The sequence below is a fragment of the Pedobacter immunditicola genome, assembly GCF_037482985.1.
Lineage (GTDB): Bacteria > Bacteroidota > Bacteroidia > Sphingobacteriales > Sphingobacteriaceae > Pedobacter > Pedobacter immunditicola.
Genome location: NZ_JBBHKC010000006.1, coordinates 288358 through 346028 on the forward strand (window position 1 = coordinate 288358; position 57671 = coordinate 346028).

Annotated in this window: 34 protein-coding genes (2 of these 34 only partly in view); 32 read left to right on the top strand and 2 right to left on the bottom strand. The window is 41.1% G+C overall.

Annotated elements, in window-relative coordinates; genetic code table 11:
• Window positions 1-644, bottom strand: partial view of an AraC family transcriptional regulator gene (locus WG905_RS12735; RefSeq protein WP_339592108.1) — the 5' portion only. The gene continues 229 nt to the left of window position 1, outside the view; 644 of the gene's 873 nt are visible here — the first part of the coding sequence; the start codon lies at window positions 642-644; the stop codon falls past the left edge of the window.
• A 372-nt stretch (window positions 645-1016) separates the two neighbouring features.
• Here WG905_RS12735 and WG905_RS12740 point away from each other — a divergent pair, with 372 nt between their 5' ends.
• The 19 genes from WG905_RS12740 (at window position 1017) to WG905_RS12830 (ending at window position 36275) form a co-directional block, all read left to right on the top strand.
• Window positions 1017-1691: a DUF3826 domain-containing protein gene (locus WG905_RS12740; RefSeq protein ID WP_339592109.1), complete on the top strand. Its 675-nt coding sequence runs from the start codon at window positions 1017-1019 to the stop codon at window positions 1689-1691.
• A 36-nt stretch (window positions 1692-1727) separates the two neighbouring features.
• Window positions 1728-4922, top strand: a complete 3195-nt coding sequence (locus tag WG905_RS12745) for a SusC/RagA family TonB-linked outer membrane protein (RefSeq protein WP_339592110.1) — start codon at window positions 1728-1730, stop codon at window positions 4920-4922.
• Window positions 4923-4968: 46 nt separating this feature from the next.
• Window positions 4969-6987 (top strand): RagB/SusD family nutrient uptake outer membrane protein, encoded by a 2019-nt coding sequence (locus tag WG905_RS12750; protein ID WP_339592111.1) that lies wholly within the window; start codon window positions 4969-4971, stop codon window positions 6985-6987.
• Window positions 6988-7669: 682 nt separating this feature from the next.
• Window positions 7670-9316 carry a pectate lyase family protein gene (locus WG905_RS12755; protein ID WP_431844518.1) on the top strand — a complete coding sequence of 549 codons (1647 nt, stop codon included), beginning with the start codon at window positions 7670-7672 and terminating at the stop codon, window positions 9314-9316.
• Window positions 9317-9321: 5 nt separating this feature from the next.
• Window positions 9322-10950 carry a pectate lyase family protein gene (locus WG905_RS12760; protein ID WP_339592113.1) on the top strand — a complete coding sequence of 543 codons (1629 nt, stop codon included), beginning with the start codon at window positions 9322-9324 and terminating at the stop codon, window positions 10948-10950.
• 32 nt (window positions 10951-10982) lie between these two features.
• Window positions 10983-14156: a DUF6298 domain-containing protein gene (locus WG905_RS12765; protein ID WP_339592114.1), complete on the top strand. Its 3174-nt coding sequence runs from the start codon at window positions 10983-10985 to the stop codon at window positions 14154-14156.
• A gap of 3 nt (window positions 14157-14159) precedes the next feature.
• Window positions 14160-15569 (top strand): glycoside hydrolase family 140 protein, encoded by a 1410-nt coding sequence (locus WG905_RS12770; RefSeq protein WP_339592115.1) that lies wholly within the window; start codon window positions 14160-14162, stop codon window positions 15567-15569.
• The gene (locus WG905_RS12775; protein WP_339592116.1) at window positions 15569-16528 is read left to right on the top strand and encodes a glycoside hydrolase family 43 protein; all 960 of its coding nucleotides are present in this window, start codon (window positions 15569-15571) and stop codon (window positions 16526-16528) included. The genes WG905_RS12770 and WG905_RS12775 overlap by 1 nt, the downstream gene beginning before the upstream one ends.
• 38 nt (window positions 16529-16566) lie before the next feature.
• Window positions 16567-18366, top strand: coding sequence for a six-hairpin glycosidase (locus WG905_RS12780; protein ID WP_339592117.1), 1800 nt, complete (start codon window positions 16567-16569; stop codon window positions 18364-18366).
• On the top strand, window positions 18366-19781 hold the full coding sequence (locus WG905_RS12785) for a sialate O-acetylesterase (protein WP_339592118.1): 1416 nt from the start codon (window positions 18366-18368) through the stop codon (window positions 19779-19781). Before WG905_RS12780 ends, WG905_RS12785 begins: the two co-directional genes overlap by 1 nt.
• 4 nt (window positions 19782-19785) lie before the next feature.
• Window positions 19786-22569 carry a glycoside hydrolase family 2 protein gene (locus WG905_RS12790; protein ID WP_339592119.1) on the top strand — a complete coding sequence of 928 codons (2784 nt, stop codon included), beginning with the start codon at window positions 19786-19788 and terminating at the stop codon, window positions 22567-22569.
• Between the two features lie 22 nt (window positions 22570-22591).
• On the top strand, window positions 22592-25342 hold the full coding sequence (locus WG905_RS12795; protein WP_339592120.1) for a glycoside hydrolase family 78 protein: 2751 nt from the start codon (window positions 22592-22594) through the stop codon (window positions 25340-25342).
• Entirely contained in the window at window positions 25342-26478 is a 1137-nt protein-coding gene (locus tag WG905_RS12800) for a sialidase family protein (RefSeq protein WP_339592121.1), read from the top strand. Before WG905_RS12795 ends, WG905_RS12800 begins: the two co-directional genes overlap by 1 nt.
• Complete coding sequence (locus tag WG905_RS12805; protein ID WP_339592122.1) at window positions 26465-27889, top strand: acetylxylan esterase; 1425 nt, start codon at window positions 26465-26467, stop codon at window positions 27887-27889. Before WG905_RS12800 ends, WG905_RS12805 begins: the two co-directional genes overlap by 14 nt.
• Window position 27890: 1 nt before the next feature.
• Window positions 27891-28814, top strand: a complete 924-nt coding sequence (locus WG905_RS12810; protein ID WP_339592123.1) for a sugar phosphate isomerase/epimerase family protein — start codon at window positions 27891-27893, stop codon at window positions 28812-28814.
• A 9-nt stretch (window positions 28815-28823) separates the two neighbouring features.
• Complete coding sequence (locus WG905_RS12815) at window positions 28824-31364, top strand: L-rhamnose mutarotase (protein ID WP_339592124.1); 2541 nt, start codon at window positions 28824-28826, stop codon at window positions 31362-31364.
• Window positions 31365-31386: 22 nt separating this feature from the next.
• Window positions 31387-32469: a Gfo/Idh/MocA family protein gene (locus tag WG905_RS12820; protein WP_339592125.1), complete on the top strand. Its 1083-nt coding sequence runs from the start codon at window positions 31387-31389 to the stop codon at window positions 32467-32469.
• Between the two features lies 1 nt (window position 32470).
• Window positions 32471-34060, top strand: a complete 1590-nt coding sequence (locus WG905_RS12825) for a sodium:solute symporter family transporter (RefSeq protein ID WP_339592126.1) — start codon at window positions 32471-32473, stop codon at window positions 34058-34060.
• A 16-nt stretch (window positions 34061-34076) separates the two neighbouring features.
• The gene (locus WG905_RS12830) at window positions 34077-36275 is read left to right on the top strand and encodes an alpha-L-rhamnosidase-related protein (protein ID WP_339592127.1); all 2199 of its coding nucleotides are present in this window, start codon (window positions 34077-34079) and stop codon (window positions 36273-36275) included.
• A 24-nt stretch (window positions 36276-36299) separates the two neighbouring features.
• On the opposite strand, the gene WG905_RS12835 is transcribed toward WG905_RS12830, so the two are convergent.
• Entirely contained in the window at window positions 36300-37076 is a 777-nt protein-coding gene (locus WG905_RS12835) for an IclR family transcriptional regulator (RefSeq protein ID WP_339592128.1), read from the bottom strand.
• A gap of 146 nt (window positions 37077-37222) precedes the next feature.
• Here WG905_RS12835 and WG905_RS12840 point away from each other — a divergent pair, with 146 nt between their 5' ends.
• The 13 genes in view from WG905_RS12840 to WG905_RS12900 are tightly spaced (at most 56 nt apart) and all read left to right on the top strand, a layout consistent with a single transcriptional unit that may run on beyond the window.
• Window positions 37223-39991, top strand: a complete 2769-nt coding sequence (locus tag WG905_RS12840; protein ID WP_339592129.1) for a family 78 glycoside hydrolase catalytic domain — start codon at window positions 37223-37225, stop codon at window positions 39989-39991.
• A 2-nt stretch (window positions 39992-39993) separates the two neighbouring features.
• A complete protein-coding gene (locus WG905_RS12845) occupies window positions 39994-41112 on the top strand; it encodes a glycoside hydrolase family protein (RefSeq protein ID WP_339592130.1) in 1119 nt (372 codons plus the stop codon).
• Window positions 41112-43529, top strand: coding sequence for a beta-galactosidase GalB (gene galB, locus WG905_RS12850; RefSeq protein WP_339592131.1), 2418 nt, complete (start codon window positions 41112-41114; stop codon window positions 43527-43529). Before WG905_RS12845 ends, galB begins: the two co-directional genes overlap by 1 nt.
• Before the next feature lie 38 nt (window positions 43530-43567).
• On the top strand, window positions 43568-44725 hold the full coding sequence (locus WG905_RS12855; RefSeq protein ID WP_339592132.1) for an ABC transporter substrate-binding protein: 1158 nt from the start codon (window positions 43568-43570) through the stop codon (window positions 44723-44725).
• Entirely contained in the window at window positions 44722-45876 is a 1155-nt protein-coding gene (locus WG905_RS12860) for a CaiB/BaiF CoA transferase family protein (RefSeq protein ID WP_339592133.1), read from the top strand. Before WG905_RS12855 ends, WG905_RS12860 begins: the two co-directional genes overlap by 4 nt.
• 3 nt (window positions 45877-45879) lie before the next feature.
• The gene (locus WG905_RS12865) at window positions 45880-47043 is read left to right on the top strand and encodes a CaiB/BaiF CoA transferase family protein (RefSeq protein WP_339592134.1); all 1164 of its coding nucleotides are present in this window, start codon (window positions 45880-45882) and stop codon (window positions 47041-47043) included.
• Window positions 47036-48274, top strand: coding sequence for an extracellular solute-binding protein (locus tag WG905_RS12870; RefSeq protein WP_339592135.1), 1239 nt, complete (start codon window positions 47036-47038; stop codon window positions 48272-48274). The genes WG905_RS12865 and WG905_RS12870 overlap by 8 nt, the downstream gene beginning before the upstream one ends.
• Entirely contained in the window at window positions 48271-49350 is a 1080-nt protein-coding gene (locus WG905_RS12875) for a Gfo/Idh/MocA family protein (RefSeq protein ID WP_339592136.1), read from the top strand. Before WG905_RS12870 ends, WG905_RS12875 begins: the two co-directional genes overlap by 4 nt.
• 18 nt (window positions 49351-49368) lie before the next feature.
• Window positions 49369-49809, top strand: a complete 441-nt coding sequence (locus WG905_RS12880; protein WP_339592137.1) for a MaoC/PaaZ C-terminal domain-containing protein — start codon at window positions 49369-49371, stop codon at window positions 49807-49809.
• 17 nt (window positions 49810-49826) lie between these two features.
• Window positions 49827-51119: an L-fucose:H+ symporter permease gene (gene fucP, locus WG905_RS12885; protein WP_431844519.1), complete on the top strand. Its 1293-nt coding sequence runs from the start codon at window positions 49827-49829 to the stop codon at window positions 51117-51119.
• A 2-nt stretch (window positions 51120-51121) separates the two neighbouring features.
• Window positions 51122-54517 (top strand): glycosyl hydrolase, encoded by a 3396-nt coding sequence (locus WG905_RS12890; protein ID WP_339592139.1) that lies wholly within the window; start codon window positions 51122-51124, stop codon window positions 54515-54517.
• Entirely contained in the window at window positions 54517-56547 is a 2031-nt protein-coding gene (locus tag WG905_RS12895; protein WP_431844520.1) for an aceric acid hydrolase, read from the top strand. Before WG905_RS12890 ends, WG905_RS12895 begins: the two co-directional genes overlap by 1 nt.
• A 56-nt stretch (window positions 56548-56603) precedes the next feature.
• Window positions 56604-57671, top strand: the 5' end (the start) of a protein-coding gene (locus tag WG905_RS12900) for a DUF5703 domain-containing protein (protein WP_339592141.1). Its footprint extends 1254 nt past the window's final position; 1068 of the gene's 2322 nt are visible here — the first part of the coding sequence; it begins with the start codon at window positions 56604-56606; its stop codon lies beyond the right edge, outside the window.

Sequence of the window (57671 nt, forward strand, 5' to 3'; positions counted from 1 at the left end):
ATGCTCAAGTTACTTAAAGAAGCAATTTCTTCCAGGGTGATGTCTTTTTTATAATTGGAGAGGGTGTAGTTACATATTTTATTAATGCGTAAAGTTTCTGATTCATTAGATTGGTAAAAGGTATTCTTACTGGTTACAATCGTGGAAAATTCATCAGTCTCTGCTAGGGTTTTTAGGATAGAAAGCAGAATAATGATCCTGTCCAGGTTAGTGGCCTCCAAAGCTTGTCTCATGAGATTAGCTAATTTTACTTTTGTTTCCCCGTGAATCACTAAACCACTCTTCGCTTTTTCAAAAAGTTTTGGAATCAAGTAGGCCTCAGGAAGGTTGATTAAATGTTTTCCCAAACAATCCGGCAGGAAGTGAACAACGATAGCCTCAATATTCAAGTCCGGATTATTTTGAAAGTATTCATCTTTACAACGCCAGGTATGTGGTAAATTCTCGCCAAGTAAAATCATTTCATCTGGAGCAAAGTTGCTGATGTTATCTCCGATTAAACGAACACCTTCACCTTTGATGATGAAATGTAATTCCAATTCGGGATGATAATGCCAGATATTGCCGAAATCGGGTTTAATATCGTGCCTGATACTGAATGAACTCTGTAAGGTAATTGGAACTTTGTGGAAGTGAAGTTTCATTAATGTGCTCTGGTAAATACTGGTTAGGTGAATCTTATGTTGCGGAGGTTAATTGTCCGCAATTTAATTACATAATTCTTAAAGTTACTAGTTTTATGATAAGATCCTACACTTTCTTGCTAACAACGATCATTAATAAGAGGATCGTATTTTACAGCTTTGTATATAGCCCAATAGGCACTAACCAAAATATAAATCGGAATATTCTTTTTTCTACAAAAGGATTGCCCTGTATGAATTATGAAACAACAGATTCAACTACAACTTTTGAAAGTCACTGGTGGAGATTTGCAACTTTTTGTAAATCAAAACACCTGTGCTGCACAATTGCAGGATGAAATCTCTTCCAATAAAAACTAAACCAAATAACGTATGAAAAACCTCCTAATAGCCTTGTTTTTGATTTTTACGGCGACTGCTGTGTCTTTTGCGCAGGAGAATAAAATTTCTGCAGATGAAAAGGCTGCCTATCTTAAAGTGATCAGTTTGCGCGCAGATAAGATTGTGGTGCCGCTCGGAATTGAAGATCCTGCAAAAGCAAAAAAAGTAAGCGGTATCATTAGAGACCAGTATAATAACTTAAATGATATTCATACCGTTCGTGACCAGCAAATTAAAGAAATTAAAACCAGGTATGCAGACGATAAGGCTGCTGCTGATCATGCATTAGCTAAAGTTAAAAAGAACGCGGAAACAGCGTTGAGCAAATTGCACAAAAAATACATCAAACAGCTTTCCTCTAATTTAACAACAGCTCAGATAGAGATGGTGAAAAACGGGATGACATACAATGTGGTGCCTATCACCTATAAAGCTTATCAGCAACAAATTTTAACCCTTACTGATGCTCAAAAAAGCCAGATTTTAACGTGGCTGGTTGAAGCACGCGAACATGCAATGGATGCAGAGTCCTCAGATAAAAAGCATGCCTGGTTTGGCAAGTACAAAGGAAAGATCAATAATTACCTTTCTGCAGCAGGGTATGACTTAAAGAAAGAAGGCATAGCGTGGCAGAAACGTATTAAGGCCCAGGCGCAGATCAAATAAACTAACTCTAGAAATTAACCAAATAATTTATAAAATATGAACTTAAAATTTTTACACAAATTTCAATTGATCTTGCTGCTCATGCTGCTGGTAAGTTCAATTATTTATGCCCAAGAGCGTAAACTTACGGGTAAAGTAGTGGATGCTGCCGATGGGCAGCCATTACCCGGGGTAAATGTAAGTATTAAAGGCTTACCTAGTAATGTAAGTACCAATGCTGATGGTATTTTCACGATCAAGGTTAATGCCGCTACAGATGTAATTGTATTTTCATACATAGGTTTTGTAAGACAAAATATCATTTCTGGAACCCAGAGTAACCTTACAGTAAGACTGGTTTCGGAAGATAATGGGCTTGATGAGGTTGTTGTTGTGGGTTATGGTACACAAAAGAAATCAACCTTAACAGGATCGGTTGTATCCATTAAAACTAGTGAAATTGAAGACCTTCCCGTAAGTAACTTGGGAACTGCAATTGCAGGCAGGTTACTTGGTGTGGGAGTAAGCGGCGGAACATCCCGCCCAGGTTCAGGAACCAAAATCTCCGTACGTAGTCCAAACCCTTTTTTGGGTAAAGACGGTGGAAGTACCGAGCCCCTCTATGTGATAGATGAAGTCATCCAGATAACTCCATCGGGACAACCGGACGCTACTTTGTTTAACAGCCTTGATGCATCTGAAGTTGAAAGCATCAGTGTGCTGAAAGACGGTGCTGCCGCTATATATGGCGCCCGTTCTGCCAACGGTGTAATACTTGTTACGACTAAAAGAGGTAAAGAAGGAAAACCAAGAATCAGTTACAGTGGCTCTTATGCGGTTAATGACGAGGCTTATCGTCCAAAGATGATGAGTGCTTACCAATTCGGACAATATTTCAATATCATGAACGGTCCAAATGGTTCAAATGCAGCAGAAGGAGTGGATAACTTTTTCACTGCTGATGAATTGGAGCATTTTAAAGGTATAGATTATAATTGGCTGGATGATGCCTGGTCTTCGGCATCAAATATGCGCCATAACATAAATGTAAGCGGTGGAGCTGCAAAGGCAACCTATTTTGCCAATGTTTCTTATTATACACAAGAAGGTAATTTAGGTGCACTTGATTTTAACAGGTGGAATTTTAGGGCCGGATCTGATGTAAATGTGGCCACCAACCTTAAGGTGGGCATACAAGTGTCAGGAAACTACTCCGATGTGGCCAGAACATTTAACAAAATTGGTAACGAGGGTTTAGAGAATGATTATATCAACTTGCTGACTACACCTCGTTATATTCCTGCGTACGTTAATGGAAATGCAGTTAAATTACCTGGAACAGAAACGCTTTCGGGTTATCACTTTTATGAAATTGAACGTTTGGGAAATGTGGCGGAAAACAATGACAGGACTTTTACAGTCAACCTTAATGCAGAATATTCCATTCCTTTTGTCAAAGGATTAAAAGCAAGGGCAACCTATGCAACTAACCTTAGCAATGGGGCAGGCTCCCAATTGGGTACAGTATACCAGTTGTATGACTTCCAAAGATTGGGAACTAACAAACATATTTATGATGATGCCACAAATCCAGTAGGCAGAAATTATAAAAACGGCGACCGTTTGTACTATTCGAACATTAACCAGAAAATGACGCAAACCAACCTTATCTTAAACTACAACCGTAGTTTCGGCAAACATACCATTAGTGGTTTAGCGACGGTAGAGAAGGCTGAAGCCGAGTCTATGCAAGCTGATGTTTGGAAAGAATCCCCTTTATTATCTACCAATGGGCAGTTTAATACGGCTTTTGGTGTAGTTGATGGTAAAACTGCGGGTTCTGAGACGGGTTCGTTAGGTTATATTGGCCGTGCAAATTATAGCTATGATAACAAATATTTAGCTGAATTTTTATTTAGAAGTGATGCATCCACCAAGTTTGCGCCAGAAAATTACTGGGGTAAGTTTTACTCAGGATCACTTGGTTGGGTAATTTCTGAAGAAAGCTTTTTTAAAGTTAAAGCCGTTGACTTCCTTAAATTAAGGTACTCTTTTGGTTTATTGGGTGCAGACCAGTTGAAACCATGGTTGTGGAGACAAAGATATAGCTTCCAGGATGGAAAAGGGGCTGTATTTGGTGGCAACTCAAACACCACCACAGGGATGAAAATGGAAGCTTCTCCAAACAGGGATGCTACCTGGGGCAGTGAAATTAAAAACAACCTTGGTTTAGATGCACAATTCCTTAACAGTCGTCTTTCTACCACAATTGAAGCCTATTATAACCATGGTTACGATATTTTGATCGAAAGAACCGGAAACGTTCCAATTACGGTTGGGGGCTCGGTAGCTCCGGAAAATTATGGTGAAGCCAATTTCTTTGGGTATGAAATAGCCTTGGGATGGAATGATAAAATAGGCAAAGATGCTCGTTATGGCATTGATTTGCGTTTTGGATGGGGCGACAATAAAGTGGTGAAGATGAACTATAATGACAATGACATGATGTATCCATGGAATCCAAAATATGGAGAATCAAGTGATATCGGCATGTGGGGAATGGATTATATGGGCATGTTTAAGACTCAGGATGAAGTTACTGCTTATGTAAATCAATATGGCATCAAAGAAGTATTTGGTACACCTGCAGCGCAACTGAAGCCCGGAATGTTATATTACCGTGATGTAAGAGGAGAGTTAAATGCTGATGGTGCATTTGGAGCTCCAGATGGTATTATTAATAACAACGACCAAGTTCAATTGTCGAAAAAGAAAGATAATCCTTACGGATTTGGTATCACTTTAAAAGCGGGTTACAAAGGCTTCAACGTGGATGCCGTGCTTGGCGGATCTTTTGGCGGCTGGTCTGATATTGATGCCAGAAGTAAAATGAACAATAACATCAGCAGGGTATACCAAAGTTTACCGGCTATCTGGGGTGATATTTATGATCCCGCAATTAACCCAACAGGTACAATGCCTAATCCAAACTGGTCTGATATCAGTCTTAAGCCTGCTTCTTCGTTTTGGGGAGTCAATTCATTCAGAATGGTGATGCGGAATTTTAATGTGAATTATACCATTCCTAAAAAACTGATTGAAAATCTAGGTATAAGTAATGCGCGTATCTCCTTTACAGGCTTAAACCCAATTACATTTTATAATCCATATAGTTATAGGGATCCTAGTACAGCTTATAATGCATACCCTAATTTAAAGACATACTCATTAGGTGTTAATTTAACTTTATAGTTAACTAATTTATAGAAGAGTCTAAAACTCAATAAATACGAAATTTATGAAACCAACAAAAATTATATATCTTTTCTCAGCGCTGCTCATCCTTATGGCCAGTTGTAAAAAAGACTTTTTGGAAGAAAAGCGGGACCTTGGTGGTGCCAATGAGGAAGTTTTTAAAGATCCCCTGTTAGCACAAGCTTATGTGGATTATGTTTATGGTATGTTTCTTCCAGCCAATAACGGTACACCCAATGTACAGCACCAAACTGTTAACGAAAATGGGGGATATAGCTCTGCATTTACTCAAACCACAGAGGAGATGGCCGGTGAAACAGATTTCAATAAGGAATGGGCACAAATATCCTATATAAACAACCATGCCTTAAAATATTTTGGTCAAAGAATGGGCGCAAGTATTGCCAACAATACCTGGACAAGGCTAAAGCAGATCAATCTCTTTTTGGAAAATATAGATAAACATGGCATTGATGAAGAAACCAAGGGAAAATTGAAAGGCCAGTTATATTATTGGAGAGCATGGCAATATTTTGAATTGGTAAAGCTTTATGGCGGCGTTCCGTTGGTTTTAACTTCTCAAAACCCGATCATTTCTTCAGGTGAAAATACACAGGTGCCACGCAGTTCATCCACTGAAACTATTGATCAGATATGTGCTGATTTAGATTCTGCCATCACTTTACTTCCTGGAAAGTGGGCTTCTACTGCCGACTGGGGAAGAATTACCAGTGGAGCATCTGCAGCTTTAAAGGGTCGTGTATTGTTGACCTGGGCTAGTCCGTTATTCAACAGAAATGACGATAGAGCCCGTTGGACGAGAGCTTATGATGCCAATGTTGCTGCGAAGGCACTTTTGGAGCAAAATGGTTTTGGTTTATATAAAAAAGGCACTTTAGCCAATGCAACTGCTTGGGGTAATATGTTTTTAGAGGAAGTGAACAATCCTGAAGCCGTTATGGTATTTGGATTTAACAACGTAGCATCCGGCAACCCCCAAAGAAACAATGGCTGGGAACAGGCGGTGAGATCAAAAGAGATCAATGGTGCCGGTTCTATTTCGCCAACAAAACAAATGGTGGATGCTTTCCCTATGAAAGATGGAAAAATGGCAGGCGCTTCTACTTATCCTTATAGTGATCAAAAGTTTTACAAAAACAGAGATCCTCGTTTTTATAAAACCTTTATTTATAATGGTGCGCTGTGGCCATATAAAGAAGCAGCGAATTTCAGACAATGGACTTATACCTGGAAATCTAACGCTAGCCGTGTGGTACCAGATAAAACTACAGAAACCAAAGGCGCTAATTCAAGTGGAATCTACCTATGTAAAGCAACGGGTGCTAGCGGGAGTAATGCGATAGGGGACTTCAAACTAAGTTCGACCGACTTTATGGAAATTCGTTTTGCAGAAGTTGTTTTAAACCTGGCAGAATCGGCCATTGGTGCAGATAAAATTGGTGAAGGCATGGAAGGTATTAAATCTATTAGAGAACGTGCTGGTGTAGAAAATTTAGATGGTTCTTATGGTCTGGCAGGTATCACTGGCCGTGACAATGCATTTGCGGCGGCGCTGAATGAAAGGAAAGTTGAATTTGCCTACGAGGGTAAACGTTTTTGGGATTTAAGAAGGTGGATGCTTTTCAGTGATGAATTCGGTACCCTAACCAGGTTAAAAATGTCTCCATTAAATGAAACCCGCAGAACAGGTTTTTACATCTCTGTTAAAACTGCCGCTGGTGCTGATTATGTTGGTGCAAACGATCCGCTGATTAAAATTTCAAATAACCCGGCAATTGTTATTGAACGCGAACCAACTGCACTCCCTGCAGGTTTTGCTAACTATGATGCTTACCTGGATCACTTATATGACAAACATTTTAAAGTAACTGTAAAGGATGATTTAGATAAAACAAGTCCTGCTAACTGGAAATTTAAATGGTATAAAGAATATTATTTCTTTGGTATCAATCAAACTGCTTTAAGTGGTTCACCTTACCTGGAGCAAACCCAGGGATGGAATAGTTTAACCGGTTCCGGTACTTTTGATCCTTTAAAATAAGGGTTGTACTCATCAAATTTGGTCAGATAGAATTTGTTGAAAGTAGGCAACTGAGACTAATGCCTGAATATTTAAGTGTAAGTACTTAAGTATTCAGGCATTTTTATGAAGGTCTGGTTGCTCCAACTTAAGATTGCTCCAAGAACTGAATTCTCCATTTAATTAAAAGCTTCATTACTATAACAGATGGCCGCAAAGTAACAACCAATGAATTAACTGTAAGCCTATGACCGGCTTCTTTGTTTTTAATGACATTACATTTGCTAATACCTTTCTAGGGCCTTGACAGGGCCTTCACAGGGCATTTAGCCCTACCAACCCCCTACCAACCCCCTGCCAACCCCCTCGTAACGCTCCCCCAACCTCTATTTGTCCTGTACTAGTACGAGTTAACAGTCTGTGTTCCTGAAAAAACCTTATGGTAACATACTTGCGACAATAACACGCCTGGTTAGCATTTAAACCGCAAGATGATAAGATTGTATAAAAGGTGGAGAAAATTATACATTAAATAGCCTTTTATAGGTTGCATTTTTGAAAAGAGATAACCTATCTAACCAATTTTATAAACCTGAATAACCAAACTATAAGCGAACGAAATTCTTTATATATAAATATTAGATTTCTATTTAAAGAATTAAATGCCTATTTTTTGGTCTTCAAATTATTCGACCAAATGAAAATGAGATTTTTGAATTACTCAATAGCAACCGCATTACTCCTGGTAGCCTCTACTGCTTCTGCACAATATCCTAGTATTCCCGCTGATGTAAAAAAAGCAACAGATGAATTGATGCAGGCAGCATACAAACAATCTGATTTAGCTTGGCAAAAAGCAATGCCTATCATTGAAAAAGAAGCTAAAGAAGGTAAACCATATATTCCATGGGCAGGCAGGCCGACAGATCTTCCACAATCAGATTTACTCGCTTTTCCTGGTGCAGAAGGTGGTGGTGCGTATAGTTTTGGGGGGCGTGGGGGCAGGGTTATCGTGGTAACCAACCTCAATGACAGCGGCCCGGGGTCTTTACGTGATGCTTGTGAGCAAGGTGGTGCCAGGATCGTTGTTTTTAACGTGTCCGGAATTATCAGGATAAAATCTCCTTTAATTATTCGTGCACCATACATTACGATTGCCGGACAAACAGCACCTGGTGACGGGGTTTGTGTTGCGGGGGAATCGGTATGGTTGAATACACATGATGTGGTGGTTCGTTTTATGCGCTTTAGAAGGGGTGAAACTTTTGTGGGACGGAGAGATGATGCCATTGGTGGAAATCCGATTGGTAACATCATGATTGACCACGTTTCAGCAAGCTGGGGTCTAGATGAAAACATGTCCATGTACCGTCACATGTATAACGACAGTACAGGTAAAACAGAAATTAAATTGGCTACGGTCAATATTACCATCCAGAATTCTATCTTCTCTGAAGCTTTGGATACCTGGAACCATGCCTTTGGAAGTACATTAGGTGGTGAAAACGCCACATTTATGCGTAACCTTTGGGCAGACAATGGAGGCCGGAATCCTTCAATTGGCTGGAACGGGATCTTTAATTTTGCCAACAACACCATTTTCAACTGGAATAACAGGTCTACTGACGGAGGCGATTATACTGCACTATATAATATCATCAATAATTATTATAAACCAGGACCCGTAACCAATTTAAAAGAACCCATAAGCTATAGGATTCTGAAACCAGAGTCGGGCCGTAGTAAACTTCCTTATGTTGTTTTCGGTCGCGCTTATGTAGATGGTAATATCGTTGAGGGCAATGAAAGAGTAACTGCAGATAATTGGGATGGCGGGGTACAATTAGAGGATAAAAAAGGCGAGCTGATGAGTGCTGAGCAGGCAAAGGGTTATTTCGCTGCCATGCGCCTTAAGAAACCTTTACCAATGGCACAAATCACTATTTTACCAACCCTGGAAGCCCATAAATATGTGCTGGCTAACGTTGGCGCCACGCTGCCTAAAAGAGATGCTGTTGATACCCGTGTAATTGAGCAGGTAAGAACTGGAAAGATTAACTACAAGGAAGGCATTAAATTACCTGAAACAGATTTTAAACATCGCCGTTTGGCTAAGGATTCTTATAAATTAGGCATCATTACAGATATCAGTCAGGTTGGTGGTTACCCTGAATACAAAGGTAAACCTTATATAGATAGTGATCATGACGGGATGCCTGATGCCTATGAAAAAAAGCAAGGCTTAGATGCTAAAAATGCTGCTGATGCCGCAATGATCAGTAAAAGTGGTTATTCGAATATAGAAGTATATTTAAATAGTGTGGTTCCTGTTAAAACTGTAAAACCTTAATTGCAATGAATAAACTTGCAGGCCTACTTTTTGTAATTTCTTCGGCAACAGGTCTAACTGCCTGGGCTCAATATCCTGTAATTCCCGTGGAATTGGAGCGGAAAGCTGATTCTATCTTAAACGATATCAAAGAAAAATCAGACCTTGTTTTTCTAAAGCAAAGTGCTAAAATAGAGGAAGATGCTAGAAACGGCAAGCCTTATATACCTTGGGCAGCCAAGCCAGGGGACCTTCCTCAGGCAAAGATTTTAGCCTTTCCCGGCGCTGAGGGTGGTGGCGCTTACACTTTCGGTGGCCGCGGGGGAAAAGTATTTGTGGTGACAAGTTTAAATGATTCAGGACCGGGAACTTTAAGGGAAGCCTGTGAAGTGGCTGGCCCAAGAATTATCGTGTTTAATGTTTCGGGCATTATAAAGCTCAAAACGCCACTGATCATCAGGGCACCTTACGTTACCATCGCCGGTCAAAGTGCACCTGGTGATGGTGTTTGCATAGCCGGAGAATCTGTATGGATCAATACACATGATGTGGTGATCAGGTTCATGCGTTTCCGCCGCGGGTCGACAGATGTTACCCGCAGAGATGATGCTATTGGTGGTAACCCTGTGGGAAACATCATCATTGATCATGTATCCGCCAGCTGGGGATTGGATGAAAATATGTCCATTTACAGGCATGTGTATGATGCAGGTGATGGCTCAAAACCTAAAAAATTACCTACGGTAAATGTGACTATTCAAAACTCCATCTTTTCTGAAGCGCTGGATACTTACAACCATGGTTTTGGAAGTACAATCGGCGGTTTAAACAGCACTTTCGTGCGTAATTTATGGGCCTCAAATATCAGTCGTAATCCTTCTGTTGGCATGTATGGCGATTTTGGATTTGCCAATAATGTGATTTTTAACTGGTGGAACCGTAGTGCAGATGGCGGCGACAATGATTCGTTTTATAATTTTATCAATAACTATTACAAACCAGGACCGATTACGCCTGTAGATCAGCCCATCGCTTACCGTATATTGAAACCGGAATCAGGCCGTGATAAAAGATTTGTTAACCATTTTGGAAAAGCATACATCCACGGGAATATTGTGGAAGGAAATGAAAAAGTAACCAACGACAACTGGGACGGTGGTGTGCAGATTGAAACCAATGGCAATAAACAGAAAGTATTGGATTCTATGAAGGTAAATAAACCTTTGCCAATGGCTAAAGTTTCGATTATCCCTACTAAAGATGCCTATCAATATGTGTTGCTCAATGCCGGTTCTACCCTGCCAAGGAGAGATCCTGTTGATCAACGGATTATTAAGCAGGTAAGAACCGGAAAAATCGAATACCTGGAAGGTGGAAAAACTGAAATCGGTTCTGCGTTTATTAAACGCCGTTTACCACAGGATGCTTACAAAAAAGGCATCATTACCGACGTGAGCCAGGTAGGAGGTTATCCTGAATATAAAGGTGTGCCCTATAAAGATACTGATCTGGATGGTCTGCCTGATGTCTACGAAAAAAAGCACGGCTTAAATGCTAAAGATGCCACTGATGCGGCAAAGATCACGAAGAACGGTTATTCAAACATAGAAGTCTATTTAAACAGCCTTGTACCCATTAACCAGGTTAAGCCTTAATTATTAATCTTCATTACCTAAAAATAGTCATTTTGTTAAACAAACAATGCCATATAAAATTTGCAAACAGGAAAGCCAGTTGGGCTGTAATTCCCCTGTTGATTTTATTAATGGGTTTGGGTACGCAGGTTTTACATGCGCAAAAGATAAAAGTAATAGCACCACCAAAACCCATTTTTGAAGGTAAGGATGGTAAAATGGGTTATACGGCCGATGAAAAAGGAAACCGTATTCCTGATTTTTCATACAGTGGTTACATGGCTGGTGATGTCCCTATTCCGGAAGCAGTGATCAAGGTCGTTGTTCCCCGGCAAGAGGGTGATGCGACAATGAGGATCCAGAAGGCCTTAAATTATGTGTCTTCTCTTCCGAAAAGTAAAAATGGCCTGAGAGGAGCCGTTTTGCTGGAAAAAGGAATTTACCAGGTGGCTGGTACTTTACATATCAATACTGGAGGTGTAGTTCTTCGTGGAAGTGGTATGGGGGAGGGCGGAACTTTACTTCTGGCTTCAGGATTAGACAGAATGGGAGTGGTACGCATAGCAGGAAAAGCAGATCGAAAGGAAGAAACACCGGTTCAAATTACCAATGATTATGTTCCTGTAAATGCCATGAAGGTAAACCTGGCAAATGCAGCTGCTTTTAAAGTTGGTGACAAAGTGTTAATCCACCGGCCCTCGACTAAAAATTGGATCGACGACTTGGGTACTGTCCATTTTGGTGGTGGTGAAACTTATTTAGGTTGGAAACCTGGTCAGCGGGAACTTTATTGGGATAGAACGATTGTAAAAGTGACAGGCGAGGAACTTACCTTCGATGCGCCACTAACGACTGCTTTAGAGGCAAAGTATGGTGGTGCCACCGTGATTAAATACAATTGGGAAGGACGGATCTCACAAGCTGGTGTAGAGCATTTAAAAATTCAATCTACTTATAATAAAATAAATCCTTTGGATGAAAATCATCGCTGGACAGGAATTTCTTTAGAAAATGTACAGGATGCCTGGGTTCGTCAAATTGTATTTGAAAATTTTGCAGGTTCTGTGGTTAATGTTTTGGAGTCCGGGAGAAGAATTACCGTAGAAGATTGTAAATCACTCGCACCTGTTTCAGAAATTGGTGGAGAAAGAAGGTATACCTTTTTAACCACGGGTCAGCAAACATTATTTCAAAGATTATACTCAGAATATGGCTATCATGATTTTGCAGTAGGCTACTGTGCTGCGGGTCCGAATGCTTTTGTACAATGCCAGGCCTACCTGCCTTATAGTTTTAGTGGTACTATAGACAGCTGGGCATCCGGGGTTTTGTTTGATATTGTAAATATTGATGGACAGGCTTTAAGTTTCATGAACCGGGGACAGGATGGTCAGGGTGCGGGATGGTCGGCAGCGAACAGTGTTTTCTGGCAATGTACGGCAGCAAAAATCAATAGTTACCAGCCGCCAACGGCACAAAACTGGGCCTTTGGTAACTGGGCTCAATTTTCCGGAAACGGTTATTGGGATATGTCTAACGAACATATTAGACCCCGGAGCCTGTACTATGCCCAGTTAAGTGATCGCCTTGGTCAAAAGGCAAATGATCGCGCTCAATTATTACCTGTAGATTCGGAAGCATCAAGTAGTCCGTCGGTTGATGTGGCAGAAAAGCTAACAAAATTGGCTGCTAAACCGGCATTGCAGTTAGCCGAATTTATAGATCATAGCGCTGTTCGTCAGCCCCTTTCTATAAATGCCGCTCAAGCAAAAATAATAGATCACATCAAAACGGAAAAACCTGCTGTTACAAAACTGGCTGATCCAATGTTGATGGAGAATGGTTGGCTTACCCGTGGTGCAGTTTTTTCCGGCAACCGTTTGCAGGTAGCCTGGTGGAACGGTAGCGCCAGGCCTCATGGATTACAGAAAGCCAATGCACACATTACCCGTTTTGTGCCTGGACGTTCTGGTAACGGACTTACAGATAACCTGGATGCAGTAACCGATACCATGCAGCAGGGGAGTGTTAAAATATTGGAGCATAACTATGGTTTATGGTATGACCGCAGACGGGATGACCATGAACGGATTAGAAGGATGGATGGGGAAGTGTGGGCACCGTTTTATGAATTGCCTTTTGCCCGTACCGGACAAGGGAAGGCATGGGATGGCTTAAGTAAATATGACCTGACTCAATACAATCTCTGGTACTGGGACCGGTTAAAGCAATTTGCAGATTTAGCTGACCAAAAAGGATTAGTCCTCATTCACCAAAATTACTTTCAGCACAATATCATTGAAGCTGGGGCACATTATTCGGATTTCCCCTGGCGTACTGCAAATAACATTAACAGCAGCGGTTTTCCTGAACCGGTACCTTATGCAGGCGATAAGCGGATTTTTATGGCAGAACAATTCTATGATTTATCTAATGCCACCCGTCGTCAGCTACACAAGGCCTATATCAGGAAATGCCTGGAGAATTTTGCTGCCAACACTGGAGTTATCCAGTTAATTGGTGCGGAATTTACAGGTCCCCTGCACTTTGTCCAATTTTGGATTGACACCATTGATGAATGGAAAAAAGAAACCGGTAAACACCCTATTATAGGACTGAGTGTAACCAAAGATGTTCAGGATGCCATTTTAGCGGATAAAGTACGGTCGAAAGTGGTAGACCTGATTGATATCAGGTATTGGCATTACCAGGCAGATGGAACAGCCTATTCACCTGTGGGCGGGCAAAGTTTAGCCCCACGACAACATGCACGGTTGCTAAAACCAAAGAAAACTTCTTTTGAACAAGTTTACCGGGCAGTCTCCACCTATAGAAATAATTATCCACAGAAAGCAGTGATGTATTCCGGAGATAACTACACCAGCTATGGTTGGGCCATATTTATGGCCGGCGGTTCCTTAGCCTCCCTGCCTGAACTTAATAAGGAATTATTAGCTGCCGCTGTTACAATGAAACCTACTGTTGTTGCAGGAAACCCTTCAAACCAATATAGCTTGCAGGATCCTGGTAAAGGTTATATTTTCTACAATGGTTCTGCCTTACCGATAAGCCTGGATCTGAAAAAGTTCTCTGGTAGTTTCAGCGTGAAATATATCAACCCGCAGACAGGTGCAGTCATAAAACAAGAAAAAATTAAAGCAGGTTCAATTATTCTGTTACAAAAAACAGCAGCAGCAGATGAAGTTACCTTAATCAATAAAATATAAGATATGATAACCAGAACCACACGATTTTTATTCTTTGCCCTTGTATCCTTAACGGTACTTGGATGCGCAAATGAGCAGGAGCAAGCTGGCTTAAAGCAGCTTAAAGTTTCTGAAAATGGAAGATACCTGATGACCGATGATAACAAGCCTTTCTTTTGGCTGGCGGATACCGGTTGGTTATTGTTCAACAAGTTAAACCGGGATGAGGCAGATCAATACCTTGAAGATAGAAAACAAAAAGGGTTTAATGTGATCCAGGTTATGGTTTTACATTCGGTGCCATCGGTAAATGTTTACGGAGATACTTCTCTGGTTAACGCTGATGTGTCGATGCCGGATACCACCAAAGGGAATTCTTTTAAGAACGAGGCTGAATATGATTTTTGGGATCATGTAGACTATATTGTGGATAAAGCAGCGGAAAAAGGTTTATATATGGCACTTGTTCCGGTATGGGGCACAGATGTTAAAGCCGGGAAAGTCAGTGTGAAACAGGCGGAGTTGTATGCAGAATTTTTAAGCAAAAGATACCGCGACCGAAGTAATATCATCTGGTTGAATGGTGGTGATATCAAAGGCAGTGACTCCATTGCGGTATGGCAAACCATTGGCAGTACACTAAGAAAGAATGATCCAAACCACTTGATTACTTTTCATCCAAGAGGAAGAACGGCTTCTTCAGAATGGTTTCATTCCGAGAAATGGATGGATTTCAACATGGTACAGTCTGGTCACCGTCGTTATGACCAGGATACTTCAAAAAATGAAAAATTGCACTATGGCGAGGATAACTGGAAATATATGGAAGCTGATTATAAGCTTAGCCCTATTAAACCAACCATTGATGGCGAACCCTCGTACGAAGGAATTCCACAGGGCCTGCATGATACACTGCAGCCAAGGTGGACAGCAAATGATGTAAGAAGATATGGCTATTGGTCTGTTTTTTCAGGCGCATTTGGCTATACCTACGGGCAGAATTCTGTAATGCAATTTCATTCTGCAAGTGATAAAGAAACCGCTTATGGTTCTAGTGAACTTTGGGATAGTGCCTTGAATGCGCCGGGAGCTTCACAAATGGTGTTTCTGAAAGACTTGCTGTTGTCCCGCTCTTCTTATTTTGACCGTGTGCCTGATCAATCAATTATTGCTGGAGAAAATGGCAAACAATACAATAGATTATTAGCGACCAGAGGAAAAGACTTCGTTATGGTCTATTCTTATACAGGTGGGGAGTTTGATATCCAGATGGCGAAAATACCAGGCGTTGAGGTTAAAGCTTCCTGGTTCAATCCCCGGAATGGTGAAACTACGGACATCGGAAATATTAAGAACGAAGGAAAACATACTTTTCAAACGCCGGGAGAAAAGAAGGATGGTAATGACTGGGTGCTGCTACTTGATAAGATTTAATGAAAGCTATTTTTAAACATAAATACAACTGCTGTGTCGCTTTCCTCGGGATGGCCCTGCTCACTTTCAGCTCGTGCTCACGCCAGGCGTATATATTTACGTCCTTTCATGAACCGGCTGATGGAGGCTTGCGGCTTTTATATAGTGATGATGCTTACCACTGGACAGACTTAAATCGCACTTTTCTAAAACCTGAAATTGGAAAGCAAAAGATAATGCGGGACCCCTCGATGGTTCAAGGCCCTGATGGTGTTTTTCATTTAGTTTGGACCTGCAGCTGGAAAGGAGATCGTGGTTTTGGTTATGCCAGTTCTAAAGACTTACTGACTTGGTCGCCACAGCAATTTATTCCTGTGCTGGAGCAAGAAGCTGATGTAGTTAACGTATGGGCACCGGAAATTACTTATCACCAAGAGACCGGTGAATACCTTATGATCTGGGCTTCAACAATTCCTTTTAAATTTCCAAAAGGAATAGAAGATGAGGACAATAACCACAGGATGTATGCCATTTCGACTAAAGATTTCAAAGTTTTTAGTAAGCCGGAACTCTTTTTAGATCCTGGATATAGTGTAATTGATGCCGTCATTGTGAAAAGAGCAACAAAAGACTATGTGCTGGTACTTAAAGACAATACCCGGCCTAACAGACATTTGCAAGTTGCCTTTAGCGAACAGGTTAAAGGTCCTTATACCCAGGTGTCGGCGCCTTTTACAGGGAAGTTAACAGAAGGGCCTTCAGTGGTGAAAGTAAAGAATGACTGGTTGATTTATTATGATGCCTACGGTGAAAAGCGATATGCTGCGGCAAAAACCAAGGATTTTAAGTCTTTTAGCGATGTTTCTGCAGAAATTTCAGTTCCGGAGGGACATAAGCATGGTACCATAGTTAAAGTGAAAAGGAAAATAATTGTTAAACTAAAAAAGGACAGCCTGTTACGTGCTTCCTCAAAGAAATAATGAAGAAAAATAAACTTTGGTTAGTAATATTGTTAGCAATGGCAGTCCAGTTAGGACAAGCACAGGATACAGTCCGTTATACCGGTAAAACACTAGTGAATGCCGACTATCACCATGGTCAGCTTACACCTGTTTTGGGGGTGCATAATATTCAAACTTTTCGTGCCAACAGGGAACACCCTGAGTTGGCCGAAGGTTTTGGCTGGACGTATAACCATGCGCCAATGCTGGCATATTGGAACAACACTTTTTACCTTCAATACTTGAGTGATAAGGCAGGGGAAAGTATGGCTCCCGGACAAACTTTTATTCAAACTTCCAAAGACGGTTATACCTGGACTAAACCTGATGTTATTTTTCCAGTTTACCGGATTCCGGATGGTACTAAAAAAGAAGGCCGGGATGATGTGGCAAAAGATTTAGATGCTGTAATGCACCAGCGTATGGGCTTTTATGTATCCAAGAAAAATGTTCTGTTGGTTTTAGGCTATTATGGTATTTGCTTCGATCCCAAAGATGATCCAAATGACGGTAAAGGAATAGGAAGGGTAGTGAGAGAAATTCTACCTGATGGAAAATATGGACAGATCTATTTCATTAGGTATAACCGCGGATGGTCAGAGAAAAATACGTCCTATCCATTTTACACCAAAAGTAAAAACAAGTCTTTTGTGAATGCTTGTAATGAATTGCTGGCCAATCCTTTAATGATGCAGCAATGGAATGAGGAAGCTGATCGTGATGATCCGCTGATTCCCTTGAAAAAACAGTATAAAGCTTTTAGCTATTATCATTTACCTGATGGAAAGGTAGTCGGACTATGGAAAAGTGCTTTAACGGCTATTAGTAAGGATAACGGTAAAAACTGGCCTGAAAATGCAACCAGAGCTCCCGGATTTGTCAACAGCAGTGCCAAAATATGGGGACAAAAAACTGCGGATGGTAATTATGCTACGGTATATAATCCTTCTGAATTCAGGTGGCCCCTGGCTATTTCTACGAGTAATGATGGGTTAAACTATGATAACCTGTTATTGGTGAACGGAGAAATTTCACCGATGCGCTATGGTGGTAATTATAAATCTTATGGTCCTCAGTATGTAAGGGGAATAATTGAAGGAAATGGAAAGCCTGCAGATGGAAAGCTTTGGGTTACTTACAGCATGAATAAAGAAGACATGTGGGTGTCATCGATTCCATTGCCGGTTAAAGCGCAAGCCACTCAGCATGTGAACGAGGTATTTAACACCATGGAAAAAGGTAAGGAACTGGAGTTATGGAATATTTACAGCCCGCTTTGGGCACCGGTTAAAATAACAACGGTTTCAAATGTTCGCAGCCTGGTTCTTAAAGATAAAGATCCTTACGACTATGCGAAAGCAGAAAGGCTTTTCCCTGCTGCCGACCAAATCATCGCTACCTTTTCCATAACCCCTGAGCAAAATGATCACGGTTTGTTAGAGATCGAGTTACAAGATGTGAAAGGCATTGCTGCAGTTCGGCTCACATTTGATTCTACAGGAACATTAAGTGGCAAAGCTGGTGCACGCTATAAGAATTTTATGCAATACAAAGCCGGGCAGCGCTACGATATTAGGGTGAAGCTTAACCTGACCAATCGTTTTTATACGCTAAACGTTAACGGCAAAGATGTATTAACCAGCCTCGCATTTGTGCCTGCGGCTGAAGTATCCAGAATTGTTTTTCGTACCGGTGAAGTCCGTCGTTTCCCTCATGTGGATACCCCGGCAGACCAGGTTTATGATTTAAAGAACCCTGGTGAAATGATAAAAGAGGCTTCCTATTCAATAGAGGGATTAAAAACGGAGGTGTTCTAATGAAAGGATCCCTTGCAGTGAAAAAGCTTATGTTGTTAAGTTTGGTGTGTATGGTAGGGATGGGGGCTGCAAAGGCAACCATCCTTTTACCTCAAATACTGTCCAGTAATATGGTGTTACAACGTCAAAAGCCATTGACTATTTGGGGTTATGGTGCGGCAGGGGAGCCGGTAAGGGTAAGTTTTGCGGGGCAGCATAAAAGGACAGTTACATCCGCAGACGGTAAATGGCAAGTGCTACTTGAGCCACTTAAAACCTCTTCCACTCCTGCAACCATGACTATAGAAGGTTCAAATAAAATAACCTTGAATAATATCTTAGTAGGTGAAGTATGGCTATGTTCCGGGCAGTCTAACATGGAATACGCTATGCGTAAACTTGTTAAATCAACAAAGCCCCTGAAAGAACACCTTGGCTTTCCCACTAACGAGGTAAAAGAAGCAAATGATACCCAGATCCGGATCTTTCTAGTCAACCGTAAAACTTTGCCGAAGCCGGATTCTACTCACAAAAGCTGGAGTGTAGCCCAAGACTCTGCCTTAAAGGCTTTTTCTATTGTAGGTTATTTTTTCGCTAAAAAACTTCATGAAGAACTTGGAGTGCCCGTAGGCATTATCTCCTCTGCGGTAAGCGGAAGTGCCATAGAACCCTGGATTGCTGAACCTGGCAAGTTTTATACCACCATGATTGCACCTTTAACCAACTTCGGTGTGCGTGGATTTTTGTGGTACCAGGGTGAAACAAATTGTTTTTTGAAGGAGAACATCAGTTATGCAAATAAAATGAAGTCGTTAATCGAAAATTGGAGGACGGCCTGGAAGGATACACAATTGCCTTTTTATTATGTGCAGCTAGCGCCATACAATTACTCGAAAAGTAAAGGAAAAATTGTTCTTGATGAACAGTCGGAACCTGAATTTTGGGAAGCACAGGCACAAGTCCTCCGCTTACCTTATACAGGCATGGTAGTGAGTACTGATTTAAATGACAATGGAGACGACTTGCATCCTACCTATAAATGGGAAGTGGGCAGAAGACTGGCTCTCTGGGCATTGGCCAAAGATTATGGTAAAAAAATTAATTATTCAGGTCCTTTCTATAAGGCCATGAAAATAAAAGGATCAAAAGCCATTATAGACTTTGCGCATGTTGGCAAGGGCTTATATAGTAATGATGGGAAACCTATAACAGGATTTACAGTTTCCGGTGCCGATGGCAAATTTGAAAATGCAACGGCGGTTGTTAAAGGAAACCAAATTGTGGTTTCCTCAAAAAACATCAATCGGCCTGTTGCCGTGAGATTTGGATGGCATGAAGCCAAACAATCAAATTTATTCAATAAGGATGGTTTACCGGCCATGCCCTTTCGTACAGACAATCCATTAACAGAACAATTTATAATAGCACAAAAATAAAATAATGAGACTGAAAGCCATTTTTTTCTTTACCCTATTGATGCCGTTTTTTTGTGTGCTGCAAGCACAGCAAACAGACAAGTTATACCTTTCCGGAACTGGAAATGACGATACCGTTAAGTGGGATTTTTTCAGCACTGCAGGCATGAATTCAGGAAAATGGAGCAGCATTGCGGTTCCATCAAATTGGGAACTTCAGGGCTTTGGGCAATACAATTATGGTTTTACGCCAGACAGCCTGCGTGGAAAAGAGCAAGGCTTGTACAAATATGTTTTCCAGGTTCCTGCCAACTGGAAAGAAAAACACATCAACATAGTTTTTGAGGGTTCCATGACAGATACTGAAGTGAAGATCAATGGACAACTGGCTGGCCCGATCCATCAGGGCTCCTTTTATGTGTTCCGCTATCCTGTTCATCAATTATTAAAATTCGGTGCCGATAATTTGCTTGAAGTTAAAGTATCCAAACATTCAGCCAATCAATCCGTAAATGAAGCGGAAAGAAAAGCAGATTTTTGGGTGTTTGGCGGGATTTTCCGGCCAGTTTACCTGGAGTCACTTCCCGTAGATCATTTTAAAAGAATCAAAATCGATGCAAAGGCAAATGGACAATTTAAGGCAGAGGCTTTTATTTCCGGCGATGCCGACAAAATTGCTGTTCAACTCTTTGGTAAGGACGGTAAAAAGTTTGGGAAAAAAGTGCTTGTTACGGTTCCCGCTCAGGCTAAAACCGCTCTAATTTCACATCAATTCTCTTCCCCAAAATTATGGTCAACAGAATTCCCAAATCTCTATACAGCACATTTTACACTCTATAAAAATAATAAGGTAATTCATGTCACGGAGAAGAAAATTGGCTTTCGCACGGTAGAAGTAAGAGAACGTGATGGTGTTTATATCAATGGTGCTAAAATTAAATTTAAAGGCGTCAATCGTCATTCGTTTTACCCGTCTTCAGGTCGTACAACCAGCAAAAAGATAAGTATTGCTGATGTGTTGTTAATGAAAGAGATGAACATGAATGCGGTGCGTATGTCACATTATCCGCCTGATGGCCATTTTCTTGATGCTTGTGATTCCCTGGGTTTGTTTGTGATGGATGAACTTGCAGGATGGCATGGGAATTATGATACGCCAACAGGAACAAAACTACTAGAGGAGATGATGATAAATGATGAAAATCATCCTTCTATCGTGATGTGGGCGAATGGAAATGAAGGCGGACATAACCGGGAGCTTGATGCTTTATTTGGTCAGCAGGATCTTCAAAAAAGACCTGTAATCCATCCCTGGGAGATTTATGGTGGTTTTGATACCACGCATTACCGTGAATTTAATTATGGAATAGGTAATTATGACCATGGACACCAGATTTTAATGCCTACAGAGTTTTTACATGGCATGTTTGATGGCGGCCATGGTGCCGGACTAGAAGATTACTGGAAATCAATGTGGCATAACCCACTATCGGCAGGAGGATTTCTATGGGATTTTGCTGACCAGGGTGTGGTACGTACAGATAAAAATGGTGAAGTGGATACCAATGGCAACAATGGTGCAGATGGCATTGTAGGGCCTTATCATGAAAAGGAAGGTAGTTTTTATACCATCAAAGAAATTTGGAGCCCTGTGTTCTTTGAACACAAGGAAATGACCACTTCCTTTAATGGTTCTTTTTTATTGGAAAACAGGTTTTCATTCACCAATTTAAATCAATGCAGCTTTAGCTGGGAGTTAAAAAAGTTTAAAACTAAAGATCAGGAAGCAACGAATCTAATGGGGAAAGCGACCGCTCCCGATATTAAGCCAAATGAAAAAGGAACGCTAAAAATTGCCTTGCCTACCGATTGGAACGGATATGATGTTTTATATGTAACGGTGAAATCCCCGGACCAAAAAGAAATTTTTACATGGAGTTTCCCAATCGTTCTTCCTGCTCATCAGGCTAAAAAGATGGTTGTAAAAGAAGCCCCGGGGGATGTACAGCTAAAGGAAACAGCGGCAGTTTTTAACGTGTCGGCTAATGGTATTGATTTCGTGTTTGATAAAAAGACAGGGATTTTACAGCGTGTAAACAATGCAAAGGGGTTAATTCCATTTAATAATGGCCCGGTGTTGCAGGAGGGTGTAAATAATTTCAGCAATTTCACTTTTAAAAGAGAAGGAGGAAACGTAATTATTGCCTCTACTTTTAATCGAAAAGAGAGCTATAATACTTTAGAATGGACTATTTATCCATCAGGTTGGCTAAAAATGGAAGTTAAATATTTCCCTATTGCCTATTTTACCACTTTTGTTGGCGTTAACTTTTCTTTTCCGCAAGCCCTGCTTAAAGGCGTGACCTATATGGGTAAGGGACCCTATAAAGTATGGAAGAATAGAATGAAGGGTAATCAGTTCGGTGTATTTGATAAAGAATATAACGAATCCGCAACCGGTGAAGCACCATTTAATTACCCTGAATTTAAAGGGTATTATTCCAATTTATATTGGTGCACCTTTATTGGAAAAGACCAGTCATTTAAGGTAGTTACAGATCAGGAAGATCTTTTTTTAAGGCTGTTTACACCAAAAAAGTCAAAAGATACCTCATGGGACAACATGAGCCCTACTTTTCCTTCTGGGGACATTTCTTTTATGAATGGGATTTCAGCCATTGGAACGAAAACCCAAAAACCCGAAACGACAGGCCCTATGGGAATGAAACACGTTTATTATGATTTTGAAAAGGAACCTGCACGTGCATTAGGGGTAACGTTGTATTTCGACTTTTCAGTAAATAATTGATTTAACCGTTTAGAATCAGCTGATGAACATGAAAATATATATCGTCTTTATTGCAATGTTGATGATCCCTTTTAATTTAGTTAAAGGACAAGTGAATCTGCAAAATCCCCGCTGCGAAATGCTGGTTAACCCCCTGGGTATTGATGCGGTGGAACCCCGATTGAGCTGGGAGATGGCGAGTGCGGAAAGGGATATTCAACAAAACGCGTATCGCGTTATTGTGTCTTCGACGATTGAAAAACTTGCTTTAGATCAGGGGGATGTCTGGGATTCTGGAAAAACGGCTTCAGATCAGTCGAACAATGTAGTGTATAAAGGCGCTGCTTTAAAAAGTCGTAAAGCTTGTTTTTGGAAAGTTAAGGTCTGGACCAATAAAGGAGAGACTGAATGGAGTAAGCCTGCCTATTGGACAATGGGCTTATTGAATTATGCCGATTGGAAAGGCCGGTGGATCGGACTTGATAAATCTTTTGCCTGGGATAATGAAAAACAATTCTCCAGGTTATCTGCAAGGTATTTCCGTAAGGAATTTGAAGCACCGAAGGCCATTAAAAAAGCGACGGCCTATTTAATTGGTTTAGGTCTCTATGAGTTTTACATCAATGGAAAGAAAATAGGTGACCAGGTGCTAGCGCCAGTCCCTACAGATTATCAAAAAGGATTCAAGTATAACACTTTTGATGTAACACAACACCTTAAAGAAGGGAAAAATGCCATTGGGACGATATTAGGTAACGGTCGTTTCTACACCATGCGCCAGGATTACAAACCTTATAAAATCAAAACCTTCGGTTATCCAAAGATGCTGCTGAACCTGGATATTGAATATACTGACGGCACAAAACAGACCATTATTACAGATGACAGCTGGAAGGTGACAGCTGAAGGCCCTATTCTCGCTAATAATGAATATGATGGCGAAGAATACGACGCAAGGAAAGAAATGCCGGGATGGAATAATCCTGGATTTCATGATCAAACATGGCTTAAAGCACAATATGTTCAGGAGGCGGGAGGAATGCCTGAAGCGCAAATGAATGAGAACATGAAAGTGATGGAGACCATCAAACCTGTTTCCTTAAAACAGTTAAAACCGGGGGTATTTATCATGGACATGGGTCAGAATATGGCTGGTTGGATAAAGTTCAGGGTGAAAGGGCAGCGTGGTCAAAAAGTCACCCTTCGTTTTGCGGAAAGCTTGCAGGCGGATGGAACTTTGTTTGATGCAAATCTCCGCGATGCAATCGTAACAGATGCCTATACTTTAAAAGGCGGCGCCACGGAAAGCTGGGAACCTTCTTTTGTTTACCACGGTTTCCGTTATGTGGAAATCAAAGGTTATCCCGGAACGCCAGTCATGGAGAACTTCTTAGGACAAGTTGTTTATGATGATATCAAAACAACAGGTGAATTTAACACCTCTAACGAAACCATCAATCAAATTTATAAAAATGCGTACTGGGGCATTAGAGGGAATTATAAAGGTATGCCTGTAGATTGTCCACAGCGTAATGAACGCCAACCCTGGCTGGGTGACAGGACTACCGGTGCCTATGGTGAAAGTTTTATGTTCGACAATGGACGACTGTATGCAAAATGGTTAGATGATATTCAGCAGGCACAAAGAGCCGATGGAAGCATTCCGGATGTAGCCCCCTCATTCTGGCGTTATTACAGTGATAATGTAACCTGGCCAGGCACGTACTTGTTTATCGCAGACATGCTCTATACGCAATTTGCTGATCAGCAACCCATCAGAAAACATTACGGTTCCATGAAAAAGTGGATGGAGTATATGCAAGTGCGCTACACGACAGATGGTCTGGTAACAAAAGATAAATATGGAGACTGGTGCGTACCACCAGAATCTAAAGAATTGATTCATTCAAAAGATCCTGCAAGACAAACTGACGGGGTACTGATCGCCAGCGCAACTTATTATAAATTACTATTAATGATGGAGAATTTCGCGACGATGCTTCATCAACAAGAGGATGCACAAAACTTTCGTGCACTTGCCGATCAAATGAAAGCTTCCTTCAATGCTAAATTTTTCAATCAGGAAACATCATCCTACAGCAATAATACAGTAACAGCAAACCTTTTGCCTTTGTCGCATGGAATGGTTGCTGAACAGAATGTGGAAGCTGTTTTCAAGAATATTGTGGATAAAACTTTAATTGACAATAAGGGACACATCAGCACGGGGGTTATCGGAACGCAATACTTAATGAGGGGATTCAGTGATTATGGAAGACCTGATATTTCTTACCAACTGGCAACAAACAGAGATTATCCCAGCTGGGGATATATGGTGGAACATGGCGCAACCACCATTTGGGAATTATGGAATGGAAATACAGCCAGCCCAAAAATGAATTCACAAAATCATGTGATGTTACTAGGGGATTTACTGGTTTGGTATTACGAAAATCTGGCTGGTATTAAATCCGCTGCTCCCGGGTTTAAACAAATTGTGATGAAGCCAGAAATCATAAAAGGCTTAAATCATGTCAACGCTTCTTATCAATCCACTTATGGGTTAATTAAAAGTAACTGGACCAAAACAGAGGAACGGTTTATATGGCATATTTCCATACCGGCAAATACAACGGCCATTGTTCATTTACCTGCGGAATCAAGGAAGGCAATAACGGAGAAAGGATCTGCCTTAAAAGACCTGAAATTTGTCGGAATGGAAAATAACCGAGCCTTGTTTGAACTTGGATCAGGAGATTACACTTTCACTGTAGAAAATAAATTTATAAAATAATGTTAAAAAAGAATTTAACCATCATAGCAGTTTTAATTGTTGTTTTTTCAGCAAGTATAAACGCACAATCGAAGAAATGGCGTTCTGGCATCGTAGAGGAACAATATTTATATGATAAAGCACCATTTCCTTCTTGTCATTCTGCAACCATTGCCGAAACGCCCACTGGGTTAGTTGCCTCATTCTTCGGGGGCACCAAGGAAAGAAATCCCGATGTAGAAATTTACATCAGCAGGATGGTTGAGGGAAAATGGCAGGCACCCGTTTCTGTAGCCAATGGCATACAAAGTGATTCTTTGAGGTTACCGACCTGGAATCCGGTATTGTACCAGGTCCCGGGTGGTGATTTATTGTTGTTTTACAAGATAGGACCTAAACCCTCGGAGTGGTGGGGCTTAATGCGCACATCCAAGGATGGCGGGATCACCTGGTCGGCAGCAGAGAAATTGCCTGAAGGTTATATAGGGCCTGTAAAAAACAAACCGGTTTTACTAAGCAATGGGAATTTATTCGCGGCATCCAGCACCGAAGGTAAGGGATGGAAAGTGCATTTTGAAGTGACCAGCGATAATGGAAAAACCTGGCGCCAGGTTGGCCCAATAGCATCCAATGGTATTGATGCCATCCAGCCAAGTATCCTGGATCATGGCAATGGTAAACTTCAAATTGTAGCCAGGAGCAGGAGCAGAGCGCTCGTAACATCATGGTCGATGGATAATGGTGAAACCTGGTCACCTTTAACCACCACAACACTGCCTAATAACAATTCTGGAACAGATGCGGTCACCATGAAGGATGGCAGGCATGTATTAGTTTATAATCACGTATTGCCTCCGGGAGATTTAGCAAAAGGACCAAGGACACCCTTGAATGTTTCCATTTCAAAAAATGGAAAAACCTGGTCTGCTGCGTTGATCCTGGAAGATTCACCGATTAGTCAATATTCCTATCCTGCTGTAATTCAGAGTGCTGATGGTATGCTACATTTTATTTATACCTGGAGAAGGCAAAAAATCAAACATGTGGTTGTAGATCCGGCGAAGTTGAAACTAAGAAAAATTAAAAAGGGATTGTGGCCAAAAGTAAAAGGATACACAGCTCCGGTTCTTTCGGAAACCAAACATGAAGAAGATTAAAATGAAATATACGGTGTTTACTTTAATGCTCTGGAGCATGTTCTGTTTCCAATTGCCTGCTTTTTCACAGGTGCAGGATACCGATCATGCCTATCAGAAGTCATTGTTGGAGGTGTTGAAAGAAATTGAAAACCGCTACCAGGTGAAGATCAAATATTCAGATGCGCAGGTAAAGGACCGCTGGGTTAAATATGCACATTGGCGAATGAGAACTGATGTGGATGAAACGCTACGGAATGTGCTTTCGCCTCTTGACCTTAAGGTCAATAAAGAGAAAGATAAAGTCTATAAATTAAAAGATTATGAATACCATCGATGGGAGGTAAAAGACGGATGGGACTACCTGGCAGAACTTGCCAGTAAATATGATGATAAGACCAGTTGGGAAACCAGGAAAGCACTGCTCAGACCTGCACTTTTTCGGGCCCAGCAGTTATCTCCGCTACCGGCAAAACCAGCAAGCAAGCCTATTGTGACGGCTAAAAGGATCATGGATGGTTATAGTGTGGAAAATATAGCATTAGAAATCTTACCCGGGTTATATGTTAATGGTTCACTCTACCGACCACTGAATGTTAAAGGCAAAATACCCGTTATATTAAGCCCTGATGGGCATTGGGCAAAACATCGTTACAGGGATGATAACCAAATTCGTTGTGCAATGATTGCAAGGATGGGTGCAATGGCTTTTAGTTATGACCTTTTTGCCTGGGGCGAATCATTATTGCAATTTAAATCGGAAGATCACAGGCGCAGCTTGTCACAAGCCATACAAACTTTAGGCGGAATCCGTGTTTTGGATTATTTGCTTTCCCTGAAAGAAACGGATAAAGAGCGAGTAGGAATTAGTGGTGGTTCAGGAGGTGGAAGCCATACTGTTTTGTTAGCAGCTATGGATGAACGCATCAAGTTAAGTGCACCAGTTGTTTCTCTTTCCTCTTATTTCTACGGTGGTTGCCCATGTGAAAGTGGTATGCCCATTCATTTAAGTGCTGGTGGAACCAACAATGTGGAAATTGCCGCCATGACAGCGCCTAATCCGCAATTGATAGTTTCTGATGGAAAGGACTGGACGGCAGAAATGCCACAACATGACTTCCCTTATCTTCAAAAGATGTACGGCTATTATGGAGCAAAAGAACAGGTGGAGAATGTGCATTTGCCGGAAGAAGGACATGACTTTGGCTTTTCAAAGCGCGAAGCCTTATACGACTTCTTAATCAAAAATTTTAAGCTCAATGGAGCTGCGGTGAAAGATAATGTTGGTCATTATGATGAACGCAAATGCACCATAGAAAAAGAACAAGCTATGTATGTTTTTGGAGATAAAGGTGAACGGTTACCAGCCAACGCCATTATGGGTTTTGAAGAATTGGAAAAAGTTTTTAAACAAGCAACCTTAACTAAATAAAATGGACGCTAAAAATATGAATAAAAACAGGCCTGATCGCCGGCTTTTTATTTCACAAGTAGCCCTTTTAACCGGCGCTTTATTCATTCCTGGTCAGTTATTGCTGGCTTCTGAGTTAAAAAAGTCGCCTTTTAAAGTGGCAGTAATTGACTTGATGATTTTAAAACGTCAGAAATTAAGTGCCTTACAACTGACCAAAGATATAGGTGCAGATGGTGTAGAAGTAGATATGGGTGGGTTAGGCAGCAGGGATACATTTGACAGTAAACTTTCAGATCCGCTGGTGAGGCAGCAATATTTAGCGAAAGCCAAAGAACTGAACATTGAAATCTGTTCGCTGGCTATGACCGGATTTTATGCGCAATCTTTTGCAGAGCGACCAACTTACCAGCGAATGGTCCAGGACTGCCTTGACACCATGAAAGCCATGAATATTAAAGTCGCATTTCTACCCTTAGGTATTAAGGGCGATTTAGTAAAGTTTCCGGAGTTACGGCCGGTCATCGTGAAACGCTTAAGAGTTATTGGTAAAATGGCCTCAAAATTAGGGATAACCATTGGTATTGAGACCGCCTTAGATGCCAGAAATGAATTGAAACTCTTGAAAGATGTAGATTCAAAAAGCATAAAAAGTTATTTTAATTTTTCAAATGCCATTAAAAATGGTCGAGATATCAATGAAGAGCTTAGGATTTTGGGTAAACGTTATATTATTCAAATTCATTGCACCAATGATGATGGCGTATGGCTGCAAAACGACCCTAAAGTTAATATGAAACAGATTAGAAATACATTAGATGACATGGGTTGGAAGGGTTGGCTTGTGATAGAACGTTCACGCGATGCCGGCAATACCAAAGATGTAAAGCGGAATTTTAGTGCCAATACAGCCTATGTGAAATCTATTTTTCAAAATAGCCTATAAAATATTTAAATGAAAAAAATCCTTCCTTTTTGCTGCTTCCTGGCTATTGTTTTGTCCCTTCATGCCTTTCGATTGAAAGCTGCAGATATTTATGTTTCTTTAAAGGGGGCAGATGGTAATCCTGGAAATAAGGAGAAACCAATGGCTACATTGATCAGCGCCCTGCGTAAAGCAAGAGAGCTAAGACGTTTAAATGATCCCGCTGTGAAAGGCGGAATCCGGATCTTCATGGAGAATGGCGTTTACAAGCTCGGAGAGCCTATTATTCTCCGCCCTGAAGATTCAGGAACAGCAGAAAGTCCTACCCAGATAATGGCTGCACCAGCGGCAAAAGTTACTTTGAGCGGTGGAATGCAAATTACGCAATGGAAGAAGGCAAATGGCGCCATACCCGGTTTGCCAAAAAAAGCGCTTGGAAAAGTGTGGGTTGCAGATGCCCCTGTACTTGCAGGAAGTTTGCTGGAATTTAGACAGCTATGGGTAAATGGCCAGAAGGCCGTGCGGGCAAGAAATGCAAACACCGGACAAATGAACCGGATCTTATCCTGGGATTTTGAAAAACAAACCTGTAAGATTTCTATCCCAAAAGACATCAAGATTTCAACTATTGAAGGCATGGAAATGGTGATTCACCAATGGTGGGCTATTGCCAATCTAAGGATTAAATCGGTGAAAGTTGTAGGCGATGTGGCGGAACTGTCGTTTATGGAACCAGAAAGCAGGGTGCAGTCTGAACATCCCTGGCCCGCGCCATGGCTGTCAGAAAAAACGGGCAATTCTGCCTACTTTTTAAGCAATGCAGTGCAGTTTCTGGATGAACCTGGAGAATGGTATGAAGACCTTAAAAACAGAAAAATATATTATTGGCCAGCCAATGGCGTAGAAATGGCCGCTGCAGATGTCATTGTGCCTTATCTGGAAACTTTAGTAAAGATAGAAGGTAGCATAGATCATCCGGTTTCCTATGTTTCCTTTAAGGGTATATCCTTCGCACATTCGAGCTGGCTGCGGCCATCAAAAAAAGGCCATGTACCCCACCAAGCTGGCATGTATATGATCGATGCCTATAAATTGAAAGTCCCGGGTACAGCAGATAAAAAAAGTCTGGAGAACCAGGCCTGGGTTGGCCGTCCTCCAGCAGCTGTTGAGGTTTCATATGCGCATCATACCGGCTTTGATTCCTGCCGCTTTGTACACCATGCATCAACCGGACTTGATTATAAGAAAGGAACGCATCATAACGAAATAAAAGGTAACCTTTTTAAAGATATCGGTGGTTCAGCCATCCTTGTAGGTAATTTTTCCGATGAATCCACAGAAGTTCATTTGCCTTATAATCCTACAGATGCCAGGGAGATCTCTAGCAATGAGCTGATCGCAAATAACCTGATCACAGATGTAACCAATGAAGATTGGGGTGCCGTAGGTATTGGTGCCGGATATGTCCGGGGAATCCGGATACTACATAATGAAATTAATGAAGTTTCTTATACCGGAATAAGCATGGGATGGGGCTGGACCAGGACCATTAATGCAATGAAAAATAATACGATCAGTGGCAATAAGATACATCATTATGGAAAACACATGTATGATGTAGCCGGAATATATACATTATCGGCTCAGCCTGGTTCTTTAATCAATCGTAATTATATTGACAGCATTTATAAAGCACCCTATGCTCATATTCCTGAGCATTGGTTTTACCTATATACAGATGAAGGCTCTTCCTATTTCACCATCAAAGACAATTGGACACCCGCTAAGAAATACCTTCAGAATGCCAACGGGCCCGGAAACGTATGGGAAAATAATGGTGACATGGTTGCCGACAGCATTAAAAACGCTGCTGGATTAGAAAAAACATATCGATATCTATTAAAAGAAAATGCTGTCAGATCCATGGATCAACCCATCAACAAGGAAGAACCAACAGAACAGCCCTCCAGGCTTACTGAGCTTATTTTTAAAACCGGAAAACAGCCATCGCCAGCTGTTCTAAAAGCATTTTGCGAGAAAGGGCAAATACCGGTTTCTTATATTCATGAATGGAACAACAGGGTATTAATTTATCATCCTGAAACGAATGCGGAGGTGCTGCGTAAAGCGGTATCCCTGGAATTCGGCGATACTGAAGTAAGGAATTATGACAAGTCGTTTTATGAATTTAGCCGGGAGAAAAACTGTGGACATGAACCAGCTAAAGAATGGGATCACGTCATTTTAAGCGCTAACCTGGTTGAAGATGAGAAAATGCAAAAGGAGTATTTAAACTATCATACCACACAGTTTAAAGAATGGCCAGAAGTGGCTAAGGGTTTTTGTAATGCAGATTTCCAGCAATTGCGTATTTACAAAAACGGGAGGCAACTGGTGCTAATTATCAGTATTCCCAAAGGATCAGATTTCGAGAAGTTAAATCCGAAAACGACAGAAAATAACCCAAAGGTTGATGATTGGAATGCCCTGATGACAAAGTACCAGGAAGGCATCCCTGGCACAAAACCAGGTGAAGTCTGGGTGTTTTTTAAGCCGCTCGCTTCTAAATAAGGATTAAATTAATAAACCAAATATGTTAAAATTAGGAATTTTAGGCCTCGGTGAAGGGAGAAGTACAATATCTGCGGCACTTGCCAGTGATAGATATGAGTTGATTAAGATCTGTGATGCACAAATAGATTTGTGTAAGCAAAGAGCTAAAGAATTTGATTTTCAAAACTACACCACAAATTATCAGGAAATGCTTGACGATCCGGAGATCGATGTCATTGCCATTTATACCCCTGATCATCTGCATGCAGAACATGTAAAACAGGCATTGCTACATGGCAAACACGTAGTCTGTACGAAGCCTTTTATTGATGATTTATCCAAGGCCAGTGAATTGCTGGAAATAAGCAGGGAGTCAAATAAAAAAGTTTTCATTGGACAAAGTTCCCGTTTTTTTGAACCCGTGAAAAGACAGCGTAAAGATTTTGACGCAGGTTTAATTGGAGAACTTATCACCATAGAGGGATATTATCATGCCGACCATCGTTGGTTTTTAGAAAAAGGATGGTCGTTGAAGCAGTCTTTTAAATGGTTATACGGCGGTTTAAGCCATCCCACAGATTTTATTCGTTGGTATTTGCCAGAGATAGAGGAAGTGATGGGTTATGGCATGTTAAGTAGTAATGGCGCAGCCGCAGGCCTAAAAAATCAGGATACCATGCATTTCATTTTCAAGGCAAAAGATGGTAGAATTGCCAGGGTAAGTGGCGCCTATACAGGACCTGTACAGCCCAATACGCGTGATAGTGAAATGAGCTGTATTTTGAGGGGAACTACTGGCTGCAGTCAGGCGGATTATATGGATTTACGTTATGCCGTTACAACCAATACCGGGGAGGAACAAGTGATCACCTGGGAACACAAGCTCAAACACTACTTCCGCTTTGAGGGTAAAAGTCATCATGCGGGAGAATATCAAAACTACCTGGAATATTTTGCGGATAGCATCAACAACGACACCATTGCATATCCTGATCTGAAAGAGGGGATTGGAACGATTGCCTTATTGCAGGCCATGGATAAGTCTTTACAAACAGGTCTGCCGGTGAAAATTGATGACGTCCTGAAAGAACACAACCTGTCAAGATCTGCAATCAGCTTATAAGATGGGGAACATTGTAGATCGTTTAACAAATTTAGATTACTTTATTGTCTTTGCCTACCTGGTCATATTGATTACAATTGGGTACAGGGCGAGCTTCTCCAACAAGACAAATCCGGATGATTCGCTTTTTCTGGCCAACAAATCACTGGGCTGGCCGAGTATCGGTTTCAATATGTGGGGGACTAATGTTGGTCCGTCCATGTTGCTTGCCTTTGCAAGTATTGGTTACAGTACCGGTATTGTTGCTGTAAATTTTGATTGGTACGCCTTTATATTTTTATTCTTGCTGGCCATTGTTTTTGCTCCTAAATACCTTGCCAGTAAAGTAAGCACCATGCCCGAATTTATGGGGAAACGATATGGTGATTCCACCCAGAATATCTTAGCCTGGTATGCACTCATTAAAATTCTTATTTCCTGGCTATCGCTTGGGTTGTTTGCCGGTGGTTTCCTCGTCAGGCAAATATTAGGCATTCCAATGTGGCAATCTGTCATCGTGTTGGTGGCTTTTGCGGGATTATTCACGTTTTTCGGCGGATTAAAGGCCATCGCAAAAGTAAATGTCTTCCAAATGATTCTTTTAATTGCGGTATCTCTTTCCCTGACCGTTTTGGGTATACATAAAGTTGGAGGTATACAAGCTTTATATGATCAAACACCCAGTCATTATTGGAACTTGATTCAACCTGCCAGCGATCCAAAATACCCATGGTATGCCATATTATTAGGTTATCCTGTCGCTGCAATCGCTTTCTTTTGCACCGACCAGGCCATGGTTCAATCGGTCTTGGGTGCCAAAAACCTTGAACAGGGACAGTTAGGAGTAAGCTTTATTGGCTGGTTGAAAATATTATCATTGCCCTTGTTTATCATTACCGGCGTGATCTGTTTTGTGTTGTTTCCGAATTTAAAAGATCCGAATGAGGCTTACATGACGATGGTCACCCACTTATTCCCCCCTGGAATGAATGGGTTAGTCATTGTGGTTCTTATTGCCGTTCTAGTAGGTACAATAGGATCTTCCTTAAACTCTTTGAGTACTGTTTTTACAATGGATATCTACGTGAAAAGGTTCAATCCGGAAGCCAGTAACAAACAAATTATCAGGGTCGGCAGGCTCTCCGTTATTGCGGGATGTGTATTTGCCGTAATTATGGTTTTAGCGATAGATAACATTAAGGGATTGAATCTTTTTGATGTTTTTCAATCTGTGCTGGGCTTTATAGCACCACCACTTTCCGTTGTTTTCCTGCTTGCTGTATTTTGGAAACGTACCACGAGAACGGCAGTCAACTTTACGCTCTCTGTAGGGTCGGTTCTAAGCTTGGGTACCGGGGTAACTTATTTATGGATTTTACCACCCGATCAATACCCGTTCTGGCCGCATTACCTCATGCTGTCATTTTTTATTTTTGCAGCACTCTTGCTTATCGCAGTTCTGATCTCTCTTTTCGACAAGATGCCGACTATTTATATAGTCGATGAAGTACAACGTTCGTCAATAGAAAAACCTGGGAGGCGTTTTTGGATTTCCTGGACTTCTCTTGCCGCAGTAATGATCGGTTTATATATATATTTCAATGGCCACTAACTTTAAGATTAAAAGCATGATGAAATTCAATAGTACCTTTTTTAAATTAAGCTTTAAAAGACTTTTTTTTACAGCTTTTCTAATGATTAGCCTGTTTTTAGATGTTGCACAGGCACAGAAAGCCTCATGGATTTGGTATCCAGGAGATTTTGATATCTGGATGGCAAATGTTATGCAAAACAGGCGCACCGAAAGAGCCTCCTTTTTTCCACCTTTCTGGAAAATGGACAGCCATTATGTGCTTGTTGATTTTCATAAGGAATTTGACCTGGACAAGGCAGAAAAAGTAAAGCTGTATGTTGAAGGACAGTACAATGTAAAGATTGACGGTCAGGCGATTCCCGGTTCTCCAAAGGAAATCCTTATTCCTGCAGGTCATCACAAGTTAAGTTTAAAAGTATACAGTCAGGATAAAGTACCCACCATATTTGTACAAGGGGAGACGGTTTTTTCTGATGATTCCTGGTTAACGACCTTCGAAGATAAGGAGTGGATCGACGCCAGTGGGAAAGCATCTGATAAATCAGGAACAACCTTTGTTGCTGCAGGATCCTGGCAATTAAACGATCCACAGCTGCCGCCATCAAAGTTTAAGTTGCCTGTTTCACCGCTCTCCGCACAAAAAATAGAAAAAGGTAAAAAAAGCCTTGTAGCGGATTTTGGAAAAGAAACTTTTGGTTTCATCAAATTACACGGCTTAAAAGGTAAAGGTAAACTGAATATCTACTATGGTGAATCGAAAGAAGAAGCCCTATCCATTGATAAATGTGAAACTTTGGATCTTTTAGATCTGGAATTGTCTGCAAAGGTTGACTCGGTAATGCCATTGTCGAAAGCATTCAGATACGTCAATTGCACCTTTGATGGCGATATCCAGGTTGATTCTGTAAGTATGTTATATGAATATGCTCCTGTGACTGAAAAAGGAAGCTTTACTTCTTCTGATGCTGAGCTCAATAAAATCTATGATGTAGCCAAATATACTTTTGAATTAAACACGAGAGAATTTTTTATTGATGGAATTAAACGCGACCGATGGATCTGGTCTGGTGACGCTTATCAAAGCTATTTAATGAATTATTACTCCTACTTTGATTCGCCAACAGTGAAGAGGACTTTATTGGCCCAACGGGGTAAAGATCCGGTAACCGCGCATATCAATACAATTATGGATTATTCCTTTTATTGGTTCCTGGGTATCTATGATTACTATCAATACACAGGCGATAAAAAATTCGTTGAGGAGACTTATCCAAGGATGAAAAGTTTGATGGATTATGTGTTAAACCGGAGGAATAAAGATGGTTTATTGGAATGGATGCCTGGCGACTGGATTTTTATTGATTGGGCAGATAAATTAAGTAAAGAAGGGGAAGTAAGTTTTGAACAGCTCCTGTTTTGCAGAAGTTTGGAAACCATGGCGCTTTGTGCAAATTTAGCTAAGGATACTGTTGCTGCAGCCCAATATGACCAGCTGGCTAAAGAACTGAAGGCGAAAATATTCAAGATGTATTGGGATGATCAGCAGCATGCGCTGGTGCATAGCAGAATTAATGGCAAGCCCACAACCGAAGTAACGAGGTATGCCAATATGTTTGGTATATTTTTCGATTATTTTACGCCAGAACAAAAATTGGAAGTTAAAAAGCATGTTTTACTTAATGACAGCATAAAAAAAATCACTACCCCATATATGCGTTTTTATGAATTGGAAGCTTTATGTGCCATGGGTGAGCAAGCATATGTGTTAAAGGAAATGAAAGATTATTGGGGTGGTATGCTAAAATTAGGGGCAACATCGTTTTGGGAAGAATATAACCCAGATAAAAAAGGTGCCGAACACTATGAAATGTATGGCCGTCCATTTGGAAAAAGCCTTTGTCATGCCTGGGGTGCAAGCCCGATTTATCTATTGGGAAAATATTATTTAGGTGTTAAACCACTTTCGCCAGGCTATGAAACTTATGTCATTGAGCCTGAATTAGGTGGTTTGCAATGGATGGAAGGAAAAGTACCAACACCGGGTGGTGATATTTCGATTTATTGCAGCAAAAAGGAAATTAAAATAAAAGCTGCAGCAGGGACAGGAAAATTAAGATTTAGAAGTAAATCTAAACCAGTGATTAAAGGTAGTGCGCCTGTTGAAATATCAAAAGGCCTTTATGAGGTAACTATTGAAGCAAAAAGAGATTATTTAATTAAATACGCTATTTAAAGAGGGGGTGTATTGGCATAAATATTACAATGCCAATACACCAATTCTCTCTTCTATTTTCTTTGCACATTTGAATGCTTCAGCAAGGATCACTTCGTTCTCTATCTTGCTATGAAGTGTGGAAAGCATGGAAACAGTAAGGCATGCAATAAGGCCGTTGTTCTTTTGTATACCCACCGGAACAGAAATATCTGTAACACCTTCAGCCAAGTCACTTGTTTTGATATATGACCCGGTTTGGTGGATTTCCTGAAGTGAGTTTAAAAAAGCTTCTTTTTCGTTCTTTGCATATTTTTTGAAAATCTGGTTAGCTTTTAAGATGTATTGTCTTTCCGAATCAGGCATATAAGCGAGTAGAACTTTACCTGACGCTGTTAAGGTTAATGGGAACAAATTCCCTTCTTCAATGGATAAAGCGATGGGACCTGGACTCTTTGCATGTATAACAACCATCAGCTGGTCCATGTATAATATACTGAGGTGGCAGGATTGCCGAACTTGGTGAGCGAGTTCTTCCAACGGATATTGTGCTGCTTTGCGCAACTCATCTACTGGTGAATGTCTGTGAGAAAGATAAAACAGTTTTAAGGATAACCGGTACTTACCCGAAATTTCATCCCTCAATATATAACCACGACCTTCTAAGCTCATCAGCATTCTGTAAATCTCATTAGGGGTTCTATGTATACCGATAGCAATTTCCGTCTGTGAAAGTGGAATAGGATGGGAAGCGAGGTACTCTAAGATATCCAAGCCTTTATCCAACGCCGGGGCCTGGTATTTTGATTCATTTTCTTTCATGTGTACTGTAATGTAGCGTTTTTTTTACCTTTAAATCTATTGAAGGATAAATATAGATTTTCATATTTAAAAAAAACATTTATATTTGAATTAGGAGATAATTAAATTCTAACCAAATTACAAGCAAAGCCTAACCTTTATCCCCAATGAACAAAACCATACTTTTTTTCTGGATATTTTTTTTTACGACTTCTGTTTCTGCCCAGCAACTGAAGGTGATTTCGACGTATTGCGATTACCTTGTTAATCCCTCTGGTGTAGAGACCTTGTCGCCCAGCTTAAGTTGGAAATTTGAGTCTTTACAGAGAAATGTTAAGCAATCAGCCTACCAGATACTGGTTGCCGATAACCTCACGGATATCTCTAATCATAAGGGGAATGTCTGGGATTCAAATAAAATATTGTCGGATCAATCCATTCAGAATAAGTACAACGGTAAAACGCTGATTTCGTCAAAAACTTACTATTGGAAAGTTAAGGTTTGGGATAATAAGGGTACTGAGGCATGGAGCAAGGTTAATTCCTGGCAGATGGGCTTGTTATCTCCTAAAGACTGGCATGGCGCAAAATGGATTGCCTATGAAAAGCTTGCGGATTCTAATGTAAACATTCTTCCTGCTGATGGTAAGAAGGATAAGTTTACAGGTAACAATATTTTGCCTTTATTACGCAAATCTTTCAAGGTCGACAAAACCGTAAAAAAAGCAACCATGTTTATTTCCGGTTTAGGACATTTTGAAATGAATTTAAATGGTGAAAAAGTAGGCGACCATTTTCTGGATCCAGGCTGGACAAAATACGATAAAGAAGCGCTGTATGTTGCGTTTGACTTAACCCAGCAATTAAAAAAAGGGGAGAATGTAGTAGGGGTGATGTTAGGAAATGGATTTTATTATATACCACCTGTTAAAGGAAGGTTTAGAAAGTTGAAAGGTGCTTTCGGTTATCCAAAAATGATTTGCAGACTGCTTGTGGAGTATGAGGATGGTAGCTTTTCCAATGTAACCAGTGATGAGAGTTGGAAAACATCCCCATCAGCAATCACATTTTCTAGTATCTATGGTGGAGAGGATTATAATGCCAATCTGGAGCAAACAGGTTGGGATAGTCCAGGCTACAATGATAAAACGTGGAAGCAGGCACTGGTTGTAGATGGTCCTTCCTTGAATTCTCAAAAGGCAGCACCTGTTAAAGTGTTTGAAAATTTTAAACCCATAACGGTTAATCAAAACGCTGCTACAGGAGACTGGATTTATGACCTCGGGCAAAACGCATCCGGTATCATAGAACTTAAAGTAAGTGGGCGAAAAGGCGATACCGTAAGGGTAATACCCGGAGAGCTGTTAAAAGCTGATGGAACTGTCAATCAGAAGCCCACAGGAAGTCCCTACTATTTTCAATATATCTTAAAAGGTTCTGGCATAGAAACCTGGCGGCCAAGGTTTACTTACTCTGGTTTCAGGTATATTCAACTCAAAGGTGGTGTGCCGCCTGGAAAAAATAATACGCACAAACTGCCTATAGTCAATGAGTTAACGGGTTTGCACATCCGCAATGCAGCCACAAAAACTGGGTCTTTTAAAAGTTCCAATAAAATTTTCAATCAAACGAACAGCCTTATTGACTGGGCCATTAAAAGTAATATGGTCAGTGTTTTCACAGATTGCCCTCATCGCGAGAAACTAGGCTGGCTTGAACAGCTGCACCTGATGGGCAGTTCAATCCGATACAACTACGAAGCGGCGCCATTGTTTAAAAAAGCATTGCAGGACATGAAGAATTCCCAGACTGCGGAAGGCTTAGTTCCGGAAATAGCTCCTGAATACGTGAAATTCGAATGGGGTGGAGATATGTTCAGGGATTCTCCTGAATGGGGTAGCAGCAGCATCTTGTTGCCATGGTATCTCTATCAATGGTATGGCGATAAACAATCGCTTGCAGATAATTTTCCTATGATGCAGCGCTATGTTGCTTATCTGGGAACGAAGTCACAGGGGTTTATTTTATCACAAGGTCTTGGCGATTGGTATGACCTGGGTCCCAAACCACCGGGAGTTTCTCAGCTTACCCCCATGGGAATAACAGCTACCGCCATCTATTACCATGATCTTAAAATAATGGAAAAAATTGCGCTGCTACTGTCTAAGGATACAGATGCGGCTGCGTACAATAAACTTGCCGTTTCAGTCCGTGAAGCTTTTAACAGGCGATTTTTTAACAACGATACCAAGCAATATGGTTCCGGAAGTCAGACAGCAAACGCCATGGCCGTTTATATGGAATTGGTTGAACCCGGAAATAAAAATGCCGTAGTTCAAAATATCATCAAGGATATTGAAAGCCGTAACAATAGTTTAACCGCAGGTGATATTGGTCACCGTTATTTGCTGCAGGTATTAGAAAATGAAGGCAGATCAGATGTAATTTTTAATATGAACAGCAGGTCTGATGTCCCGGGTTATGGCTACCAGATTGAAAAGGGAGCTACAGCACTTACTGAATCATGGGCGGCTTTACCTACAGTTTCGAATAACCATTTTATGCTCGGCCACCTGATGGAATGGTTTTACACAGGCGTTGGTGGCATCAGACAAGAAAAAGGGTCAGTTGCTTTCAGTCACATCAGGATTTATCCTGAAATCGTAGGTGATTTACAATCCGCGACTACCAGTTATGATTCTCCTCATGGACGCATTGCCACTGAATGGAAAAAAACAGCAAGTACTTTTGAATTAATACTTTCTGTCCCTGCTAATACGGTAGCTACCGTTTATATTCCTGCTGGCCAAAAACACACGATTACCGAAAACAATAACCTGATCAAGGAAAACCAGGCAATCAAAATTCTGGGTTATGAAAAAGATAGGGTTAAAATAAAAATTGGTTCGGGAAACTATCACTTCAAAATTCAATAAAAATGAAAATACTTGCGCTTGTAGGGTTTATTCTATTTACTGCAACTGGTCTTGCCGCCCAGGAGCAAAACACGGTGTCGTCGGCTCAGATGCAGGAAATATATGAAGAGGTTAAAACCCCTTATAAATATGGACTTGTTATTGTGCCGCCGGATGATAGTCAAAAAATGGATTGCCCGACAGTTTTTCGCAAAGGGAACCTTTGGTATATGACTTATCTGATTTATGACGGACGTGGTTACGAAACCTGGCTCGCAAAAAGTAAAGATTTGCTTAAATGGGAAAAATTAGGCCGCATCATGTCTTTCTCAGATACCACCACATGGGATGGGAATCAGAAAGCAGGGTATAATGCTTTACAGGATACCAAATGGGGAGGGAATTATAAACTAAAAAAATATAAGGGAAAATATTGGATGTCCTATTTTGGAGGTGATTCCAAAGGATATGAGGCAGGAGATTTGTCGGTAGGTATGGCGTACACCACGCAGCATCCGTCGAAGGTCCATGAATGGCAGCGAGTAAGCGAACCTGTATTAACGGCCAAAGATGACGATGTGAGTTGGTGGGATAACCGGAAACTCTTTAAAAGTTCTGTGATCAGGGACAAGCAAAAATTAACGGGACATGAGTTCGTCATGTATTATAATGCCAATGGAGATTCTGCTAAAAATAATATAAAGACCAGGTGGTTTGAACGGATTGGCATGGCTGTATCTGATGATATGACGACCTGGAAACGTTTCGGAAAAGAGCCAGTTGTTCATCATCCGGTTGGTATTACGGGTGACGCCCTTGTGCAAAAAATCGGGGATAATTGGGTCATGTTTTATTTCGGTGCATTTTGGCAGGATAGAAAGGGTGCTTTTAATCGTTTTGCTGTGTCAAAGGATTTAATGAACTGGACAGACTGGACCGGGGAAAACCTCATAGAACCCTCAGAAAAATACGATGAATTGTATGCACACAAATCTTATGTATTGAAATACAAAGGTGTAGTCTACCACTTTTATTGTGGTGTGAATAAACAAGATCAACGTGGAATTGCGGTGGCAACTTCTAAAGATCTGGGGAAAAGCAAACTTAATTTTATTTCTAAACCTATAAACGACCGAAACTGATGCCTGTATACCATCTGAAATGTAAATTATTATTGCTGTTCATTTTAATAAGTTTTGGTGCCTTTGCCCAGCCAAGAGTTAAACAAAATTTTAACCAGGACTGGAGATTCTTTCTTGGTGATGAGCAAACAGCTAAATCAGCAAATTTTAATGACCTGGGATGGAGGAAATTAAACTTACCCCATGATTGGAGTATTGAGGGGGAGTTTAGCGACAAAAATCCGTCGAAGCCTGAAGGTGGCGGTTTACCCACTGGCATTGGCTGGTATAGAAAATCTTTTACAACACCCGCAAATTTTAAGCAAAAAAGTTTTTATATCGAATTTGACGGGGTGTATAAAAATAGTGAGGTGTATGTTAATGGGGTATTTCTGGGAAAGCGGCCATTTGGTTATATATCTTTTGCCTATGAACTTACAAAATATTTAAAACCAGGAAAAAATGTAATTGCCGTTAAGGTGGATAATTCTGCTCAGCCAGATTCCCGGTGGTATTCTGGTTCTGGCATCTACAGGAATGTCTGGTTAACTTCAACCGATAAAGTAGCGATCAACCATTGGGGAACATTTGTCACCACACCGAAAGTTACAACCCAGGCAGCTACAGTTGATTTGCAGGTTACGATTAAAAACCAGGGCCGCAAGGGTGAAAAGGTCCGGGTGGAGACTTCTATTTATAATGCCAAAGGCGTGCTTGCAGCAACTGTAAAAAATAATAATGTTGTGCTGGATGATACCTTAAAAACGATAGGTCAGCAGACTGTTGTCAAAAACCCGCAGTTATGGTCTGTAGATCAGCCTTTTTTGTATAAGGTGGTTACTAAAATATTTAGCGGTAACACACTCCGTGATCATTATGAAACACCCCTGGGGATACGCTATTTCAAGTTTGACCCCGTAAAAGGTTTTTTTCTTAATGGTGAGCCATTAAAGATTCTGGGCGTTTGTAATCACCATGACCTGGGTGCTTTGGGCGCCGCAGTTAACACCCGTGCAATAGAACGCCAATTGGAGATCTTAAAAGCAATGGGCACCAATGCAATTAGGACAGCACATAATCCACCAGCGCCAGAACTCCTGGAACTTTGTGATAAAATGGGCTTTTTAGTGATGGACGAGGCTTTTGACATGTGGAAGAAGAAAAAGAATTCCAAAGATTATCATTTGGAATGGCCTGAATGGCACCAGGAGGATTTGCAAAGTATGGTTAAGCGCGATAGGAACCATCCTTCCGTTTTCATGTGGAGCATAGGGAATGAAATCCGTGAGCAGTTTGACAGTACCGGTGTTAAGTTCACTAAAGATCTGGTGAAAATGGTTAAAGATTTGGACACCTCGCGTCCAGTGATATCCGCTTTAACAGAAACAGACTCCACTAAAAATTTTATCTACCAGGCTAAAGCGCTTGATGTTTATGGTCTTAATTACAATCATAGATTATATAAAGATTTCCCAAAAAACTACCCTGGCCAAAGTTTCTTAGCTACTGAAACAACTTCTGGCTTGGCCACAAGGGGTTACTACGATCAATCTACAGATACCATTCGCCGGTGGCCAAAAAATGGGAAAACTAAGTTTACCGATGGGAATGCTGACTGGGCAGTTTCTGCCTATGATAATGTGTCTGCCTATTGGGGCTCTTCGCATGAAGAAACCTGGAAAGAAGTAAAAAAGTATCCCCATGTGTCAGGACTCTTTGTATGGACAGGTTTTGATTATTTAGGGGAACCGATACCTTATCCATGGCCTGCCAGAAGTTCCTATTTTGGGATTGTTGATTTGGCCGGATTCCCTAAGGATACGTATTACATGTACCAGAGTGAATGGACGAATAAACCTGTACTCCACCTTTTGCCACACTGGAATTGGAAAGAAGGAAAAACAGTTGATGTATGGGCATATTATAACCTTGCAGATGAAGTTGAATTATATTTAAATGGTAAATCTTTGGGTACCCGCAAAAAAGAAGGGGAGGATTTGCATGTGAGCTGGCAGGTCAATTATCAGCCGGGAACATTGAAAGCAGTGTCCAGAAAAAATGGTAAGGTCGTTTTAAGCAAAGAAATTAATACCGCAGGTAAACCAGCAAGAATTGCGCTTGTTGCTGACCGAAGTCAAATTTCGGCCGATGGTAAAGATTTGTCCTTCGTTACCGTAAAAATTCTGGATGCTAATGGAAACCTAGTGCCTGATGCCGACAACCTGGTGAAATTTAATATTACTGGTGAAGGATTTATAGCTGGTGTGGACAATGGTTTCCAGGCAAGCCTGGAACCTTTTAAAGCAAATTACAGAAAGGCTTATCATGGCTTGTGTTTAGCAATCATTCAATCCACGACAAAATCGGGTACTATAAAATTGGAAGCAGCTGTTGCGGGATTACCTTCAACATTTATTACCATACATACCGGGAAATAAAAATATTAGAATAAAATAATAAAAGACATTAAAGCTATATGGCTGATCAAATCATTTTAAAAGGAATCACCTGGAACCATAGCCGTGGTTATACTGCAATGACTGCAACGGCGCAGCGATTTTCGGAACTTCATCCCGGGGTAGAAATTCATTGGGAAAAAAGAAGCCTACAACAATTTGCTGATTTCTCTATCCAAGAATTAGCTGAAAGATTTGACTTATTGGTTATTGACCATCCTTGGGCGGGTTTTGCCGCTAAAACGAATTCTATCCTGCCACTGGATAAGCATCTTGACGCTGCCTATCTTCAGGATCAAAAGGAAAATACAGTTGGCGCTTCTTATGAAAGTTACACCTATGACGGTCATCAATGGGCACTGCCAATTGATGCAGCAACACCTGTCGCCTCGTCCAGACCGGATTTACTGGAACAAAGGGGCCTGAAACTACCAAAGACTTTCGAGGAACTTTTGGCGCTTGCAGACTTGGGTTTAGTTGCTTTTGCAGGCATCCCTATAGATGTATTAATGAATTTTTATACTTTTTGCTGTTCCCTGGGCGAAGATCCCTGCCAGCAGGAAGACGAAATTGTGAGCAAGGAAACGGGCATTAAAGCATTGAAACTCTACCATGAACTTGCTTCAAAAATGGACGTGCAAAACTTTCATAAAAATCCCATTCAAATCTATGAAACCATGACTACCGGAGATACCATTGCGTATTGTCCTTTCGCCTATGGTTACTCGAATTATTCAAGGAATGGTTATTCAGCAAAACCGCTTCATTTTCATGATATGATTTCCCTTGATGGGATAACAAATTTACGCAGCACCTTAGGTGGTACAGGCCTGGCTGTTTCTTCCAGTACTTTACATAAAGATATTTCGGTAAAATACGCAGCATATGTCGCTTCGCCAGCCTGTCAGCAAACTCTTTATTTTGAAAGTGGCGGTCAGCCAGGACATTTAAAAGCCTGGTCGGACCCCGAGGTAAACAGACAGGGTAAACAGTTTTTTTCTAACACGCTACCTGCATTACAACGGGCATTTTTGCGGCCAAGGTACCATGGTCATATGTTCTTTCAAGATCATGCCGGGGATATCGTCAGAGAATATTTAATGAACGGCGGGAATGAGGAGAAGGTTTTGGAAAGTTTGAATGAATTATACAGAACCTCTAAAAATTTAAAAGCATGATAAATAAACCACTGGACGGATTATTGGTTTTGGAGTTTTGCCAGTTTTTGGCAGGACCGTCGGCGGGTTTAAAACTTGCAGACTTAGGTGCCAGGGTAATTAAAATTGAGCGTCCTTTAAAGGGAGATGCTTGCCGGCAGCTGTCGATAAAAAACTTATTTATTGAAGAGGATAGTCTTCTTTTCCATACCATTAATCGCAATAAAGAATCTTATGCCGCCGATTTGAAGGATCCCGCGGATTTGGAGAAATTAAAAAAGCTGATCAGCAAAGCTGATATCATGACGCATAATTTCAGACCTGGCGTAATGGAGAAAATTGGTCTTGACTATGCTTCCGTTCAAAAAATTAATTCAAAGATTATATACGGCGTAATTTCCGGCTATGGAGATAAGGGGCCCTGGGCTCATAAACCTGGCCAGGATCTATTGGTTCAGGCACTATCAGGTTTAACTTATCTGTCAGGAAGTAGTGCTGATGGTCCTGTTGCCTTTGGTTTATCAGTTTCTGATATCATGTGTGGCAACCACCTTACGCAGGGACTTCTTGCAGCGTTAATTAAAAAAGCAAAAACAAATAAAAGTGTATTGGTGGAAGTAAGCTTGCTGGAATCTATATTAGATGTTCAGTTCGAAGTGCTCACGACTTATTTTAACGATGGCGCAAAACTTCCTCAACGCAGTGGTGTAAAGGGAAGTGCACATGCTTATTTAAGCGCTCCATATGGTATATATGAAACTAAAGATGGTTTTCTTTCCCTTGCGATGGGTAACCTTGAGGAAATTTGTTTGGTTTTAGGATGTGATATTTCTTCTGTTTTTAGTAAAGCTGAAGATGCTTTTAAAAACCGGGATGAAATACTGTTGATCCTGGGCCAGACTTTCAAAAAGGAAACGAATTTGTATTGGCTGAATATACTTGAAGCTATAGGGATTTGGACCGCGGAAGTATTAAATTATAAAGAAGCCACCAACCTTCCTGTTTTTAAAGATTTAAAAATTCAACAGGAACTGGATTTAGGAGGAGGAAATACAATGAGTACAACAAGATGCCCCATTCAGTTGGATGGGCATAAATTATACAGTGATAAAGCTGCACCAAAATTGGGAATTAACAATGCGGCAATTAATCAGGAATTTGCTCTTAATTAGTATATGAAGCCATTAGAAGACTATTTAATCATTGATTTTGGCCAGTTTTTATCAGGCCCTTCAGCAAGTTTGCGGCTGGCAGATATGGGGGCTAGGGTAATTAAAATAGAACGTCGCGGGAAAGGTGATATTTGCCGTACCCTTTATACTTCCAACCTGATCATGAACGGGGAGTCATCCGTTTTTCATGCCATTAACAGGAATAAGGAAAGTTTTGAAACGGATTTAAAAAATGAAGAGGACCGTGTCATCATTCGTCAACTGCTGGCAAAGGCAGATGTCATGATACATAATTTCCGACCTGGTGTAATGGAACGTTTAGGTTTCGATTACACGGCAGTGCAGAAAATTAATCCCAATATAATTTACGGCGAGATCTCCGGATATGGCACAAATGGCGACTGGAGAAATAAGCCGGGTCAGGACTTGCTTTTACAGTCGGTTACCGGATTAACATCTTTAACGGGAAATTCTGATAGTGGCCCCGTAGCCATGGGCCTTTCAATAGTAGATATGCTGGCTGGTGCACATCTTGCAGAAGGTATTTTAGCTTGTCTTTACCGCAAGGCTATTTCTGGACAAGGAGGCCGTGTACAGGTAAATATGATAGATTCTGCTTATGATTTTCAGTTCGAAACCATAACGACTTTTATGAATGATGGCGAATGTCTGCCCCAGCGTTCTCTTCGAAACAATGCCAATGCTTATTTAGGTGCACCTTATGGAATCTATAAAACAGCGGATGGGTTTATGGCCCTGGCCATGGGTTCCATCACAGTTTTAGGCAAGCTGTTAGCTTGCCATCCCTTGCTGGTGTATACAGACATTAGTGCCGCTTTCGAAAAACGTGATGAGATTAAAGTCATACTTGCTGAACACCTGGCAAAGGATACCACAGAAAAATGGCTTTCCATACTTGAGCCAGCAGATATCTGGTGTGCCGCAGTATTAAACTGGCATGAACTTGTTAATCATGAGGGATTTAAAGTGTTAAATGCAATTCAGGAGGTGGAGATGCTTGATGGATATAAGTACAATACTACCAGGTGTCCTATCCGAATCGACGGAGAGTTGTTGGTTTCCACCAAGGGGTCACCAAAACTAGGGCAGGACAACGAAAACATCATTAAAGAGTTCATCAATTTAACGCCGATTCTTAATGATTGATCAAAACGGCATTTTTAAAATCGCTGTGCGAAAGTTTGATGCCTTTGAATCAGCTACAAAAAAAATATGGGAAAAATTCTGCCTTTTGACTGGCTGTAACTTGAAACTCGAAATGGTAGTCATGGATTTACCAGAACTTCATGGCACTACCTTAAAGAATTCAGGATTAAGAAACGGCAGTTTTGACATTGCCCATATCAATACAGATTGGATTTATGAAGGTTATTTAAGTCATGCTTTTGAGGAATTGAATGGTTATATCCAGGCAAATCCACCGTCTGATTTTCCTGAAGGCTGGAGTGATTCACTTTTAGGCCTGCAACAGTTTGATGGCAAAATTATGGGCCTGCCTTTTCATGACGGTCCCGAATGTTTAATTTACAGGAAAGATTTATTTGAAGACATTGTAGAACAGGAGAAATTCTTGCAAGCATATGGCTATACACTTCAGCCGCCTAAAACCTGGGCAGCGTTCCAACAAATTGCACGGTTTTTTAACCGGCCTGAAGAAAATCTTTATGGAAGTGTTTTCGCCTGTTATCCTGATGGGCATAATGCAGTTTTTGATTTTTGTCTGCAACTGTGGAGCCGGAGCGGTACATTGATAAATGAAATGGGCCAGATTGACCTGAATACACCTGCGGCTTCAGCTGGATTAACATTTTACCGGGAGCTAATTAAAGATAAAACTGCAGTTCACCCCAATTCCCTTCAATACGATTCGGTAGGGGCAGGAATGGCATTTGCGCGGGGCGAAGCAGCCATGATGATCAATTGGTTTGGATTTGCAGCAATGTGTGATGTTGATCAGGACATCAAGGTGAATGGGCAAGTCGGTGTTGATTTAATACCAGCCATGGAAGGCCATACATCGGCTTCTTTAAATGTGTACTGGCTTTACACGATCGGCTCTGGTAGTAAGCATAAGCAGGTAGCCTATGATTTTATAAAATTCGCGATCAGCGAGGAAAACGATAAAAGGTTAACACTTGAGGGTGGGATCGGCTGTCGGATTTCTACCTGGATGGACAAGGAAGTAAACAGTATTGTTCCTTACTATCACAAGTTGGAACAATTCCATCAACATGCAAAGACCTTACCTCAAAGCGGTCATTGGTCAGCAATTGCCGCTGTAATAGATAAAATGGTATGGGGGGCTTTAACTTCAACGGTGCCTGCGGCAGAAATTCTGAGGGATGCACAGGACCAGATAAATTCGATTCAAAAATGAGTATAACTATAAACTATAAACCGGAATTACCGCTTACTAAACAGCCTATTATCATCATCGGGGCAGGTGGAATTGTTGGGGATGCACATTTGCCTGCTTACCAAATGGCTGGCTTTACGGTACATGGCATTGTGAACCGTACAAAGGCAAAAGCACAGAAACTTGCGGAGCTGTTTGGGATAGCGAATGTTTATGCAACGGTTGCAGAAGCTGTGGCCCTGGCGCCGGCAGATGTGATTTACGACCTGACGCTCATGCCTGAACAATATCTTGATACATTGAAACAATTGCCAAATGGCAGCGCGGTTCTTATTCAGAAGCCTATGGGTGATGATTTTAACCAGGCGAAGGAAATCCTCGACTTATGCAGGGAAAAGAATTTTATAGCGGCCATCAATTTTCAACTACGGTTCGCACCTTTTGTGAGTGCAGCACGCAACCTGATTGATAGAGGCCTGATCGGAGAAGTGTATGATATGGAAGTCAGGGTGACGATTAAAACACCATGGGAGATTTTTCCACATGTCATGGTTCATCCCCGTTTAGAGATTCAATACCACAGTATCCATTACATAGATTTAGTCCGTTCATTTTTAGGTAATCCAGCCACAGTGATGGCAAAGACCCTTAAGCATCCGGCTAAAAAACTATCTTCTTCCCGCTCTACCATTTTATTTGATTATGGTGACACCTTGCACGCAGTAATTAATAGCAATCATGATCATGACTTTGGACCTGATCAACAGGACAGTTTCATCAAATGGGAGGGTACAAAAGGAGCAATAGTAGCAAAAATAGGCCTGTTGATGGATTATCCACATGGCGTTCCAGATAAGTTTGAATATTGCCTTTTAGAAGACGGTAAAGAACCGGAATGGAAAACACTGGAACTGGAAGGCTCCTGGTTTCCGGAAGCATTTATAGGAACTATGGCAAGTTTAATGCGCTATAAAGAAGGTTCTTCAACAGAATTGCCTACGAATGTTGAGGATGTCATTCAAACAATGGCAGTCGTGGAAAGTGCTTACCTCTCCAGTGATAAAGGTGGAGTGAAGGTTAGTGAACAGTTAAAATAAATAGCTATAATTAAACATATGTATTTTAAATCTATATTTTTTGAAGATTACCAGTTAGCACATAAACGTGTAACGCTTGGCCGCACCATTACTGAAACTGATTTTGTAGTTCATGCCGGACATACCGGTGATTTTTTTCCGCATCATATGGATGAAGAATGGTGTAAAACACAACCATTTAAACATAGGATTGCACATGGCACAATGATTTTTAGCATAGGAATTGGCTTGACCGCTTCTGAGATTAACCCAGAAGCCTTTTCGAAAGGTTACGATCGTTTACGATTTATAAAACCTGTTTATATAGGTGATACTATTCATTCAGAAGTTACCATTGCTGAAAAAACGGAGGCTAAAAAGCCTGAATTTGGAACTGTTACGGAGCACGTTGAAATCATTAACCAGCACGGTGAAGTGGTGTTGGCTTGCGATCATCTGCTACTTGTTAAAAAACATTAATTGATATGAACCTGGAAATGAACCACACTGCAGATACTCAAGTACTAACTAAACCGGAGCCTGCGACAAACAAAAAATACTTAATGCCTTTTATTCTGGTAGTTTGCTTATTCTTCCTTTGGGGAATGGCACATAACCTCGATTCAATCCTGATTCCACATTTGAAAAAGGCCTGCCAATTAAACAACAGTCAGTCTACCCTTATCGATACCGCTGTGTTTCTTGCCTATTTTTTAATGGCTATTCCTGCGGGGATGATATTGAAAAAATGGGGTTATAAAATCAGTATGATTCTGGGCTTGGTGGTCTTTGCTATCGGTGCATTCTTATTTGTACCTGCAGCCAATATGTTATCCTATGGAACCTTTCTATTTGCGCTTTTTATTATAGGCTGCGGTTTAACAATTTTGGAAACATCTGCGAACCCCTATGCAGCAGTGTTAGGTGATCCGGCTAAAGCAACGAGCAGACTTAATCTGGCCGCTTCTTTCAATGGCCTTGCAGCAATAGTGGCGCCATTTATTGGTTCCATGTTTATCCTTTCCGGAAAGTCATTTACTCCAACAGAACTTGCCGCTATGCCTGAGGTTACCCGGACGGCCTATTTTCTGGAAGAAGCAGGATCTGTAAAAATGCCTTATATCGTGCTGGGCTCTGTACTTTTACTTATTGCGGTTATATTTTGTTTCATCAAGTTCCCGGAAATAAAAACCAAAAATAAAGACGGTATTCCAGCAGGTAATTTCTTTGCTGTTTTACGTCACAGACATTTATCCTGGGCAGTTGTTGCACAGTTTTTTTATGTAGGCGCACAGGTCTGCGTAACCAGCTTTTTTATCCGTATGGCCCAGCAAGGTGCAGGTTTTGATGAAAAAACAGCAGCTTATTATCTTGCCATGTACGGTCTGTTGTTTACCGTTGGCCGTTTTGCGGGTACAGCATTATTGCAAATCGTTGCTTCCCATAAACTCTTGTCTTTATATGCCATCATTTCCGCTCTGCTGTGTTTAGTTGCCATTTTGGGTAATGGTGCTTACGTAATTTATGCCTTAGGCGCAATAGGATTTTTTATGTCCGTCATGTTCCCAACCATTTTTGCACTAGGCATCAATGGATTGGGCGATGATACCAAACCTGGATCTTCCTGGTTGATTATGTCCATCGTTGGTGGTGCCATACTTCCATATGCCATGGGCACCATGATAGATATGTACGACGATAATATTCAAATCGGTTACAGTATACCCATGGTATGTTTTCTGATTATTTTGTTTTTTGGCTTAAAAGGCTATAAAGTGATAACTAAGTAATAATGAGGATGAGTTTTCCAAGGGTAAAGATTTTATTGCTGTTATTGTTGAGTCTTGGCAGCATTTTGGCCACTGCACAACAGAACAACACCACAAAACCATGGGTTTTTTGGTATTGGATACAGGGCGGGGTTTCCAAAGAAGGCATTACTGCAGATTTGCAGGCGATGAAAGAAGCTGGAATAGGAGGCGCCTACCTCATGAGTATCCAGGGACCGGCAAAAGTCCCCTTGTATACGCCTGTATCCAATCAGCTTACACCCCGTTGGTGGTCTATGGTTACCTTTGCGATGGCGGAGGCGAAACGCTTAGAATTAAAAATTGGTATGCATGTAAGTGACGGTTTTGCACTTGCCGGTGGCCCCTGGATCACTCCCGAACTTTCCATGCAAAAAGTGGTGCATTCGAAAATAAATATCAAAGGTGCGGGGCAAACTAAATTCAACTTGCCACAGCCAGAAACCCTGGAAGGTTATTATAAGGATATTGCTGTTTACGCTTACCCTTCGCCTACAGGCAGTGGCATATCAACTCAAACACAAATCCCGAAAATCACAACCAGTAATGGCACAGATGCAAGTGGATTAGTAAAAAAAGGAAATACTATAAACTTCGGCGCTGCCGAACCGCTATGGATACAGTATGAGTTTGCTCAACCCTTTACCTGCCGTACCATTACTGTTAAAACAAATGGAAATAATTATCAGGCAGAACGTTTAGCGCTGGAGATCAGTGATGATGGTAAAAATTTCCGGTCTATCGGTCGGTTGGAAGCCCCACGCCATGGCTGGCAAGATACAGATGCCGATGTTACCCATGCTATCGTACCGGCAACGGCCAGGTATTTTCGCTTTTTGTATGATAAAAGTGGTTCTGAGCCTGGTGCAGAGGACCTTGATGCGGCAAAATGGAAACCTTCCCTGAAGTTAGTTAACCTGGAGCTTTCTGCTGAAGCGAAGATCAATCAGTTTGAAGGTAAATCTGGAATGGTATGGCGTGTAAGTAAACGCAGTACCACAGAAGATATAGCAACTAGTTTGTGCGTGCCACTTGATAAAATCATCAATCTTACCGGGAAGCTAAATCCTGATGGTAGCTTGAATTGGAAAGCTCCTGCGGGCAACTGGACGATTTTGAGAGTTGGCCACACTTCAACAGGGCATAAAAATGCCACCGGTGGTGCAGGTATGGGATTAGAAGCTGATAAATTTAACCCCGAAGCCGTAAAATTACAGTTTTCCAATTGGTATGGTGAGGCTATTAAACAAGCTGGACCAGCACTTGCCAAGGAAGTATTAAGTATATTTCATGTCGATAGCTGGGAATGTGGCAGCCAGAATTGGTCTCCATTGTTTCGTGCTGAGTTCTTGAAACGAAGGGGATATGATTTAACACCCTATTTGCCTATCATGACCGGACTTCCGGTTCAAAGTGCCGCTGTATCTGAGGCCTTTCTGTACGATGTAAGAAAAACCATAGCTGAACTGGTTGTTGACCAATTTTATAAAACATTGGCCACATTAGCCAAAGCAAACGGTGTTACTTTTACTGCAGAGAGTGTGGCCCCTACCATGTTAAGCGACGGTTTAATGCATTACAAAATGGTGGATATACCCATGGGCGAATATTGGTTAAACAGTCCTACTCATGATAAGCCGAACGATATGCTGGATGCCATCTCAGCTGCCCATATTTATGGTAAAAATATCATCCAGGCAGAAGCTTTTACAACTGTCCGTATGGATTGGAATGAACATCCTGGAAATATGAAAACGCTGCAGGATAGAAATTATGCCTTAGGCATAAATAAACTCGTTTACCATGTATATACACATAATCCATGGATAGACAAAAAACCGGGGATGACCCTAGATGGTGTTGGTTTATATTTTCAACGTGATCAAACCTGGTGGAAACCAGGAAAAGCCTGGGTGGATTATGCGGAAAGGAGTCAGGTGCTTTTGCAGAAAGGCACGCCTGTAGCGGATATCGCTGTTTTTATAGGTGAAGAACTTCCGCGGAGATCAATACTTCCGGATCGCCTGGTGAAACTGCTGCCCGGCATTTTTGGCGCTGACGTTGTAGAAGCAGAAGAGAAAAGGCTTGCTAATATTGGAACGCCTTTAAGACAAATTCCTGCTGGCGTTAACCACTCAGCAAATATGGCTGATGCGGAAAACTGGGTCAATCCGCTCCGAGGTTATGCCTATGATTCCTTTAATCCTGACGTGTTAAGCACTGCAAAAGTCGTGGACGGCAAAGTAGTCTTCTTAAGTGGAGCGACATATAAGATTCTCGTCATTCCAGGTTACCATCCCTTAAATCCTAATTATAAGTGGATGAGCGCTGAAGTGCTTAAGAAACTGCTGTCGCTTGTTAAAATGGGTGCTACCATTCTTGTCTCAGCGCCGCCTACAGCACAACCTGGTTTAGATGGTGCCATATCGCCAAAAGAATTCCACGGTTTAGTAAGTGAATTATATGCTGGAAACCAAGAGGTCAAAAAGTTGGGGAAAGGAAGAGTGTTAAAAGGCCCTTACCAAGCAGAGACTTTTGAAAATATTGGGCTTTCCAGGGATTTAATCGTAGCAGATGCTTCCGGTCAATATGCCAGAAAAATAGCTTATCATCATCGATCGGCAGTAGATCAGGAAATCTATTTCATTTCTAACCAGGAAGATAAAGAACGGGTTTTGTCCTTTTCCTTTAGGGTAGGAGATAAAATACCAGAATTATATGATGCGGTTAAAGATGAGCGGATTAAAGTGGAAGCATGGAAAGTGGTGGGCGGCCGAACAGAATTAGACTTAAAACTGTCTTCAAATGCTTCCATATTTGTAATCTTCAAAAAACCGGCAGCCACAACCCAACAACAAAAATACGCTGGAAATAACTGGCATACCTTTAAAGTTGTTCAAAATGTTACTGGTCCCTGGATGGTCAGCTTTGATCCTTCATTTGCTGGTCCTGCAAAACCCATCTTGTTTGAGGAATTAACAGACTGGACCAACAGCACAGACAGCCTGGTTAAGTATTATTCCGGCACAGCTGTATATCAAACTACTTTTAAATACAATGGAAAACCGGATCAGAAAGTTTGGTTGAATTTAACCGATGTCGCGAATATTGCCGACGTAAAAGTAAATGGGATTCCTTGTGGAATTGTGTGGACTGCACCTTTCCAGGTGGATATTAGCAAAGCTTTGCGTAAGGGAACAAACCAATTAACTATAGAAGTAACCAATACCTGGGCAAACCGTTTAATAGGTGATCAGAAATTACCTGTAAATAAGCGCATTACCCATACTACGGCTCCCTTTCGTTTGGAAGGAAAACCGCTTCATCCTGCAGGTTTATTGGGCAAGGTTCAACTATTAACTCTTGAAGAAAATTTATGATGAATACAAGAAACGCAATTTACGTTACACTACTCTGTTTGTTTTGTACCTTATCTGGGCTAAAAGCCCAGAATAAGAGCCTTGTTAATAATTCCCAAAGTCCCTATGCTAAATTACACAGCCTTAACATGAAGGATGTGATATGGACAAAAGGGTTCTGGGCAGATCGATTTACGGTGGCGACAGAAACCATGGTACCCAATATGTGGGCTATTTATAACGATCCCGAAATTAGTCATGCCTTTAAAAATTTCGAAATTGCAGCTGGTTTAGATACAGGATCGCATAAAGGTCCATCTTTCCATGACGGTGATTATTACAAAACCCTTGAAGCGATGGCCAGACTTTATGCTACTACTGGCAACACCAAACTTATCGGCACAATGGATAAAGCAATAGCTGTGATTGCAAAATCCCAACGCGAAGATGGTTATATCTATACCAAGGCGATGATAGAACAGCGTAAAACAGGATCTAATAATCAATTTCAGGACCGGTTAAGCTTTGAAGCCTATAATATTGGTCATTTAATGACTGCAGCATGTGTGCATTACCGGGCAACAGGAAAAACGAACTTACTTGATGTTGCTAAAAAGGCAACGGAATATTTATATCAATTTTATAAAAAGGCATCACCAACTTTGGCTAGAAATGCCATCTGCCCTTCACATTATATGGGGGTAATAGAGATGTTCCGTACCATAAGAGATCCTAGATACCTGGAACTTGCTAAACACCTGATTGCCATTAAAGGTAAAATAGAGGATGGAACAGATGATAACCAGGACCGTATACCTTTCTTACAGCAAACCAAGGCAATGGGGCATGCTGTTCGGGCCAATTATCTTTATGCTGGCGTAGCTGACTTGTATGCAGAAACCGGTAACGACTCCTTGCTGAACACCCTAAATCTTATCTGGGATGATGTAAATCAGCATAAAATGTATATTACTGGTGGCTGCGGAGCTTTGTATGACGGGACTTCACCAGACGGAACTTCTTATGATCCAAAGGATGTTCAGAAAATTCACCAGGCATTTGGGCGTGATTACCAGTTGCCAAATTTTACTGCCCATAACGAAACATGTGCTAACATCGGTAATGTATTCTGGAATTATAGAATGCTTCAGTTAACCGGTGATGCGAAATATGCAGAGGTAATGGAACTGGCCTTACACAACAGCGTATTGTCTGGTATTAGTCTGGATGGCAAGAATTTCTTGTATACTAATCCACTTGCTTATTCAGATGATCTTCCCTTTAAGCAACGCTGGTCAAAAGAACGGGTTCCATATATTGGTTTGTCAAACTGTTGTCCGCCTAATGTTGTTCGCATGCTTGCTGAAGTGAGTGATTATGCTTACAGCATTTCTGACAAAGGGTTGTGGCTGCATCTATATGGCGGTAACCGGGTAAATACAAAGTTAGCTGATGGCACTAAAATCAGCATGAACCAGGAAACAAATTATCCCTGGGATGGCAATATTAAGTTGACCATAAAAGAAACTGGTAATAAGCCTTATTCCTTGTTCCTAAGAATTCCATCATGGACAAGCGCAGCGAAATTGAGAATAAATGGAAAAGTATCTGATGTTGCACTACTTCCAGGGAAATATGCAGAAGTAACCCGAAAGTGGAAAACTGGCGACCAGGTAGAACTGATCCTTCCGATGGAAGCGCAGCTGGTAGAAGCCAACCCATTGGTGGAAGAAACACGTAACCAGGTCGCAGTGAAACGCGGGCCAATTGTTTATTGTCTGGAATCTCCTGATTTACAAGGGAAAAAGATATTTGATATCATTATCCCTTCGTCTATCAGCCTCAAAGCTGTGCCTGTAACAATTGATGGCGCAGAAATGATGACTTTAAATGGTACAGCTAAATTATTGGCACCAACTGATTGGAAAAATAGTCTTTACCGTCCTGTTAGTCAGAACAGTACCGAAACAGCCATTAAACTGGTGCCATACTTCGCATGGGGAAACCGGGGTCATTCAGAGATGTCAGTGTGGCTGCCTTTAAGCAGATAAGACCATCGTTAACAATAAGATTCCGCACAACCAATTGGGAAAATTAAATTAAAGGTTTGAAAAATATTTTAATCATTTGCAGTGTTTTTTGTTTCGGTTTAGTAACCGTTGCTTCTGCCCAGGTCAATAGGCTGGCTAACTACAATGAAGTATGGACTAGTCAGAGTCTCAACTCAGGTCAATCGATGCCCTGTGGAGGAGGAGATACTGGGCTAAATGTGTGGGTTGAAAAAGGAGAGCTCTTCTTTTATTTCTCCCGTAGCGGGACATTTGATGAGAATAATACTTTATTAAAACTTGGAAGATTAAGGCTAAAGTTGAGTCCAAATCCATTTGAAGGAACAGAATTTAAACAAGAACTGCACTTAAAGGAGGGGTATGTTCAAATTACCGGTGCAAAAGGTAAATTAACTTCAGCGGTAAAAGTTTGGGTGGATGTTTTTAAGCCTGTCATTCATGTAGAAATAAAAAGCAACGATAAAATAACGGCCGAAGCCGGGTACGAAACCTGGCGGTATGAGGATAAAGTGACCAAGGGAAAAGAAAATAATCAGAATTCCTACAAATGGGCGCCCCAGGGAGAGGTGAAAACTGCGAAGGATAACGTTGCTTTTAAAAATAAAGGCATACTTTTTTTTCACCAGGTGAAGGATACTACCGTGTTCGATGTAACAGTAAAACAGCAGGGTTTGGAAAACTATAAACAGGCCATGTTTAATCCACTTCAAAACCTCCTGTTTGGGGGGCTAATGGAAGGTGATCAGATGGTTCCTGCGGGAACTTATTCAGGCAGCTACCAGGGAACTTCGTTTAAAGGATGGAAAATTAGAAGCGTTAAACCTTCTTATTCAAATCATATTGCCATCAGCTTGCATACCGAAAATGTGCCTACAGTAGCTTCATGGGAAAAGGGTTTACAGCAAACTAAAATACATGCCTTTACCAACAAGCAGCAATCCCTGAAAGCCAGCCAAAATTGGTGGAAAAATTATTGGGAGCGGAGTTTTATTTTCATCAATCAACCTTTTAATGGGAAGGACTCTTTAGCCGCACAAGCTGGAAAAAATTACCAGTTATTCAGATATATGCTAGGCTGCAATGCATTTGGCACGTCGCCAACCAGA

What these genes read in the sequence shown, in the direction of transcription:
- WG905_RS12800 (WP_339592121.1), top strand. Translation starts at nt 25,342, where the DNA reads ATGTTAAAAAAGAATTTAACCATCATAGCAGTTTTAATTGTTGTTTTT.
- WG905_RS12890 (WP_339592139.1), top strand. Translation starts at nt 51,122, where the DNA reads ATGAGGATGAGTTTTCCAAGGGTAAAGATTTTATTGCTGTTATTGTTG.
- fucP (WP_431844519.1), top strand. Translation starts at nt 49,827, where the DNA reads ATGAACCACACTGCAGATACTCAAGTACTAACTAAACCGGAGCCTGCG.
- WG905_RS12830 (WP_339592127.1), top strand. Translation starts at nt 34,077, where the DNA reads ATGATGAAATTCAATAGTACCTTTTTTAAATTAAGCTTTAAAAGACTT.
- WG905_RS12795 (WP_339592120.1), top strand. Translation starts at nt 22,592, where the DNA reads ATGAACATGAAAATATATATCGTCTTTATTGCAATGTTGATGATCCCT.
- WG905_RS12755 (WP_431844518.1), top strand. Translation starts at nt 7,670, where the DNA reads ATGAGATTTTTGAATTACTCAATAGCAACCGCATTACTCCTGGTAGCC.
- WG905_RS12820 (WP_339592125.1), top strand. Translation starts at nt 31,387, where the DNA reads ATGTTAAAATTAGGAATTTTAGGCCTCGGTGAAGGGAGAAGTACAATA.
- WG905_RS12770 (WP_339592115.1), top strand. Translation starts at nt 14,160, where the DNA reads ATGATAACCAGAACCACACGATTTTTATTCTTTGCCCTTGTATCCTTA.
- WG905_RS12775 (WP_339592116.1), top strand. Translation starts at nt 15,569, where the DNA reads ATGAAAGCTATTTTTAAACATAAATACAACTGCTGTGTCGCTTTCCTC.
- WG905_RS12740 (WP_339592109.1), top strand. Translation starts at nt 1,017, where the DNA reads ATGAAAAACCTCCTAATAGCCTTGTTTTTGATTTTTACGGCGACTGCT.
- WG905_RS12880 (WP_339592137.1), top strand. Translation starts at nt 49,369, where the DNA reads ATGTATTTTAAATCTATATTTTTTGAAGATTACCAGTTAGCACATAAA.
- WG905_RS12875 (WP_339592136.1), top strand. Translation starts at nt 48,271, where the DNA reads ATGAGTATAACTATAAACTATAAACCGGAATTACCGCTTACTAAACAG.
- WG905_RS12835 (WP_339592128.1), bottom strand. Translation starts at nt 37,076, where the DNA reads ATGAAAGAAAATGAATCAAAATACCAGGCCCCGGCGTTGGATAAAGGC.
- WG905_RS12825 (WP_339592126.1), top strand. Translation starts at nt 32,471, where the DNA reads ATGGGGAACATTGTAGATCGTTTAACAAATTTAGATTACTTTATTGTC.
- WG905_RS12750 (WP_339592111.1), top strand. Translation starts at nt 4,969, where the DNA reads ATGAAACCAACAAAAATTATATATCTTTTCTCAGCGCTGCTCATCCTT.
- WG905_RS12895 (WP_431844520.1), top strand. Translation starts at nt 54,517, where the DNA reads ATGAATACAAGAAACGCAATTTACGTTACACTACTCTGTTTGTTTTGT.
- WG905_RS12815 (WP_339592124.1), top strand. Translation starts at nt 28,824, where the DNA reads ATGAAAAAAATCCTTCCTTTTTGCTGCTTCCTGGCTATTGTTTTGTCC.
- WG905_RS12845 (WP_339592130.1), top strand. Translation starts at nt 39,994, where the DNA reads ATGAAAATACTTGCGCTTGTAGGGTTTATTCTATTTACTGCAACTGGT.
- WG905_RS12865 (WP_339592134.1), top strand. Translation starts at nt 45,880, where the DNA reads ATGAAGCCATTAGAAGACTATTTAATCATTGATTTTGGCCAGTTTTTA.
- WG905_RS12780 (WP_339592117.1), top strand. Translation starts at nt 16,567, where the DNA reads ATGGCAGTCCAGTTAGGACAAGCACAGGATACAGTCCGTTATACCGGT.
- WG905_RS12855 (WP_339592132.1), top strand. Translation starts at nt 43,568, where the DNA reads ATGGCTGATCAAATCATTTTAAAAGGAATCACCTGGAACCATAGCCGT.
- WG905_RS12870 (WP_339592135.1), top strand. Translation starts at nt 47,036, where the DNA reads ATGATTGATCAAAACGGCATTTTTAAAATCGCTGTGCGAAAGTTTGAT.
- galB (WP_339592131.1), top strand. Translation starts at nt 41,112, where the DNA reads ATGCCTGTATACCATCTGAAATGTAAATTATTATTGCTGTTCATTTTA.
- WG905_RS12760 (WP_339592113.1), top strand. Translation starts at nt 9,322, where the DNA reads ATGAATAAACTTGCAGGCCTACTTTTTGTAATTTCTTCGGCAACAGGT.
- WG905_RS12805 (WP_339592122.1), top strand. Translation starts at nt 26,465, where the DNA reads ATGAAGAAGATTAAAATGAAATATACGGTGTTTACTTTAATGCTCTGG.
- WG905_RS12785 (WP_339592118.1), top strand. Translation starts at nt 18,366, where the DNA reads ATGAAAGGATCCCTTGCAGTGAAAAAGCTTATGTTGTTAAGTTTGGTG.
- WG905_RS12810 (WP_339592123.1), top strand. Translation starts at nt 27,891, where the DNA reads ATGGACGCTAAAAATATGAATAAAAACAGGCCTGATCGCCGGCTTTTT.
- WG905_RS12860 (WP_339592133.1), top strand. Translation starts at nt 44,722, where the DNA reads ATGATAAATAAACCACTGGACGGATTATTGGTTTTGGAGTTTTGCCAG.
- WG905_RS12840 (WP_339592129.1), top strand. Translation starts at nt 37,223, where the DNA reads ATGAACAAAACCATACTTTTTTTCTGGATATTTTTTTTTACGACTTCT.
- WG905_RS12790 (WP_339592119.1), top strand. Translation starts at nt 19,786, where the DNA reads ATGAGACTGAAAGCCATTTTTTTCTTTACCCTATTGATGCCGTTTTTT.
- WG905_RS12745 (WP_339592110.1), top strand. Translation starts at nt 1,728, where the DNA reads ATGAACTTAAAATTTTTACACAAATTTCAATTGATCTTGCTGCTCATG.